44 protein-coding genes (2 of these 44 cut by a window edge) are annotated in these 57,671 nt (G+C 64.6%); 23 read left to right on the top strand and 21 right to left on the bottom strand.

Annotation, left to right across the window (positions count from 1 at the left end):
• From BDOA9_RS07310 to pcaF, 7 genes are all read right to left on the bottom strand, one after another.
• Positions 1–289, bottom strand: the beginning of a protein-coding gene (locus BDOA9_RS07310; protein ID WP_042335589.1) for a phosphotransferase family protein. The gene continues 773 nt to the left of window position 1, outside the view; 289 of the gene's 1,062 nt are visible here — the first part of the coding sequence; it begins with the start codon at positions 287–289; the stop codon falls past the left edge of the window.
• Between the two features lie 70 nt (positions 290–359).
• Positions 360–2,048 carry a methyl-accepting chemotaxis protein gene (locus BDOA9_RS07305; RefSeq protein ID WP_025033286.1) on the bottom strand — a complete coding sequence of 563 codons (1,689 nt, stop codon included), beginning with the start codon at positions 2,046–2,048 and terminating at the stop codon, positions 360–362.
• A gap of 188 nt (positions 2,049–2,236) precedes the next feature.
• Positions 2,237–4,231 carry a methyl-accepting chemotaxis protein gene (locus BDOA9_RS07300; RefSeq protein WP_025033285.1) on the bottom strand — a complete coding sequence of 665 codons (1,995 nt, stop codon included), beginning with the start codon at positions 4,229–4,231 and terminating at the stop codon, positions 2,237–2,239.
• Between the two features lie 217 nt (positions 4,232–4,448).
• The gene (gene pcaG / locus BDOA9_RS07295; RefSeq protein ID WP_152033165.1) at positions 4,449–5,051 is read right to left on the bottom strand and encodes a protocatechuate 3,4-dioxygenase subunit alpha; all 603 of its coding nucleotides are present in this window, start codon (positions 5,049–5,051) and stop codon (positions 4,449–4,451) included.
• Position 5,052: 1 nt separating this feature from the next.
• A complete protein-coding gene (gene pcaH, locus BDOA9_RS07290; RefSeq protein ID WP_025033283.1) occupies positions 5,053–5,754 on the bottom strand; it encodes a protocatechuate 3,4-dioxygenase subunit beta in 702 nt (233 codons plus the stop codon).
• A gap of 121 nt (positions 5,755–5,875) precedes the next feature.
• Complete coding sequence (locus tag BDOA9_RS07285) at positions 5,876–6,769, bottom strand: dioxygenase family protein (protein WP_025033282.1); 894 nt, start codon at positions 6,767–6,769, stop codon at positions 5,876–5,878.
• 117 nt (positions 6,770–6,886) lie between these two features.
• Complete coding sequence (gene pcaF / locus BDOA9_RS07280) at positions 6,887–8,095, bottom strand: 3-oxoadipyl-CoA thiolase (protein WP_025033281.1); 1,209 nt, start codon at positions 8,093–8,095, stop codon at positions 6,887–6,889.
• A gap of 215 nt (positions 8,096–8,310) precedes the next feature.
• Between pcaF and mutS the strand changes: the two genes are divergently transcribed.
• On the top strand, positions 8,311–11,049 hold the full coding sequence (mutS, locus tag BDOA9_RS07275; protein ID WP_025033280.1) for a DNA mismatch repair protein MutS: 2,739 nt from the start codon (positions 8,311–8,313) through the stop codon (positions 11,047–11,049).
• A gap of 61 nt (positions 11,050–11,110) precedes the next feature.
• Here mutS and BDOA9_RS07270 read toward each other — a convergent pair whose 3' ends face one another.
• The 3 genes from BDOA9_RS07270 to BDOA9_RS07260 form a co-directional block, all read right to left on the bottom strand.
• The gene (locus BDOA9_RS07270; protein ID WP_025033279.1) at positions 11,111–12,787 is read right to left on the bottom strand and encodes a methyl-accepting chemotaxis protein; all 1,677 of its coding nucleotides are present in this window, start codon (positions 12,785–12,787) and stop codon (positions 11,111–11,113) included.
• A 254-nt stretch (positions 12,788–13,041) separates the two neighbouring features.
• Entirely contained in the window at positions 13,042–13,842 is an 801-nt protein-coding gene (locus BDOA9_RS07265; RefSeq protein ID WP_025033278.1) for a hypothetical protein, read from the bottom strand.
• Between the two features lie 176 nt (positions 13,843–14,018).
• Positions 14,019–14,528, bottom strand: a complete 510-nt coding sequence (locus tag BDOA9_RS07260) for an OsmC family protein (RefSeq protein WP_025033277.1) — start codon at positions 14,526–14,528, stop codon at positions 14,019–14,021.
• Between the two features lie 242 nt (positions 14,529–14,770).
• Here BDOA9_RS07260 and BDOA9_RS07255 point away from each other — a divergent pair, with 242 nt between their 5' ends.
• On the top strand, positions 14,771–17,560 hold the full coding sequence (locus BDOA9_RS07255; protein ID WP_025033276.1) for a [protein-PII] uridylyltransferase: 2,790 nt from the start codon (positions 14,771–14,773) through the stop codon (positions 17,558–17,560).
• Positions 17,561–17,632: 72 nt separating this feature from the next.
• On the opposite strand, the gene BDOA9_RS07250 is transcribed toward BDOA9_RS07255, so the two are convergent.
• The gene (locus BDOA9_RS07250) at positions 17,633–18,163 is read right to left on the bottom strand and encodes a methylated-DNA--[protein]-cysteine S-methyltransferase (protein ID WP_025033275.1); all 531 of its coding nucleotides are present in this window, start codon (positions 18,161–18,163) and stop codon (positions 17,633–17,635) included.
• Between the two features lie 99 nt (positions 18,164–18,262).
• Here BDOA9_RS07250 and BDOA9_RS07245 point away from each other — a divergent pair, with 99 nt between their 5' ends.
• Together BDOA9_RS07245 and BDOA9_RS07240 are read left to right on the top strand one after the other, a co-directional pair.
• Positions 18,263–18,619: a DUF1304 domain-containing protein gene (locus BDOA9_RS07245; RefSeq protein WP_025033274.1), complete on the top strand. Its 357-nt coding sequence runs from the start codon at positions 18,263–18,265 to the stop codon at positions 18,617–18,619.
• A 134-nt stretch (positions 18,620–18,753) separates the two neighbouring features.
• Complete coding sequence (locus tag BDOA9_RS07240; RefSeq protein ID WP_025033273.1) at positions 18,754–19,980, top strand: ABC transporter substrate-binding protein; 1,227 nt, start codon at positions 18,754–18,756, stop codon at positions 19,978–19,980.
• Positions 19,981–20,056: 76 nt separating this feature from the next.
• Here BDOA9_RS07240 and BDOA9_RS07235 read toward each other — a convergent pair whose 3' ends face one another.
• Positions 20,057–20,482 (bottom strand): DUF1330 domain-containing protein, encoded by a 426-nt coding sequence (locus BDOA9_RS07235; protein WP_025033272.1) that lies wholly within the window; start codon positions 20,480–20,482, stop codon positions 20,057–20,059.
• Positions 20,483–20,650: 168 nt separating this feature from the next.
• Here BDOA9_RS07235 and BDOA9_RS07230 point away from each other — a divergent pair, with 168 nt between their 5' ends.
• Positions 20,651–22,861 (top strand): transglycosylase domain-containing protein, encoded by a 2,211-nt coding sequence (locus BDOA9_RS07230; RefSeq protein WP_025033271.1) that lies wholly within the window; start codon positions 20,651–20,653, stop codon positions 22,859–22,861.
• A 345-nt stretch (positions 22,862–23,206) separates the two neighbouring features.
• Here BDOA9_RS07230 and BDOA9_RS07225 read toward each other — a convergent pair whose 3' ends face one another.
• The 4 genes from BDOA9_RS07225 to BDOA9_RS07210 form a co-directional block, all read right to left on the bottom strand.
• Positions 23,207–24,046, bottom strand: a complete 840-nt coding sequence (locus BDOA9_RS07225) for a M48 family metallopeptidase (RefSeq protein ID WP_025033270.1) — start codon at positions 24,044–24,046, stop codon at positions 23,207–23,209.
• A 218-nt stretch (positions 24,047–24,264) separates the two neighbouring features.
• Positions 24,265–25,593: a polyhydroxyalkanoate depolymerase gene (locus BDOA9_RS07220; protein ID WP_025033269.1), complete on the bottom strand. Its 1,329-nt coding sequence runs from the start codon at positions 25,591–25,593 to the stop codon at positions 24,265–24,267.
• 121 nt (positions 25,594–25,714) lie between these two features.
• Positions 25,715–26,530 carry an ABC transporter permease gene (locus BDOA9_RS07215; RefSeq protein ID WP_025033268.1) on the bottom strand — a complete coding sequence of 272 codons (816 nt, stop codon included), beginning with the start codon at positions 26,528–26,530 and terminating at the stop codon, positions 25,715–25,717.
• Positions 26,531–26,705: 175 nt separating this feature from the next.
• Positions 26,706–27,509, bottom strand: coding sequence for an ABC transporter ATP-binding protein (locus tag BDOA9_RS07210; RefSeq protein WP_025033267.1), 804 nt, complete (start codon positions 27,507–27,509; stop codon positions 26,706–26,708).
• A 120-nt stretch (positions 27,510–27,629) separates the two neighbouring features.
• Between BDOA9_RS07210 and BDOA9_RS07205 the strand changes: the two genes are divergently transcribed.
• Together BDOA9_RS07205 and BDOA9_RS07200 are read left to right on the top strand one after the other, a co-directional pair.
• Positions 27,630–28,952 carry an ActS/PrrB/RegB family redox-sensitive histidine kinase gene (locus BDOA9_RS07205; protein ID WP_025033266.1) on the top strand — a complete coding sequence of 441 codons (1,323 nt, stop codon included), beginning with the start codon at positions 27,630–27,632 and terminating at the stop codon, positions 28,950–28,952.
• 194 nt (positions 28,953–29,146) lie between these two features.
• Positions 29,147–29,701 carry an ActR/PrrA/RegA family redox response regulator transcription factor gene (locus BDOA9_RS07200; protein ID WP_025033265.1) on the top strand — a complete coding sequence of 185 codons (555 nt, stop codon included), beginning with the start codon at positions 29,147–29,149 and terminating at the stop codon, positions 29,699–29,701.
• Positions 29,702–29,824: 123 nt separating this feature from the next.
• On the opposite strand, the gene BDOA9_RS07195 is transcribed toward BDOA9_RS07200, so the two are convergent.
• Positions 29,825–30,313 (bottom strand): MmcB family DNA repair protein, encoded by a 489-nt coding sequence (locus tag BDOA9_RS07195; protein ID WP_025033264.1) that lies wholly within the window; start codon positions 30,311–30,313, stop codon positions 29,825–29,827.
• A gap of 126 nt (positions 30,314–30,439) precedes the next feature.
• Here BDOA9_RS07195 and BDOA9_RS07190 point away from each other — a divergent pair, with 126 nt between their 5' ends.
• The gene (locus BDOA9_RS07190; protein ID WP_025033263.1) at positions 30,440–32,134 is read left to right on the top strand and encodes an alpha-amylase family protein; all 1,695 of its coding nucleotides are present in this window, start codon (positions 30,440–30,442) and stop codon (positions 32,132–32,134) included.
• Between the two features lie 176 nt (positions 32,135–32,310).
• On the opposite strand, the gene BDOA9_RS07185 is transcribed toward BDOA9_RS07190, so the two are convergent.
• On the bottom strand, positions 32,311–33,909 hold the full coding sequence (locus BDOA9_RS07185; protein ID WP_025033262.1) for an alpha-amylase family glycosyl hydrolase: 1,599 nt from the start codon (positions 33,907–33,909) through the stop codon (positions 32,311–32,313).
• A 161-nt stretch (positions 33,910–34,070) separates the two neighbouring features.
• Between BDOA9_RS07185 and BDOA9_RS07180 the strand changes: the two genes are divergently transcribed.
• Positions 34,071–34,739, top strand: a complete 669-nt coding sequence (locus BDOA9_RS07180; RefSeq protein ID WP_025033261.1) for an MBL fold metallo-hydrolase — start codon at positions 34,071–34,073, stop codon at positions 34,737–34,739.
• A 13-nt stretch (positions 34,740–34,752) separates the two neighbouring features.
• Here BDOA9_RS07180 and BDOA9_RS07175 read toward each other — a convergent pair whose 3' ends face one another.
• Both BDOA9_RS07175 and BDOA9_RS07170 read right to left on the bottom strand, forming a co-directional pair.
• Positions 34,753–35,940, bottom strand: a complete 1,188-nt coding sequence (locus BDOA9_RS07175; protein ID WP_025033260.1) for an extracellular catalytic domain type 1 short-chain-length polyhydroxyalkanoate depolymerase — start codon at positions 35,938–35,940, stop codon at positions 34,753–34,755.
• Positions 35,941–36,081: 141 nt separating this feature from the next.
• Complete coding sequence (locus tag BDOA9_RS07170) at positions 36,082–36,471, bottom strand: hypothetical protein (RefSeq protein WP_025033259.1); 390 nt, start codon at positions 36,469–36,471, stop codon at positions 36,082–36,084.
• A 141-nt stretch (positions 36,472–36,612) separates the two neighbouring features.
• Between BDOA9_RS07170 and sthA the strand changes: the two genes are divergently transcribed.
• From sthA to BDOA9_RS07155, 3 genes are all read left to right on the top strand, one after another.
• Entirely contained in the window at positions 36,613–38,004 is a 1,392-nt protein-coding gene (gene sthA, locus BDOA9_RS07165; protein ID WP_025033258.1) for a Si-specific NAD(P)(+) transhydrogenase, read from the top strand.
• Positions 38,005–38,363: 359 nt separating this feature from the next.
• Complete coding sequence (locus BDOA9_RS07160) at positions 38,364–39,599, top strand: LLM class flavin-dependent oxidoreductase (RefSeq protein ID WP_025033257.1); 1,236 nt, start codon at positions 38,364–38,366, stop codon at positions 39,597–39,599.
• Between the two features lie 150 nt (positions 39,600–39,749).
• Positions 39,750–41,123, top strand: coding sequence for a cytochrome P450 (locus BDOA9_RS07155; protein ID WP_025033256.1), 1,374 nt, complete (start codon positions 39,750–39,752; stop codon positions 41,121–41,123).
• 229 nt (positions 41,124–41,352) lie between these two features.
• Here BDOA9_RS07155 and BDOA9_RS07150 read toward each other — a convergent pair whose 3' ends face one another.
• Entirely contained in the window at positions 41,353–42,192 is an 840-nt protein-coding gene (locus BDOA9_RS07150; protein WP_025033255.1) for an SDR family NAD(P)-dependent oxidoreductase, read from the bottom strand.
• Positions 42,193–42,371: 179 nt separating this feature from the next.
• Here BDOA9_RS07150 and BDOA9_RS07145 point away from each other — a divergent pair, with 179 nt between their 5' ends.
• From BDOA9_RS07145 to BDOA9_RS07095, 11 genes are all read left to right on the top strand, one after another.
• Complete coding sequence (locus BDOA9_RS07145; RefSeq protein WP_025033254.1) at positions 42,372–43,337, top strand: sensor histidine kinase; 966 nt, start codon at positions 42,372–42,374, stop codon at positions 43,335–43,337.
• 223 nt (positions 43,338–43,560) lie between these two features.
• The gene (locus BDOA9_RS07140; protein WP_042335578.1) at positions 43,561–45,297 is read left to right on the top strand and encodes a putative bifunctional diguanylate cyclase/phosphodiesterase; all 1,737 of its coding nucleotides are present in this window, start codon (positions 43,561–43,563) and stop codon (positions 45,295–45,297) included.
• Positions 45,298–46,209: 912 nt separating this feature from the next.
• On the top strand, positions 46,210–47,766 hold the full coding sequence (gene dgt, locus BDOA9_RS07135; RefSeq protein WP_025033252.1) for a dGTP triphosphohydrolase: 1,557 nt from the start codon (positions 46,210–46,212) through the stop codon (positions 47,764–47,766).
• 318 nt (positions 47,767–48,084) lie between these two features.
• Complete coding sequence (locus BDOA9_RS07130) at positions 48,085–49,527, top strand: sigma-54 interaction domain-containing protein (RefSeq protein ID WP_025033251.1); 1,443 nt, start codon at positions 48,085–48,087, stop codon at positions 49,525–49,527.
• Positions 49,528–49,771: 244 nt separating this feature from the next.
• Entirely contained in the window at positions 49,772–51,799 is a 2,028-nt protein-coding gene (locus BDOA9_RS07125) for an acyl CoA:acetate/3-ketoacid CoA transferase (protein WP_025033250.1), read from the top strand.
• Positions 51,800–51,905: 106 nt separating this feature from the next.
• Positions 51,906–53,090 (top strand): substrate-binding domain-containing protein, encoded by a 1,185-nt coding sequence (locus BDOA9_RS07120; protein WP_025033249.1) that lies wholly within the window; start codon positions 51,906–51,908, stop codon positions 53,088–53,090.
• Between the two features lie 158 nt (positions 53,091–53,248).
• Positions 53,249–54,022: an ABC transporter ATP-binding protein gene (locus BDOA9_RS07115; protein ID WP_025033248.1), complete on the top strand. Its 774-nt coding sequence runs from the start codon at positions 53,249–53,251 to the stop codon at positions 54,020–54,022.
• Positions 54,019–54,741, top strand: a complete 723-nt coding sequence (locus BDOA9_RS07110; RefSeq protein WP_025033247.1) for an ABC transporter ATP-binding protein — start codon at positions 54,019–54,021, stop codon at positions 54,739–54,741. The genes BDOA9_RS07115 and BDOA9_RS07110 overlap by 4 nt, the downstream gene beginning before the upstream one ends.
• Positions 54,738–55,748 carry a branched-chain amino acid ABC transporter permease gene (locus BDOA9_RS07105; protein ID WP_025033246.1) on the top strand — a complete coding sequence of 337 codons (1,011 nt, stop codon included), beginning with the start codon at positions 54,738–54,740 and terminating at the stop codon, positions 55,746–55,748. Before BDOA9_RS07110 ends, BDOA9_RS07105 begins: the two co-directional genes overlap by 4 nt.
• Positions 55,745–56,830 (top strand): branched-chain amino acid ABC transporter permease, encoded by a 1,086-nt coding sequence (locus BDOA9_RS07100; RefSeq protein ID WP_025033245.1) that lies wholly within the window; start codon positions 55,745–55,747, stop codon positions 56,828–56,830. The genes BDOA9_RS07105 and BDOA9_RS07100 overlap by 4 nt, the downstream gene beginning before the upstream one ends.
• A gap of 176 nt (positions 56,831–57,006) precedes the next feature.
• Positions 57,007–57,671: the beginning of a bifunctional diguanylate cyclase/phosphodiesterase gene (locus tag BDOA9_RS07095; RefSeq protein ID WP_025033244.1), read on the top strand. The gene runs 2,476 nt beyond the window's last position; 665 of the gene's 3,141 nt are visible here — the first part of the coding sequence; its start codon is at positions 57,007–57,009; the stop codon falls past the right edge of the window.

Raw genomic sequence — 57,671 nt, 5'->3', positions numbered from 1 at the left:
GCGGCATGTTCGGTGCGAGCCGGGTGTAAAAGACGACTTCGTGCTCGCCGCGATCCGCAAGTGTCCTGGCAAACGAAGCGTGCGCCATCTTGAGGATCAGCGACTGCGGAGCACCGGCGGATTCGCCGACATAGCGCAGGCCGAGCCTGACGATACGTGACACCACGGTGTCGCGCTCATGCAGCACCTTCACTTCGCGCACGGCACCGGCGTCGAGCACGCCGCTCCTGCGCAGCGCGGCCGTCAGTCGGGCGGGCTCAACGACCGCCGGCAATTGTGGAGATGTCATGAACCACGATGCCCCTGTCCCGCGCCATACTGCACGATCACGTTCCCGGGCACCAGCGGCTGCCGCCGGCTCAGGCTGCCGCGGTCGAGTCGCGGACGGTTCGCACGACCACCGACCGCAGTTGCTCCAGATTGGCCGCCATCCCGGCGATCGCCTGCCTCACGTCCGCGGCACGCGCGTTGACGGAGGCGGCATCGCGGCTGACATCGCCGATCTTGGCCGAGACCTCCTGTGCGGCGGAGGCCGATTCGGAAATCGACCGCGTGATCTCCCGGGTTGCGGCATCCTGCTGTTCCATCGCGGCGGCGACCGAACTCGCCACGCCGTCGATCTCGACGATGTGGCCTCCCATGGCCTCGACGGCGTCGACCGCGGCCTGCGTCGAGGCCTGGATCTCGGCAATCAGCCGCCCGATCTCCTCGGTGGACTTGGCGGTCTGGTCCGACAGCGACTTCACCTCGGCTGCAACCACCGCGAAGCCGCGGCCGGCCTCGCCTGCGCGCGCCGCCTCGATCGTCGCATTGAGCGCGAGGAGGTTGGTCTGGCCTGCGATGCCCCCGATCAGGTCCGAGACCTCGGCGATCTTCTTCACCGATCCCGCCAAGGCCTGAATGGTCGAACGCGCCTGCTCGCGGCCGGCGACGGCCGATTTGGTGACGCTGCTGGTCCGCGCGACCTGGCCCGCGATCTCGCGGATCGAGGCACTCAGTTCTTCGGCCGCGGCCGAGACCGCCTGCGAGCTGCCGAGCGCCTGGGTCGAGGCCGCCGCGACCGCCTGCGACTGCGCAGAGAGCGACTTTGCGATCTCCGACAGGCCGGAGGCGGCCTGCTCCACGCCCTGCGTCGCTGCACTCGCGGTGTCGACCGAGCGGCCGGTCTCGCGCTCGACCGTTTCAGCCATCTGGTGCAGGGCGGAGCGCTTCGCGAGCGCCGCCGCCTGCTCCTGACGCAACTGCTCCTCGCGCAGGCGGGAATTCTCGACCGCCGCCTGCTTGAACACCACAAGCGCGCCCGCCATCGAGCCGACCTCGTCCTGGCGCTGCGCGAACGGAATCTCGGCTGCGAGATCGCCGGTCGCGAGCTTCTGCATCGTGTCCGTCATGCGCACGATCGGGCGCACCACGCCGAGGGCAACACCCAGCAGGCCGGCGGCAACGAAGGCGAGGACGGCGATGGAGACGCCGAGCAGGACGTAGAGCATCGCGCTGTCGCGGTCCGCGGCCAGCTTCTCCATGGCTGCATTCTGCTTGTTGGCACTCTCGACGATGCTGTCGATGACGGCGCGATGCGCGGTGTAGGCGTCCTTGAGCTGCGCATAGGCGCGCTCGGAAGCCGCCGCGTCCTTGGCATTGAGAGCGGGCAGAAGCTGATCCGACGCCTTCCAGAATTTCTGCACCTCCGCATCGGATTTCGACACCAGCGCGGTCTTGAGGTCGGCCGAGAGGCTGGAGGAGACCCAGAACGCCTTGCGCTCGTCGTAATCCTTGCGGAGCTGGACCAGGCGTTCGCCATGGGCCACCAGCTGGTCCGGCTCGCGCATGGCCAGCGTCGCCTCGAGATAGGCTTCGATGACATATTCCGGCGGCGGCAGGATGTCGGCGATGAGGTCGTTGCCGAGCTTGATGTCGGAATAGAGCGGACCGCCGACCTTGAGCTCTTTCAGGGCGTACAGGCTGGTCGAAACCACGGCGGCAAAGCCAATGGCGAGAACGATGCCGAACGCGACGATCGCTGAGGACAGGGACAGGCGTAATTTCATGAAACAATCCAGGTCGGCGTCGAAACTGCCGCCACCCTAGATGAATGCGGTAAATACGGGATTGATTCGCGGAGGAATTGTATTGCACGAGCCCCGCATAAGTACGGGAATTGGACGTCAGATCATCGGTTTTGCGTCAGCGAGGCTGACGTGAAAGGCCAGAACAAGCGTCGGTGAGCTAGTTGCGATCACGCCGCGACGGCTTCACCAAACTGGCGATTGAGCCATGCTGAAAACTCGGCCTGCTGAGCGGTTTCCAATGAGAAAGCGACATGCGCAGCCTCGCCGTCCTGGGTCCGGACGCTGAATGGCAGTGCCAGCGCGAGGCCCTTGATCTGAAGCACACCGGCTTCGCCGGGATTGAGCTTCGGCGCGCAGCGAATCCAGGCGCCGCCTTGCGAAAGATCGACCAACGTCGTGGCATGCACGGCATGCCGGCTGTCGGTCACCGAGACCACCAAGTCCGTGGGATGGCGCGGCGAGGAACGGCGATCGACATCGGCCGTCGAGCTGCGCACGGTGCGGACCAGCACTGATTTGAGCGAGGCGAGATTCTCCGACACGCTGGAGATCGCATCGTGCATTTCGCTGGCGCGCTCGTTGACGGAGTCGGCATTGCGACTCACATGGCCGATCTTGGCGGACACCACCTTGGCCGCGGATGCCGAGTCGGAGATCGATCGGGCGATCTCGCGCGTGGCGGCGTCCTGCTCTTCCATGGCGGCAGCGACGGAGGTCGCGACGCTATCGATCTCGACGATATGGCCGCCCATCTCCTCGACGGCCGCGACGGCGGCTTCGGTCGAGGCTTGTATCTCGGCGATCAGGCGCGAGATCTCCTCGGTCGAGCTTGCGGTCTGGTTGGACAACGACTTGACCTCGGCGGCGACCACGGCAAAGCCGCGACCGGCCTCACCCGCGCGCGCCGCCTCGATCGTGGCATTCAGCGCCAGAAGGTTGGTCTGGCCGGCGATACCGCCGATGAGATCGGAAACCTCCGCAATCTTCTTCACCGAGCCGGACAGCGCCTGGATGGTCGTGCGCGCCTGCTCGCGGCCGACCACGGCTGATTTCGTCACCTGACTGGCGCGCGCAAGCTGGCTGGTGATCTCCCGGATGGAGGCGGTCAATTCTTCAGCCGCAGACGATACGGTTTCCGCGCTGGCCAGCGCTTGCTCGGAAGCGGCAGCGACCGCTTGCGATTCGGTCGACAGATCGCGGGCGATCCCCGAAAGGTCGGAGGCGCTCCGCTCCACGCCCTGCGTTGCCGCAGCAGCATTCTCCACTGACGCGCCGGTTTCACGTTCGACCGTTTCTGCCATTCCGAGAAGCGCCTCACGCTTTACGGCAGCGGCTTCCCTCTCAGCGCGAACTTGTTCATCGCGCATTCGCGCGTTCTCTACCGCGCCCTGCTTGAATACCGCAAGCGCACCCGCCATGGAGCCCACCTCGTCTCGACGAGTTGCATAGGGCACTTCCGCCGTCAGATCTCCCGTCGCCAGCTTCTGCATCGCATCCGTCATGCGGACGATCGGACGGACAACGCCGAGAACAACGAAAACAAGCCCTCCCACGATCAGTGCGAGAACGGCAATGGACACGCCTTGCACGACGTAGGATATCGATGCATCGCGATCGGCCGCCAGCTTCTCCATGCTGGCATTCTGCTTGTTGGCGCCTTCCACGATGGCATCGATGATGACGCGGTGGGCGCTGTAGGCATCCTTCATCTGGCCATAGATGCGCTCGGCGGCGGCCATGTCCTTGGCCTTGAGGGCCGGCAGGAGCTGCTCGGACAGAAGCTTCCAGAACTTCTGCACCTCGGCATCGGATTTCGACACCAGCGCTGACTTCAAGTCGGCCGAGAGGCTGGAGGCGGTCCAGTAAGCCTTGCGCTCGTCATAGTCCTTGTGGAGCTGAACGAGGCGCTCGCCATGGGCGGCAAGCTGATCCGGCTCGCGCATCGCCAACGTTGCCTCCAGATAGGCCTCGAGCACGTAAGCCGGCGGCGGCAGGATGTCGGCGACGAGATCGTTGCCCAGCTTGATGTCGGAGTAGAGCGGGCCGCCAACCTTGAGCTCGCGCAACGCATAGGCGCTACTGGCGACCACAGCCGCGAAGCCGAGAACGAGCAGAACCCCGAACGCAATGATCGCCGAAGAGATGGACAGACGGAGCTTCATGAAAATACCCGCAGCATGAGATGTTCCACTCATAGCCTGTGGGCCTCAACGGACACTGAAAGAGCCTGACGGAATCCGGCAAACCGAGGCTACGTAGGATGCCGGAGGTCAGGACTCAGCGCCGGGAGCAACAGCACCGAGGTACCGGAGAGCGGGGCTTGAAACAAGAATGCCCGGGAAAACCCGGGCATTCGCAACAAGGAAGTTCTTGCACAAGTTACACGTCGAAGAACACCGTCTCTCTGTCGCCTTGAAGCCGCAGGTCGAGGCGATAGACCGGTTTGCCTGGCTCGCGCACAGCCGTCAGCGTAGCGCGGCGGTCGGCCGGTACCAGCGCCAGCACGGGGTCGGCGGCGTTGGCGGCCTCGTCGTTGAAATAGATGCGGGTGTAGAGATGGCGCAGCATGCCGCGGCCAAACACCGCAAGCAGGATGTGCGGCGCCTGCGGCTTGCCGGCGGGATCGGGCACGACACCCGGCTTGATGGTCTCGAAGGAATAATTGCCGTCCTTGTCGGTGCCGCAGCGGGCAAAACCGCGGAAGCTCGCATTGGGCAGCGCGCGCTTGTCCTGGGGATCGGCGAAGCGGCCCTGCGCATCCGCCTGCCAGATCTCCAGCATGCAATCGGGCACGGCAACGCCGTCGCCGTCGAAGACACGACCCTCGATGCGAACGCGATCGCCGGTGACATCTTGTGTCAGCGTCGAGTTGGTGAATGCGTCGTTCCAGGCGTACTCGCCGGTCGGCGTCAATCCGTATTTGAAGAACGGACCGACGGTCTGGGACGGGGTGATCCCGTCGGGCTTCACAGAATCCTGCACGTTAGTGGTTCTCCATGGGCGTGGCGTTCTTGCCGCGCAGCACGATGTCGAAGCGGTAGCACAGCGCCCATTCGGGCTGGGTATTCTCCAGGTCGAACGACGAGACCATCCGCGCCCGCGCCTTCTCGTCCGGCACCGAGTTGAAGATCGGGTCGAACGGGAACAACGGATCGGCCGGGAAGTACATCTGCGTCACGAGGCGCGTGACGAAGGAATGGCCGAACACCGACAGATGGATATGAGCGGGACGCCAGGCGTTGTGGTGATTGCCCCAAGGGTAGGCGCCGGGCTTGATGGTGACGAAGCGATAATAGCCGGACGCATCGCTCACGGTGCGGCCCGCCCCGGTGAAATTCGGATCCAGCGGCGCCGGATGCTGATCGCGGACGTGGACATAACGGCCGCAGGAATTGGCCTGCCAGATCTCGACCAGCGAGTTCGGCACGCCGCGGCCGTCCTCGTCGCGCACATGGCCATGCACGATGATGCGCTCGCCGATCGGCTCGCCACTGTGTTGGGTGGTCAGATCGTTGTCGCCCGCACGCACGGTCTCGTGGCCGTAGACCGGCCCGGTCAGCTCCGACAGCGTATGGGGCATCGGGATCAAGGGCTTGTTCGGCGCGCGCTTGATCGAGCTCTTGTAGTCCGGCGACAGCGGCAGCGGATGCGCCGCGTTGCTTCCGGTGGGATAGATGAATGTCATTGGCGAACTCCTCCCCGGCCATTGTGGTCCGGCCGGTCAACGCTTCCGCCAATCATTATAGGATATAACTAATTTGGGAAAGCCGGTTGGCGGCGTTCCCGCGCATGGCAGCCGGCCGCTGCTACCTGATCGGCGCACGCGGAAGCACAGCCTCCCCGGCCTCGAGCCGGTAGGTATGGTCGAGCGAATACCAGGGCACGGAGATGTCCTTCGCCGTCGGATGCGGCGTATCGTGGCGCACGAACTTGCCGATCAGCGCCTGTGTCACACCGAACTGCACGTCGCTGTCGATATGGGGGTCTTCAGGATCATACACCTGCGAGATCAGCACCTTGAATCCCGGCTTGAAGATCAGGGCGTGCAGATGCGCGGGACGATAGGGATGGCGGCCCTGCGCCGCGAGCAGGCGGCCGACGACACCATCGGTCGGAATGGGATAGCCAACCATCATCACCGAGCGGAAGGCAAAGCGCCCGTCGGAATCGGTCGTGAACTTGCCGCGCAGGTTCATGTCGGCCTGCTCGGGGTCCTGGTTCTCGTAAAGGCCGACCGGCGAGGCGTGCCAGACATCGACCTCCGCCCCGGCGACCGGACGGCCGTCCTTGTCGACGACACGGGCGTTCACGAACAGCGGTGCGCCCGGCGTATCCGAGCGCACGATCGATCCGCCATTCTCGACCCGGGGCGAATTCAACCGCCAGAACGGCCCGAGCAGTGATTGATCCGTCTCGGTATTGCCCTGATCGCCGTTGTTGAGCAGGCACACCAGCGAGGAGACGCCGAGCGAACCCGCCATCAGCACGACTTCGTTATGCGTGTCGGTAGTCAGCTTGCCGAGCTCGGCGATGACGGCGGTCGCATCGCGGAACTCTTTCTCGGTCAGGCGGACATCGCGGACGAAGGCGTGCAGGTGCTGGACCAAGGACACCATGATCTGGCGCAGCCGCGGATCGGACGTCCGCTCCATCACCGCCAGGACCGCGGCCGTGACGTCCTTCTCGCGCTCGATGATCATGCTGCCATTCTCTCCCTGTCATTCCGGGGCAGCCCGACAGGGCTGAACCCGGAATCTCGAGATCCCGGATTCCGCTCTAACGAGCGGCTCCGGGATGACGGTCCACTGCGTGAACCGTCAATTCACCTTCTCGATCGCGACGGCGACGCCCTGGCCGACGCCGACGCACATGGTGGCGAGCGCGAGCTTGCCGCCGCGCTTCTCCATGCCGTGCACGGCGGTGAGCGCGAGGCGCGCGCCGCTCATGCCCAGCGGATGGCCGAGCGCGATGGCGCCGCCATGCGGATTGACGAAATCGGCATCGTCGGCAACGCCGAGCTGGCGCATGCAGGCGATGCCCTGCGAGGCGAAGGCTTCGTTCAGCTCGATCAGGTCGAAATCGCTGATCTTCTTGCCCAGGCGTTCCATCAGCTTGCGGGTGGCCGGCACCGGGCCGATGCCCATGATCCGCGGTGGCACGCCGGCCGAGGCGAGGCCGAGGATGCGGGCCCGGGGCGTCAGGCCGTGCTTCTTCACCGCAGCTTCCGAGGCCAGGATCATGGCGGCGGCGCCGTCATTGACGCCGGAGGCGTTGCCGGCGGTGACCGTGCCGGGATTGCGCACGATCGGCTTCAGTTTTGCCAAACCTTCCAAGGTCGTCTCGGGGCGCGGATGCTCGTCCTTGTCGACGGTGATTGGGCCGGCCTTGCCGCCGGGAATCGTGATGGGCGTGATCTCCTCCGCGAAATAACCCGCCGCGATCGCCGCGCCCGCGCGCTGCTGCGAGCGGATGGCGAAGGCATCCTGGTCGGCGCGCGAGACCTGGAACTCCTCGGCGACGTTCTCGCCGGTCTCTGGCATCGCGTCGACGCCGTACTGCGCCTTCAGCAACGGATTGATGAAGCGCCAGCCGATGGTGGTGTCGAAGATCTCGGCCGAGCGCGAGAACGCCTCCTGCGCCTTGCCCAACACGAACGGTGCGCGGGTCATCGATTCGACGCCGCCGGCAATGGCGAGCTCGATCTCGCCGGAGCGGATGGCGCGGCCCGCGGCGCCGACCGCATCGAGGCCGGAGGCACAGAGCCGGTTCAGGGTCTGGCCGGGAACCGAATCCGGCAGGCCCGCCAGCAGCAGCGCCATGCGCGCGACGTTGCGGTTGTCCTCGCCGGCCTGGTTGGCGCAGCCGAAGAAGACTTCGTCCACCTGCGCCCAGTCGAGCTTGGGGTGCTTGGCCATCAGCGCCTTGATCGGGGCGGCGGCGAGATCGTCGGCGCGCACCTTGGCGAGCGAGCCGCCGAAACGGCCGATCGGGGTCCGCACGGCATCGCAGATAAAGACGTCACGCATCGTTGTTCTCCCTGAATGCCGCGATCCGGCCAAATTCTTCAATGTCGGCGGAGTTTTAGGAGGGCGCCCGCGGCAGGTCAATTGACGGTTTCGCGCGGGATTTGCAGGGGTCTGCCGTCCTCGACGCATGCCCCGGTGCGGACAACGTGGAAAACCTCCCCTTCTCGGGCAAAGCGATAGGAGCAGGTGCCGAAATTTTGTAGGTTGCGCCGCCCATGACCATGCAACAGCCGATACCAGCACCGCCCCCCGACGAAGCGCCCACACCCCAGGCGGAAGCCGCCGCGCGCGTCACGCCGATGATGGAACAGTACCTGGAGATCAAGGCGGCGCATCAGGGCTTGCTGCTGTTCTACCGGATGGGCGACTTCTACGAATTGTTCTTCGAGGACGCCGAGATCGCTTCAAAGACGCTCGGCATCGTTCTGACCAAGCGCGGCAAGCACCAGGGCGCGGATATCCCGATGTGCGGCGTGCCGGTCGAGCGTTCCGAGGATTATCTGCATCGTCTCATCAGCGCCGGGCACCGGGTCGCGGTCTGCGAGCAGACCGAGGATCCCGCGGCGGCGAAAGCGCGCGGCAACAAGAGCGTGGTGCGCCGCGGCGTGGTGCGGCTGGTGACGCCGGGCACGCTGACCGAGGACACGCTGCTGGACGCGCGTGCCAACAATTACCTGCTGGCGATCGCGCGGGCACGCTCGTCCGCCGGCGGCGACCGCTTCGGCCTGGCCTGGATCGACATCTCGACTGCCGAATTCACCGTGATGGAATGCTCGGGCGGCGAGCTCGCCGCAACGCTGGCGCGCATCAACCCCAACGAGGCCATCGTCACCGACGCGGTCTATAACGACAGCGAACTCGGCCAGACCCTGCGCGAATTGCCGGCAGTCACGCCGCTGACGCGCGACGTCTTCGACGGCGCCACCGCCGAGAAACGGCTGTGCGATTATTTTGCCGTCGCGACCATGGACGGTCTGGCGCAGCTGACGCGGCTTGAGGCCACCGCGGCGGCGGCCGCGGTCACCTATGTCGACCGCACCCAGGTCGGCAAGCATCCGCCGCTGTCACCGCCCGCGCGCGAGGCTTCCGGCGCGACCATGGCGATCGATCCGGCGACGCGGGCCAATCTCGAGCTGACCCGGACGCTCGCGGGCGAACGCCGCGGCTCGCTGCTCGATGCGATCGACTGCACGGTAACCTCGGCAGGCTCGCGCCTGCTGGCCCAGCGCCTGGCGGCGCCGCTGACCGACGCGCCAGCCATTGCGCGGCGGCTCGATGCCGTCAGCGCCTTCGTGGCCGATTCCGCCGCGCGCGAGGACATCCGCAGCATCCTGCGCGGCGCGCCCGACATGTCGCGGGCGCTCGCCCGTCTCTCGGTCGGCCGCGGCGGGCCGCGCGATCTCGCCGGCATCCGCGACGGCATCATCGCCGCCGACCAGGTGCTGACGCGACTTGGCGAGCTCGACCAGCCGCCGCAGGAGATCGCGGCGGTGATGGCGGCGCTGCAGCGGCCGTCGCGCGCGCTCGCAGCCGAGTTCGCCAGTGCGCTCGACGAGCAGCTGCCGCTGATCAAGCGCGATGGCGGCTTCGTGCGCCAGGGCTACGAGCCCGCGCTGGACGAAGCGCGAAACCTGCGCGATGCCTCGCGCCTCGTGGTCGCCTCGATGCAAGCGCGCTACGCCGACCAAACCGGCGTCAAGGGGCTCAAGATCCGGCACAACAACGTGCTCGGCTATTTCGTCGAGGTCACCGCCCAGCACGGCGACAAGCTGATGTCGGCGCCGCTGAACGCGACCTTCATCCATCGCCAGACGCTGGCGGGGCAGGTGCGCTTCACCACCGCCGAGCTCGGCGAGATCGAGGCCAAGATCGCCAATGCCGGCGACCGCGCGCTCGGCCTCGAGCTCGAGATCTTCGAAAAGCTCTGCGGCAAGGCGCTCGCGATCAGCGACGATCTGCGCACTGCTGCGCAAGGCTTTGCGCTGCTCGACGTCGCGACCTCGCTGGCCAAGCTCGCGATCGACGAGAACTATGTGCGGCCCGATGTAGACAACTCGCTCGGCTTTGCGATCGAAGCCGGCCGCCATCCCGTGGTGGAGCAGGCGCTGAAGCGCAACGGCGAGCCGTTCATCGCCAATGCCTGCGATCTCTCGCCGGCGCCTGCGCAAAAGTCCGGCCAGCTCTGGCTGCTCACCGGCCCCAACATGGCCGGCAAATCGACCTTCCTGCGTCAGAACGCGCTGATTGCGCTGCTGGCCCAGATCGGCAGCTTCGTCCCGGCCGCGCGGGCGCGGATCGGCATTGTCGACCGCCTGTTCTCGCGCGTCGGCGCCGCCGACGATCTCGCCCGCGGCCGCTCCACCTTCATGGTGGAGATGGTCGAGACGGCTGCGATCCTGAACCAGGCCGGCGAGCGCTCGCTCGTCATCCTCGACGAGATCGGCCGCGGCACCGCGACCTTCGACGGCCTCTCGATCGCCTGGGCCGCGATCGAGCATCTGCACGAAAGCAATCGCTGCCGCACATTGTTCGCCACGCATTATCACGAGCTGACCGCGCTCGCGGCGAAACTGCCGCGCATGTTCAACGCCACGGTGCGGGTGAAGGAATGGCAGGGCAACGTCGTGTTCCTGCACGAGGTGCTGCCGGGCTCGGCCGATCGCTCCTACGGCATTCAGGTGGCCAAGCTCGCCGGCCTGCCGCCGGCGGTGATCACGCGGGCCAAATCGGTACTGTCCAAGCTGGAGGCGCAGGACCGCGGCCAGACCGCGCGCGCGCTCGTCGACGATCTGCCGCTGTTCGCCGTGCCCTCCCGTGCGGCCACTGAAGCCGCACCGCCGAGCGAAGCGGAGCTGCTGGTGGAAGCAATGAAGGCGCTGCACCCCGACGAGATGTCGCCGCGCGAGGCGCTCGAGGCGCTGTATGCGTTGAAGGCCAAGCTGCCGAAGTCGTAGATAAGAGACCGTCATTCCGGGATGGACCGAAGGACCAGCCCCGGAATGACAGTGTTGCCGCCTACCCCCGCGCCGCGATCGCAGCGGCTTCCGCGGCGGCGCGCTGCATGCTGGTCGACATCTCGTTGGTCACCGTGCTCTGCTCCTCGATCGCGGCGGCGGTCGAGGTCACGTACTCGCTGACATTGTTGATGGCCTGCTTGATCGAGCTGAGCGCGCTGACGACGTCGCCGGAGATGCTGTTGAGGCTGCCGATCTCCTGGCCGATCTTGTCGGTCGCCTGCTTGGCCTGGTTGGCGAGACTCTTGACTTCGGAAGCGACCACCGCGAAGCCGCGGCCGGCCTCGCCCGCGCGCGCCGATTCGATCGTGGCGTTGAGCGCGAGCAGGTTGATCTGCCCGGTGATGTTGTTGATCATCTCGACGATGCCGCTCATCGCCTGCGCGGCCTCGGTGAGGCGCTGGGCCTGCGCGTCGGCGGCGCCGACCTGCTCGACCGCGCCCATCGCGGTCTCGCGCGACTTGGTCATGGCCTCCGAGATCTCCCGCACCGAGGCGTTGAGCTCCTCCGAGCCGGCGGCGACCGATTCCATCATCCCGCGCACGCGCTCGTTGCCCATGCGGACCAGGACCTGCCTGGTGACGTCGGTGGCGTATTTCACGACCTTGAACGGCTTGCCGTTGAGATCGAAGATCGGATTGTAGGAGGCCTGGATGTAGACCTCCTTGCCGCCCTTGCCGATGCGCTTGTACTCCGCCGCCTGGTACTGGCCGTGATTGAGCGCGGCCCAGAACTCGCGATAGCCGGCGCCGTCGCGCTCGCTCGGCTCGACGAACATGCTGTGGTGCTTGCCCTTGATCTCGGCCAGCGAATAGCCGAGCGCGCCGAGGAAGTTGGCGTTGGCGGTGATGATCGTGCCGTCCATGTTGAACTCGATCACGGCCTGGGCCTTGTCGATCGCCGCGATCTGGCCGGCGAGATCGGCATTCTTCAGCTTCTCCGCGGTGACGTCGGTCGCGAACTTGACGACGCCGTACGGCTTGCCGCTTTCGTCGAGCAGCGGATTGTAGGAGGCGAGGATCCAGACCTCGCGACCGCCCTTGCCGATCCGCTTGAACTCGCCGGCCTGGTAGTCGCCGCGGTTGAGTGCGGCCCAAAACTCACGATAGGCCGCGCTGTTGCGATCGGCCTCGGCCACGAACAGGCTGTGATGCTTGCCCTTGATCTCGTCGAGCGAATAGCCGAGCGCCTTGCAGAAATTCTCGTTTGCCGAGACGATGGTGCCGTCGAGCTTGAACTCGATGACGGCCTGGGCGCGGCCGATGGCAGCGATCTTGGAAGCGTCCGTCATGCTGCGGATCTTCTTCTCGGTGATGTCGGTCGCAATCTTGGCGACCATCACCGTCTTGCCGTTGCCGTCGAGCACCGGATTGTAGGATGCTTCGATCCAGACCTCGTGACCGTCTTTCGCGATCCGCTTGAACTCGCGCGCTTGATACTCGCCACGGTTCAATGCGGCCCAGAACGCCTTGTACTCGGCGCTGTCGCGCTGGTCGGCCGGCACGAACATCGAGTGATGCTTGCCCTGGATCTCTTCGAGACGGTAGCCGAGAGCACTGAGAAAATTCTCGTTGGCCGTGATGATCGTCCCATCAAGATTGAATTCGATCAGCGCCTGCGAACGGCCGATGGCGTCGAGCCGCGCTTGAGCATCATTGTGGGACTTGCGACCGAACATTCAAGTATCTCCTTGATGAGCAATCATTTTGCATGGCGTGCGCAGCATCGCGCTCGCGCTCGAAGTTTTCGGCCCGTCGTTCGCGGCTTTCGTATTGGTGGAACTGTATCCCCGCTATCCAACGGGGCCGTCTCGACAGTTGACGAGCAAGTGTAGGGACGAGACGCAAAGATTAAATTAACGACACTATCGGAAACGCGCAGTCAAACACCGCAGAACTACGGCCGAGCACCGCAAGAATCCCTTACCAAAGCTTACGTTTCGATGCTCCGCCTTCTGCGTCCACGCCACCACAGCATCAGATTCCACACCACGCAGGTTGCAAGCGCGAGCGGCAGACCTACCGCCAATCCAAATTTCACGACTGCAACGTGCAGGACCGCGATGGCCATGCCAAACCCGAGCAGGCCCCAGGCGGAGTTGGCGAGCACGGCGGCGGTCGGCGGTCCGCCGATGCGCGGATGCAGGATCACCATGATGCTGGAGAACACCACGGGAAAGAGTGCGATGATGCCGCTGATGCGCGGGCCGACCCAGCTCGATGTCGAAACCACGATGGCGACGAGGGTCGCAACCAGCGCAGCGCGCATCGGCACATCGTACCAGCGGCGCGTCACCAGCGGCATCTTCACATGGCGATAGCGCGCGAGCAGTGGAATGCAGATGCCGAACGCGATCAGATTGGCGGCAAGCCCCGCCGTGAGCGACCAGTCGAACTGGCGGATGATCGAGGCCATCCCGATCCACACCGCGAAAGCGCTTCCGCAACTCACCACGAGGTTGTGCCGCTGCGACAGCACGACATAAGTGAGGCACATCAGGATGGTCGCCGCATTGACCGGCAGGCTCGCCAGCGCGCCCTGCGCGATGAACGCAGCATCGTGATCGAGCGCAAGAAAGACGTAGGACGGCCCAGCCGAGACCGGCAGGGTCGCGATCAACGCGCCGATCACCGGTCCCGAACGTTCGGTGATGATCGACGCCGTCACCACGAACGCCGCCGCGATCGCCATGCGCAGGAGCAGGAAGAGAAGGAAGTGGAGGTCGGGGGACATTTTTTCTTCTTACCCTCCCCTGGAGGGGGAGGGTCGGCTCATATGGAGCGTAGCGAGATATGAGACGGGGTGGGGTGACAGTCTCTCGACGGATACGGTGCCCGAGTGGAGAGATCACCCCATCCCGCTCGCGCTGCGCACGATCGACCCTCCCCCTCCAGGGGAGGGGGAAGCAGTCACATCCGCTGCATCGACACCGAAACCTTCGGGCCGTTCTTGATGGTCTGGTAGACCACGCAATAGCGCTCGGTAAGCTTGAGCAGCAGATCGAGCTTGTCCTGCGGCGCCGGCGTGTCGACCTCGAAGCGGAGACGGATTTCTGCGAAGCCGACCGGGGTTTCCTTGTCGACGCCGAGCGTGCCGCGGAAATCGAGATCGCCCTCGGCGTAGACGTTGCCGGTCTTGAGCGGCACCTCGATCGCGGTCGCGACCGATTTCAGCGTGACGCCGGCACAGGCCACCAGGGCTTCGAGCAGCATGTCGCCGGAGCAGAGCTCGAGGCCGGAGCCGCCGGTGGCGGGATGCAGACCAGCCATCGCGATGGCGCGTCCGGTCTCGACCTTGCAGGCGATGCCTTCGCTGTCGGTTGAGCCCTTGGCTTTCAGCGTGATCAGCGCAGCCTTGGGATCGGTCTTGTAGCGCTCCTTGATCGGGGCCTGCATCTGGCGCAGCTCTGCAGCGTCCATCTTGTTCTCTCCCAGGGATATCGACGAGGGGTATAGAGGGCGATTGGTTTGGTGTCAGCCCATGATTGATGGAGGCAGTCATGAGCAGCCGGGATCCGGGAGAAAATCTGAGTACATTCATGACGTTAGCCCGGGCGCCGATACCGGATTCGGGGCCGATTCATGTGCGCGGCGAAACACGCCGGTCGTCCCCTTGCGAATGTCTCGTGACAGCGCCTGTCACCTCTTATATCCGGTGAGACATGGACAGCGTTGCGACTGAGCACAAGCCCGGGGTGGACGATCGCTTCGATACCGCGCGGATCACCGCGGCGATCGATGCGCTCGCCGAGAAGCACGAGGGGCGCGAGGACGCGTTCCGCACGGCGATGGCGCAATTGCTCAAGGCCGAGCTGATCGCGGCGCGCGACGCCGCCCAGGCGATCCTCTTGAAGGACCGCCACGGCCGCCGCTGCGCCGAGCGGCTGTGCCACGTGCAGGACGAGATCATCCGCATCCTGTATTCGGCCGCGACGCGCCATCTCTACCGCTCGCCGATCCCGAGCGGCGCCGAGCGCATGGCGGTGGTGGCGACCGGCGGCTACGGCCGCGGCCTGATGGCGCCGGAATCCGACATCGATCTGCTCTTCATCCTGCCCTACAAGCAAACCGCCTGGGGCGAGCAGGTTGCCGAAGCCATCCTCTATTGCCTCTGGGACATGGGGCTGAAGGTCGGTCACGCCACGCGCTCGGTCGACGAATCGATCCGGCAGGCGCGCGGCGACATGACGATCCGCACCGCCATCCTGGAGACGCGCTTCCTCACCGGCGACAAGCCGCTCTATGACGAGCTGGTCGAGCGCTTCGACAAGGAAGTGGTGCAGGGCACCGCGTCCGAATTCGTCACCGCAAAGCTCGCCGAGCGCGAGGAGCGCCACCGCCGCGGCGGCCAGTCGCGCTATCTGGTCGAGCCCAACGTCAAGGACGGCAAGGGAGCCTTGCGCGACCTGCACACGCTGTTCTGGATCGCCAAATACGTCTACCGCGTGCGCGACACCCACGAGCTGGTCGGGCGCGGCGTGTTCGACGCGCAGGAATACCGCACCTTCCGCCGCTGCGCCGACTTCCTCTGGTCGGTGCGCTGCAACCTGCACTTCTACTCTGGCCGAGCCGAAGAGCGCCTGTCCTTCGATCTCCAGCGCGAGATCGCGATCCGTCTCGGCTACACCTCGCATCCCGGCATGCAGGACGTCGAGCGCTTCATGAAGCACTACTTCCTGGTCGCCAAGGAAGTCGGCAACCTCACCGCCATCCTCTGCGCCAAGCTCGAGGACCAGCAGGCCAAGCCCGCGCCGGTGCTGAGCCGGGTGATGGCGCGGCTGCGGCCGACCGCGGTGAAGCGGCGCGTCCCCGACAGCGACGACTTCATCGTCGACAACAACCGCATCAACGTCGCCGCACCCGACGTGTTCAAGCACGACCCGGTCAATCTGATCCGCATCTTCCGCCTCGCGCAGAAGAACAACCTCGCCTTCCACCCGGACGCGATGCGCGACGTGACGCGCTCGCTCGGCCTGATCAACGCGGGCTTGCGCGAAAATCCCGAGGCCAACCGGCTGTTCATGGAGATCCTGACCTCCGACAATGCCGAGATCGTGCTGCGGCGGATGAACGAGACCGGCGTGCTCGGCCATTTCATCCGGGCCTTCGGCAAGATCGTCTCGATGATGCAGTTCAACATGTATCATCACTACACCGTCGACGAGCACCTGATCCGCTGCATCGGCTTCCTGCAGGACATCGAGCGCGGCGGCATCGAGGAGTTCGCGCTGGCAAGCGACCTGTTCCGCAAGATCCGGCCCGAGCACCGCGCGGTGATCTATATCGCAACGCTGCTGCACGACGTCGCCAAGGGCCGGCCCGAGGACCACTCCATCGCCGGCGCGAAGGTGGCGCGGCGGCTCTGCCCGCGGCTCGGCTTCAGCCCGGCCGACACCGAGCTCGTGGCCTGGCTGATCGAGGAGCACCTGACGATGTCCACGGTCGCGCAGTCGCGCGACCTCTCCGATCGCAAGACCATCGAGAATTTCGCTGCCGTGGTGCAGTCGGTCGAGCAGATGAAGCTCCTGACCATCCTGACCACCGCCGACATCCGCGGCGTCGGCCCGGGCGTGTGGAACGGCTGGAAGGCGCAGCTGTTGCGCTCGCTGTACTACGAGACCGAGCCGGTGCTGACCGGCGGCTTCTCGGAAGTCGACCGCGGCAAGCGCCTCGCCGCCGCGCACGCCGAATTCCGCATGGCCTTCGCCGAATGGCCGAAGGACGAGCTCGATGCCTATATCGGCCGGCACTATCCGGCCTATTGGCTCAAGGTCGAGCTGCCGCGCAAGATCCGGCACGCCCGCTTCGTCCGTTCCAGCGAGCAGGCCGCCCACAAGCTTGCAATCAATGTCGGTTTCGACGAGGTGCGCGGCGTCACCGAGCTGACGATCTTCGCCGCCGACCATCCCTGGCTGCTGTCGATCATCGCCGGCGCCTGCGCCTCGGCCGGCGCCAACATCGTCGACGCCCAGATCTACACCACGACCGACGGCCGCGCGCTCGACACCATCTCGATCTCGCGCGAATACGACCGCGACGAGGACGAGGGACGGCGCGCCACGCGCATCGGCGAGATGATCGAGGACGTGCTGGAGGGCAAGCTGCGCCTGCCCGAAGTGGTGGCCCGGCGCACCGTGCGCAGCAAGGCAAGGCCGTTCGTGATCGAGCCGGAAGTGACGATCAACAACCAATGGTCCGACCGCTACACCGTGATCGAGGTCTCCGGGCTCGACCGCCCCGGCCTGCTCTACGAGCTGACCACCGCGATCTCCAAGCTCAACCTCAACATCGCATCGGCCCATGTCGCGACCTTCGGCGAGCGCGCGCGCGACGTGTTCTACGTCACCGACCTGCTGGGCGCGCAGATCAATGCGCCGACGCGCCAGGCCGCCATCAAGAGCGCGCTGACCCATGTGATGGCCGGCGACAAGGCGGTGCAGCCGGCGGCGTGAGGGCTCTCGTCATCCGGGTTCGCCCGTCGGGCGCCCCGGAATGACGAGTGGTGAGGTTCGCGCGTTAAACTTTCATATCTCCACTCCCTCGTGCCGCAGCAGCCAGCGCTTGCGTTCCAGCCCACCACCATACTTCACCAGCGACCCGTCCGCTCCGATCAGGCGATGGCACGGGAGCACCACACTGATCGGATTTGAGCCGTTGGCGTGGCCGACGGCGCGGATCGCTCTGGGCATGTCGATCTTTGCGGCGAGCGCGCCGTAACTCATCGTGGTGCCGGCGGGGATTTGCGCGAGCGCGGTCCAGACCTTTTGCTGGAACGGCGTGCCGGCGATACGCCATGCGATGCTCTGGAGCCGACCGAGATCACCGTCGAAATAGCGCGACAGCGCAGTCCGCGTGTCCGACAGCGCGGGCTGGTCACGCAGATCCACCGCGCCATAATGCAGGCGCAGCAGCTCGCGCATGCGGTGCTCATAGTCCTCCCAGTCGAGCGCGCGCAACATGCCATCGGCGTCGGTGACGAGCAGCGCAATCCCGATCGGCGTCGTCAGGCGATCGAGGCCGAAACTTAAGGAAGGCTTGGTTGATCGAGCGGACATCGCGGCACCAGGCAATCGAAACACGCCTGTCGCACTTGCCACGCCGGCCGTGCTAACGTCCACCCGAAAGCTGACGCTTTGGGGGAGCTCAACTTGAATCTGATCGCCAATCTTCTGGTGGCGCTGGTCGCCGCGCTGCACGTCTTCTTCCTGGCGCTAGAGATGTTTCTCTGGGACAAGCCGCTCGGTCTGAAGGTGTTTCGCAACACGCCCGAGAAGGCCGAGATCACGAAAGTGCTGGCCGCCAATCAGGGGCTCTATAACGGCTTCCTCGCTGCCGGCCTGGTCTGGGGCCTCGTCCACGGCGACCCGGCCTTCGCGTTCCAGATCAAGGTATTCTTCCTGCTCTGCGTGATCGTGGCCGGCGCCTATGGCGCTGTGACCGTCAGCACGCGGATCCTGATCGTGCAGGCGCTGCCGGCGGCCATCGCGCTGATTGCAATGTTCCTCGCCTGAGACGCACCGGCGCAGCGCCGCGATCCTTGCGCTGCGGCGAGGCTTCCTCCACAATCTTCGGCAGCGATGGCGACCGTTGCAATCAACGGAGAAAGACCATCGGCCTAAAATTCCGTCAGGAGGAACGAACCAACATGAACAATCGCAGAGCCTTCATAGCGGCCACGGCGGCGTTCGCCGTCGCAGTCTCGACCAGCCAGGCCCTCGCCCAGAAGAAATACGACACCGGCGCAACCGACACCGAGATCAAGATCGGCCAGACCGTGCCGTTCTCCGGCGCCTATTCGGTCTATGCCAATATCGGCAAGACCCAGGCCGCCTACTTCAAGATGATCAACGATCAGGGCGGCATCAACGGCCGCAAGATCAACCTGATCCAGTATGACGACGCCTATTCGCCGCCGAAGACTGTGGAGCAGGTGCGCAAGCTCGTCGAAGGCGACGAAGTGCTGTTCACGTTCCAGCTGATCGGCACCGCCGCGAACGCCGCCGTGCAGAAGTACCTCAACGGCAAGAAGGTCCCCCAGCTGCTGGCCTCGACCGGCGCCGCCCGCTTCAACGATCCGCAGAACTATCCCTGGACCATCGCCTACAATCCGAACTACGTGTCCGAGGGGCGGATCTACGCAAAATACATTCTCGCCAATCATCCCAACGCCAAGATCGGCGTGCTCTACCAGAACGACGACATGGGCCGCGACTATCTGGCCGGTCTCAAGAGCGGTCTCGGCGCCAAGGCCGCCAGCATGATCGTCGGCGAGGTCTCCTACGAGGTGACCGACCCCACGGTGGATTCGCAGGTCGTGAAGCTGAAGTCGATGGGCGTCGATTTGTTCTATGACGCCTCGACGCCGAAATTCGCGGCGCAGGCGATCAAGAAGCTCGCCGACCTCGGCTGGACGCCCGTGCACATCCTCGACATCAACGCGAGCCCGGTGTCGGCGACGCTGAAGCCGGCCGGCCTCGACATCTCCAAGGGCATCATCTCGACCAATTACGGCAAGGATCCCGGCGATCCCCAGTGGAAGGACGATCCGGGCGTGAAGGCCTTCTTCGCCTTCATGGACAAATATTTCCCGGAAGGCGATAAGCTCAACACCATCAACACCTACGCCTATTCGGTCGCGGAGCTGCTGGTGCAGGTCTTGAAGCAATGCGGCGACGATCTGACGCGCGAGAACGTCATGAAGCAGGCCGCCAACATCAAGGGCTTCGTACCGAGCCTGGGGCTGCCCGGCATCAAGATCAACACCGGGCCGAACGACTACCGCGTCAACAAGCAGATGCAGATGATGAAGTTCAACGGCGAACGCTGGGAGCTGTTCGGACCGATCATCGAGGACACCGGCCCGTCGGGCTAGGCGCTGGTCTCGTAAGGTGGGTTACGCCCAGCGGGCTGCTCTTCGCGCCGCCGCTGCGCTAACCCACCTTACGAATTCAGGTCGGTATCTCCCCAAAGTTCTTCCCGACCGGCAGCACGGCGTGCCGGATCAGCCGCGAATCCTCCACCGCGGCCTGGCGGTGCTTCACCGCCTCGCGATAGACGGGGTCGCGGATCATCTCGACGAAGGCGGCGACGCTCGGATATTCGGCAATGAAGCAATGGTCCCAGCGTTCCTCCTGCGGGCCGATCAGCATCAGCTCGAACTTGCCCTGCCAGACGATGCGGCCGCCGAGACGCTCGAACACCGGGCCGCTTTCGCGGCCATAGGCCGCATAGGCTTCCGCGCCGCTGGCCTTGCGTCCGTCCGGATAGGCCGCCTCTTTGCGCAGGCGCACCAGATTGAGCATGTGGATCGGTCCCGGGCGATCGTTCTCCCGGAATTGCGCGAAGATCTCCTTGGTCGGATCGATATGGCCCATGACGCTCCCTCTTCTTGTTGATGGGCGATCCTAGCCTTGCCGCCCCGGAAGCGGAACTGCGGCCGGCGAATGCCGCATCTCCTAATCGCGCGTTAACGCCGGGGTAACTCGGCCTTAAACAGCGGCCAGTAGCGTCTCGGCGGGGCGGGCTGACCGGGCGTTTTGCGTATGGCGTGGGGAAAGAAAAAGGGTGCACGGAAGGAGCCGCTGTTCGGCTTGCCCGCGGCGCTCGCCGATCTGCGCCTCACCCCGGCGGACCGCGTTCCCGGCGGCGAGGACAAGCCGAAGAAATCTGCCAAACCATCGGCCAAGCGCAAAGCTGAGGATGCCGGCGACGAGCCGCCGCGCGAGCGCAAGGCGCCAGCCAGCCGCAGCGGCGCCAAGCGGCGATCGAAGTCGCGCTTCGGCACCGGCCTCGGCCGCCTGGTCTACTGGGGCGCGGTGCTGAGCCTGTGGGGCGTCATCGCCGTGATCGGCGTCGTGGTCTATGTCGGCGCCCATCTGCCGCCGATCCAGTCGCTGGAGATCCCCAAGCGCCCGCCGACGATCCAGATCGTCGGCATCGACGGCAGCATTCTGGCGCAGCGCGGCGAGATGGCCGGCGCCAATGTCGCGCTGAAGGACCTGCCGCCGTATCTGCCGAAGGCGTTCATCGCCATCGAGGACCGCCGCTTCTATTCGCATTTCGGCATCGACCCGGTCGGCATCCTGCGCGCCCTCGTCACCAATTTGCTTCATCGCGGCGTCTCGCAGGGCGGCTCGACCTTGACGCAGCAGCTCGCGAAAAACCTGTTCCTGACCCAGGAGCGCACCATCCAGCGCAAGCTGCAGGAGGTGGAGCTCGCGATCTGGCTGGAGCGCAAGCACTCCAAGGACGAGATCCTGGAGCTCTATCTCAACCGCGTCTATTTCGGCTCGGGCGCCTACGGCGTCGAGGCGGCGGCGCAGAAATATTTCGGCAAGTCGGCCAAGACCGTGACGGTCGCGGAAGCCGCGATGCTGGCCGGCCTCGTCAAGTCGCCGTCCCGCCTTGCCCCGAACCGCAACCCCGAAGGCGCCGAAGCGCGGGCGCAGATTGTGCTGGCGGCGATGGCGGATGCAAAGTTCATCACCGACGCCCAGGCCAAGGCCTCGATCGGCCATCCCTCCTACAACGTGAAGCCGGCCGGCGCCGGCACGGTGAACTACGTCGCCGACTGGATCGGCGAGGTGCTGGACGATCTGGTCGGCCAGATCGACGAGAGCATCAAGGTCGAGACGACGATCGATCCGAAGCTGCAGAGCGTCGCCGAAGCCGCCATCATCGACGAGCTCGCGGCCAAGAGCGTGAAGTTCAACGTCAGCCAGGGCGCGCTGGTCGCGATGACGCCCGACGGCGCCGTGCGCGCCATGGTGGGCGGACGGAACTATTCCGAGAGCCAGTACAATCGCGCGGTCACGGCAAAACGCCAGCCGGGCTCCTCGTTCAAGCCGTTCGTGTACCTGACCGCGCTCGAGCAGGGGCTGACGCCCGATACCATGCGCCAGGACGCGCCAATCGAGGTCAAGGGCTGGAGGCCTGAGAACTACACCCACGAATATTTCGGCGCGGTGACGCTGACGCAGGCGCTGGCGATGTCGCTCAACACCGTCGCCATCCGCCTCGGCCTCGAGGTCGGGCCGAAGAACGTGGTGCGCACCGCGCACCGGCTCGGCATCTCCTCCAAGCTCGAGCCCAACGCCTCGATCGCGCTCGGCACCTCGGAAGTCTCGGTCGTCGAGCTGGTCGGCGCCTATGCGCCCTTCGCCAATGGCGGCCTCGCAGTGGCGCCGCATGTCGTCACGCGGATCCGGACGGTCAGCGGCAAGCTGCTCTACATGCGCCAGCCGGAGGAGCGCAACCAGGTCGTCGACCCCCGCTATGTCGGCATGATGAACGCGATGATGCGGGAGACGCTTGTTTCGGGCACCGCCAAGAAGGCGGAGATCCCGGGCTGGCCGGCCGCCGGCAAGACCGGCACCAGCCAGGATTACCGCGACGCCTGGTTCATCGGCTACACCGCCAATCTCGTCACCGGCGTCTGGCTCGGCAACGACGACAACTCGCCGACCAAGAAGGCGACCGGCGGCGGCCTGCCGGTCGAAGTGTGGTCGCGCTTCATGAAGGCCGCGCACGAGGGCGTGCCTGTCGCAGCCTTGCCGAGCGCGCCCGGCGGCTGGGGCCTATCGAACCTCGCGCAGGCGGCCTCGCAGGTGTCGCCGCCGACGCCCGCGGCACCTCCGCAAGCGAACGCCGGCGGCTATCGCCCGCCTCCCCCGACGCGCGCCAATGTGCGGCCCGAGGCCGCCGCCGGGCTCGATGGCTGGCTGATGGATCGGCTGTTCGGCGGGAATCGGTAGCCGCAGGCTGAGGCCAGTCGGGGTCTCAAAACAAAACCGCGAAAACAACCCCATGCACAGTAGAACACGACGTCCGGCGTAACGCGGGGCGGATCGCGCTAAGCGTTTGATGCGGAGGGATTAGTCAGGCAAACGGCGCAAATGTCGCGAAGTGTGGCGAAAATCGAGCGAGGCGAGGTGATGTCTGCCACTCACTCCTGTCATTCCCCGCGCAGGCGGGGAATCCAGTACGCCGCGGCCTATCGATTAAATCATCGGCGTCACGGAATACTGGATCACCCGCTTTCGCGGGCGATGACAATGTTTGCTGAGTTGGCAGCGTGGGCCTAATCCTCTGGCCGCGTCCTAATCCTCGACCCCATACCGGTGCAGATCATTGCCGTACGTGTCGAGCCACTTCTTGGCGCGCTCCATCGACGGGCAGACCTTACCGCAGACGCGCCAGAAGCGCGGCGAGTGGTTCATCTCGACGAGATGGGCGACCTCGTGCGCGGCGAGGTAGTCGAGCACGAAGGGCGGGGCGAGGATCAGCCGCCAGGAGAACGACAGTGAGCCGGCCGAGGTGCAGGAGCCCCAGCGGCTGGACTGATCGCGGATCGAGAGGCGCTTGACCCTGACCCCGAGCTCGGCCGCGTAGACCTCCGCCGAGCGCTGCAGATCCTTGCGCGCCTCGCGCTTGAGGAAGTCGCTGACGCGGCGGTCAACATGCTCGAGGCCGCCGGCGACGCAGAGAATGCGCTCACCGCTGTCGCGCACCTCGGTCCACACCGTGCCGCGGGTGCCGGCGCGATGAACGATGCGATGCGGCGTGCCGCGCAGCGGTATCACCGTGCCCGGTTGGAAGGGAGCTGCCTTCGGCAAGCGGCCGAGGCGCGCCGCAATCCACGCACCGTGACGCTGTGCGAAGTCCTTGGCCTCCGCAAGCGTGCCGCGCGGCGGCATCGTGAGGATGGCTTCACGGTCGCTCGGATGAATTCTGAGCGTGTAGCGGCGCGCGCGGCGGTGCCGGCGCAGCCGAATCGCAAAGAATTGCGATCCGTGCGTGATGACGAGGGTCTTCGGTTCGTGGGGCCGCCGATAGAGGAGTGCGCGAGTGGCCATGTCTGTCAGTCCGGGGGGCAGGAGTTCGCCCGGATTCTGCCATAACCGCCGCCAGGGAAAGCGCTCGGCGCAAAAACAAATCATTTGCCCAATATACAGCGGTCAGACGTCCGGGAGACCCTACAGACTGGGGTTGGAACCGGCTTTTTTCGCCCCCGCTGGACGCATGCGACACCCCCAAGGGGTGAGGGTGGACTCACTCCTATAAAGCTACCTAAATACCGCGAATCTGGCGGGAACTTGCCCCTGCCGGAGGCCCTGGCAGGGGGCTCAAATTTCGACGGGAAAGCCGAAATTCGCGGTTATTCAGCCGCAAGCGCCTGCAACGAAGCCGGATTCGCCGCCGAAACCATGAAGTCGTGAATCCGCGGCACGATCTCCGACTTGAAACGCGATCCGTTGAACACGCCGTAATGTCCGACGCCCTTCTGGACGTAATGAACGCGGCGATGATCGGGAATCGCGCTGCACAATGTGTGCGTCGCTTCGGTCTGACCAAGACCGGAGATGTCGTCGTTCTCGCCTTCGACCGTCATCAGCGCGACGCGCTTGACCTTGGAAGGATCGACGCGGGTTCCGCGATGGGTCATCTCGCCCTTCGGCAGCGAGTGCTTCACGAACACGGTGTCGACGGTCTGCAGGTAATACTCGGCCGACAGATCCATCACCGCGAGATATTCGTCGTAGAAGTCGCGATGCTTGTCGGCGAGATCGCCGTCGCCCTTCACCAGATGGGCAAACAGCTGCTTGTGGGCATCCATGTGCCGGTCGAGATTCATGCTGATGAAGCCGTTGAGCTGCAAGAATCCCGGATAGACGTCGCGCATCATGCCCGGATGCGGGAACGGCACCTTGGTGATGACGTGGTTGCGGAACCAATCGATGCCGCGCTCCTGGGCGAGGTTGTTCACCGCGGTCGGATTGCGGCGGGTGTCGATCGGGCCGCCCATCAGCGTCATCGAGGTCGGCACGAACGGATCGCGCCGCGCTTCCATGATCGAGACCGCCGCGACGACGGGCACGGAGGGCTGGCACACCGCCATCACGTGGGTGTTGCCGCCGAGCACATGCAGCATCTCGATGACATAGTCGATGTAGTCGTCGAGATCGAAGCGGCCTTCGCTCAAGGGCACCATGCGGGCATCGGCCCAGTCGGTGATGTAGACCTCGTGCGCCGGCAGGAAGGCTTCGACCGTGCCGCGCAGCAGCGTCGCATAATGGCCGGACATCGGCGCCACGATCAGCACGCGCGGCTGCGGGCTGCGCAGCGGACGGGCGAACTTGCGATCGAAGTAGAGCAGCTTGCAGAACGGCTTTTCCCAGACCGAGCGGATCTCGACGGGGACGCGGATGCCGTTGACCTCGGTGTCGTTGAGGCCCCATTCCGGCTTGCCGTAGCGGCGCGTGGTGCGCTCGAACAATTCGCAGGCCGCGGCGACCGACTTGCCGACCTCGGTGCGCGACCAGGGATTGAGCGGATTCTGAAACAGCAGCTTGGTCGCGTCGGTGACCGCACGCGCCGGATTGAGAGAGGCGTGCGCCATCTCGTACATCCAGTACATCGGCGTCGTCAGGACCGGACTGCCTTCGGCCGCCAGGGGCGGCGCGCCGCCGAACTCACCAATTGGCATCGTCATATTCCTCTTCGCATCGCAGCATACTGCCGAATGCGTAATATTGCGTCAATCCATGGTTCCGTACATCTACGTGCCCGAAACGGCCAAATCAGCGTAAATCCACGGGAAAGTGACTTTATTCGCCGCCCGACAGCAGCGAGCCGTGCCGCTTTGCGCTGCGCAAAAGGGCAAGGAATGCCCCAAAAGATGCAGCCAGAAGCACCGCATTGATCACCAACGCCTCCAGCATCAGATCGGTCCTGAAGGTCTGCTCGATCAGCAGCGCACGCATTCCCTCGAAGGCATAGGTCGGCGGCAACGCCCAGGCGACGTATTGCAGCCAGACCGGCAACACGCTGACGGGATAGTAGACGCAGGCGAGCGGCAGGATCGCGAACATCAACGTCCAGACGATGCTCTCGGCGCCGAGGCCGTTTCGCAGCACGAGGCCCGAGACGAAGATGCCGACCGACCAGCTGGTGAAGATCAGATTGCAGAAGAACGCGATCAGCGGCAGGCCGAGGGCATAGACATTGAAGTGAAACAGGAACAGCGCGAGCAGGGTCATCGGAATGATCCCGATCGCAAGCCGGATCAGGCTCATGACCATCAGAGCCAGCAGAAACTCGATCGGCCTCAACGGGCTCATCATGAGGTTGCCGAGGTTGCGCGCCCACATCTCCTCCAGGAAGGAGATGGAGAAGCCGAGCTGGCCGCGGAACAGGATGTCCCAGAGGATCACGGCGCCGATCAGCGTGCCGCCGGCGCGCGCGAAGAAATTGGCGTTCTCGGCGATGTAGAGCTGGAGAAAGCCCCAGGTGATGACCTGCAGCGCCGGCCAGTACAACAGCTCGAGCAGCCGCGGCCAGGACGACAGCAGCAGATACCAATAGCGCAGGATCATCGCGCCGATGCGGTGGAGCGAGATGCCGCGGGCGGGGGACGCCGTCATTGCGAGAAGCTCGCGACAAAATTGCGAAGCAATTTTGCGCCGATGCGACGAAGCAATCCAGACTGCCTTCGCGGAACGATCCTGGATTGCTTCGCGGAGCCTGTCATCGGGCCGCGCTTCGCGCGGACCCGTTGGCTCGCAATGACGAAAGAAGCGCCCGTGGCCCTGCTATCCCTCATCGCACCGCCTCCTTCGCGCCGTTCGCCCGTCCGCGCGCGACGTCCAGAAACACCTCCTCCAGCGTGGTGCGGTTGTAGCGGGCCATGATCGCCTCGGGGGTATCGTCGTCCTCGATGCGGCCGCGCTTCATGATGATGACGCGGTCGCAGAGCCGCTCGACCTCGAGCATGTTGTGCGAGGCGAGGAGAATGGTGGCGTTGTTGTCCCGGCGATACCGCTCCAGATGCGCCCGCACCCAATCGGCGGTATCGGGGTCGAGCGAGGCGGTCGGCTCGTCGAGCAAGAGCAGCTCGGGCTCGTTGATCAGCGCCTTCGCCAGCGCAACGCGGGTCTTCTGCCCGGCGGAAAGCTTGCCGTTGGCGCGGTCGATGAAATCGCCGAGGTCGAGATCGGCGGCGAGCCTGGCGATGCGGCCAGCGAGATTCTTCACCGCATAGAGCTTGCCGAACACGGTGAGGTTCTGCCGCACCGTGAGCCGCATCGGCATGTCGACATAGGGGCTTTCGAAATTCATCCGCCCCAGCACGGACGCGCTCTCGTCGGGCATCTCATGACCGAGCACCTGCACGCGACCGGAGGTCGGCAGCACCAGGCCCATGATCATCGCGATGGTCGTGGTCTTGCCGGCGCCGTTGCCGCCGAGAAGGCCGGTGATGCTGCCACGCGGCAGAGAAAAGGAGATGTCGTCGACGGCGCGGGTCTGCTTGTAGACCTTGACGAGGTGATCGACCGCAATCGCCGCGGACGCAGCTCGATCCGCGACAGTCGGCCGACTTGAAGCCTTGCCATTCTCGGTCATGCTGGCCGTTCTTCTGCTATTGCATCGGCGAGCGCAAGGCTTGATGTAAGGGCTCCTCATCGGGCGGTTCCGCCAGCCCTGCGTTCGTGACCTTGGAAAGCGCCGCCACATCAGGCCGATATGACCGAAATTGCCGATTCCGACTTCCATCACGCGCAGCGGCATATCCGGCTGGACACGATCCTGCGGCTGCGCTGGCTCGCGGTGCTGGGACAGCTCGCCGCGATCTTCATCGTGGCCCAGGGGCTGGAGTTCAACGTCGAGATCATCCCCTGCGTCAGCATCATCGCCCTCTCGGCGGCGCTCAACCTCGCGCTCCAGACCGCGGCCAATCCGATGCAGCGGCTGGAGCCGATGCAGGCGGCCGGGCTGCTCGCGCTGAACATCGTCGAGCTGGCAGGCCTGTTGTTCTTCACCGGCGGGCTGCAAAACCCGTTCTCGTTCCTGTTCCTCGCGCCCGTGCTGATCTCGGCCACAGCGCTGCCGGCCCGCTTCACTTTCGGCCTCGGCGTGCTCGCGGTCGCCTGCGCGTCGGTGCTGTTCTTCTTCCATTTTCCGCTGCCGTGGGATTCTGACGATCCCCTGGTGCTGCCGCCGATCTATCTCGTCGGCGTCTGGCTCTCGATCGTGCTCGCGATCGGCGTCACCAGCCTCTACTCCTTCCAGGTGACCGAGGAGGCGCGCAAGCTCGCGGACGCACTGGCCGCAACCGAGCTGGTGCTGACGCGCGAGCAGCACCTGACCCAGCTCGACGGCCTTGCTGCCGCGGCCGCGCACGAGCTCGGCACGCCGCTGGCGACCATCTTCCTGATCTCGCGCGAGCTGGAAAAGACGGTGAAGGACCCGAGCATCGCCGCCGACCTGAAGACCTTGCGTGAGCAGACCCAGCGCTGCCGCGACATCCTCAGCAAGATCACCCAGCTCTCCCCCACCGGCGCGCCGTTCGACCACATGAAGCTGTCGGAGCTGATCGAGGAGGTGGTGGCACCGCACCGCGATTTCGGCGTCGAGATCAAGGTACGAATCGCGGTTGCCGCGGCGACCGAGCCGGTCGGCTCCCGCAATCCCGCGATCCTCTACGGCATCGGCAACATCGTCGAGAACGCGGTCGATTTCGCCCGCACCACCGTCGAGGTGAACGCCTGGTGGAACCAGGACCATATCGAGCTCGTGATCTCCGACGACGGACCGGGCATTCCGCCCGATATCCTCAACCGGATCGGCGAGCCCTATCTGTCGCGGCGCCGCCCCCAGGATGATGGCGGCGGCGAGCGGCGCGGCCTCGGCCTGGGCGTGTTCATCGCGCGCACCTTGCTGGAGCGCACCGGCGCCAAGGTCTCGTTTACCAACCGGATCTTTCCGGATCATGGTGCGGTGGTCCAGATCACATGGCCGAGACAGCGTTTTGAGGCTATCGAGACGCTCGAAGAAACAATAGGATAGGCATGATCCCGGAAAAGTGTTCTGCGGTTTTCCGATAGGATCATGCTGAAAACAAGAATCGCGAGCGCGATGACTGTTCATCGCGCTCGAGACCGCGACCTTGCGTCGCACAACGGGCCGGGTCGACCATTTGCCGCCTTGGCACCGCGCGATTGCGACGCCATATGTCGATGCGCTGGAGAGAGGACACAACCTTGAACGCCATTGCCGAACTGACCGAACAGACCGACCGCTCGCTTCTCATCGTTGAAGACGACAAGCCGTTTCTGGAGCGTTTGTCGCGGGCCATGGAGAGCCGCGGCTTTTCGGTGACATCATGCGACACGGTTTCGGACGGACTTGCGCAGATCGGCAAGTCGGCACCGGCCTTTGCGGTGGTGGATTTGCGGCTCGGCGACGGCAACGGTCTCGACGTCGTCTCGGCGCTGAAGAAGAAGCGGCCGGATGCCCGCGCCATCGTGCTGACCGGCTACGGCAACATCGCCACTGCGGTGACCGCGGTGAAGATGGGCGCGATCGATTATCTCTCCAAGCCCGCGGATGCCGACGACGTCGTCGCCGCGCTGCTCTCGACCAACACGGAGAAATCCGAGCTGCCGGCCAACCCGATGTCGGCCGACCGCGTCCGCTGGGAGCACATCCAGCGCATCTACGAAATGTGCAACCGCAACGTCTCGGAAACGGCGCGCCGGCTCAACATGCACCGGCGCACCCTGCAGCGGATCCTGGCCAAGCGCGCGCCGAGGTAAAGGTCTCGTAGGGTGGGCAAAGGCGCAAAGCGTCGTGCCCACCATATCTCTCGGATCATGATCAACTGTTTGGTGGGCACGCTTCGCTTTGCCCACCCTACGGCACTTGCGCTTGCGGCGCCGCTACTCCCAGAAATCCGCGTGGCCCTGCGGATCGACCAGGCGGTTGATCCGCAAGGCCGCCGCCATCGCGAAACGCACCGTCATCTGCTTGCGCGTGGCGGCGGCGAGCTTGTGCTCGGGCGCCTCGCAATGCAGGTGCGCGCCGTAGGCGTCGGCGACGATCAGGCCCGTATCTTGGGGAAATATCTCGCAGGGCAGATCCTGCGTGAAGGCGAAGAACAGCCGGTCGCAATGGGCGCGGTATTCGTGCCATTTCTGATCGGCGCGCAGATCCTCGACCGACGATTTGATCTCGACGATCCAGATCTCGCCGCGCTCGTTCAGCGCGACGAGATCGGCGCGCCGGCCCGACGGCAGCGGCAATTCGCTGATGCAGGAGAAGCCGAGCGAGCGCAGCAGCCGCGCGGTGCCGCGCGCGATGGCGAGCGCCGTCTCCGACTGGCGGCGATCCGGCGGCGGCACGAGGGTGATGCGGGCGGTGTTGTCCATGGCGGGGAGGATAGCCGATTCCATTTCGGCCGTCATTCCGGGGGCGCGCGCAGCGCGGAACCGCCATCGCCCTCAGCACTTATCACGCAGCCGCCGCACCCGGGCGGAACCAACGGCCGCGCGCGCATGATCGACGATCTCTGGTACAAGAACGGCGTGATCTATTGCCTCTCCGTCGGCTCCTACATGGACGCCAACGGCGACGGCGTCGGCGATTTCAAGGGCCTGCTGCGGCGGCTGGATTATCTGCACGGGCTCGGCATCACCACGATCTGGCTGATGCCGTTCCAGACCTCGCCGGGCCGCGACGACGGTTACGACATCGCCGACTATTACAGCGTCGATCCCCGCTACGGCACGCTCGGCGACTTCGTCGAGTTCACCCATGGCTGCAAGCAGCGCGGCATCCGCGTCATCATCGACCTCGTCGTCAATCACACCTCGGACCAGCACCAATGGTTCAAGGAAGCGCGGCGCGACAAGAACTCGCCCTATCGCGACTGGTACGTCTGGTCGGACAAGAAGCCGGCCAATGCCGACAAGGGCATGGTGTTTCCCGGCGTGCAGAAAACGACCTGGACGCGCGACAAGGAATCCGGCGCGTATTACTTCCACCGTTTCTACGATTTCCAGCCGGATCTCAACACCTCGAACCCGCATGTGCAGGCCGAGATCCTGAAGATCATGGGCTTCTGGATCCAGCTCGGCGTCTCCGGCTTCCGCATGGACGCGGTGCCGTTCGTGATCGCGACCAAGGGCGCGAAGGTGAAGAAGCCGGTCGAGCAGTACGACATGCTGCGCGCCTTCCGCGAATTCCTGCAATGGCGGCAGGGTGACGCCATCATCCTCGCCGAAGCCAATGTGCTGCCGAAGACCGACATGGAATATTTCGGTCGCGACGCCGACCGCATGCACATGATGTTCAACTTCCACGTCAACCAGCACCTGTTCTATGCGCTGGCCTCCGCGGATGGCCGTCCGCTGGCGAAGGCGCTGAAGGCGACAAAACCGCGGCCGGCGACGGCGCAATGGGGCCTGTTCCTGCGCAATCACGACGAGCTCGATCTGGGCCGCCTGACCAAGACCCAGCGCGACGCGGTGTTCAAAGCGTTCGGCCCCGACAAGGACATGCAGCTCTACGACCGCGGCATCCGCCGGCGGCTCGCGCCGATGCTGGGCGGCGACCGCAGGCGGCTCGAGCTCGCCTACAGCCTGATGTGCACCTTGCCGGGAACGCCCGTGATCCGCTACGGCGACGAGATCGCGATGGGCGACGATCTCTCGTTGCCCGAGCGCGATTGCGCGCGCACGCCGATGCAATGGTCGACCGAGCCACATGGCGGCTTCACCAAGAGCGACAAGCCCGCATGTCCCGTCATCGACGAGGGCCCTTACGGCTTTCCGCACGTCAACGTCGCAAAGCAGCGGCGCGATCCGAACTCCATGCTGAACTGGACCGAGCGCATCATCCGCATGCGGAAGGAGGTGCCCGAGGTCGGCTGGGGCGATTTTACCGTCATTCCCGAGCGCGATCCCGCGGTGTTCATCATGCGCTACGATTGGCGCAACAATTCGGTGCTGTTCGTGCACAATCTCGACGAGAAGCCGCGCGAAGTCGCGTTCTCAGTGGGGCTGTCAGGCGAGACCGGCGCGCACCTGATCAATCTGCTCGCGGAGGACCACAGCCACGCCGACAAGCGCGGCCACCATCGCATCGTGCTGGAGCCATATGGCTACCGCTGGTACCGCGTCGGCGGACTGGATTATCTGTTGAAGCGGAGCGATATCGACGACGAGGGTGGGAAGAAGCATCCGGGGTGACGTCGAAATGTCGGGTCTGCCCCCGTCGTTTCAGCGATCGTCATTGCGAGGAGCTCTTGCGACGAAGCAAATCCAGTCTGCTTCCGCGGAGACAGACTGGATTGCTTCGCTACGCTCGCAAAGACGAGGAGAGAGCGGTGGCCACCTCGGCCACCGTTCTCCCGGCGAAGCGACAGTTACGTCGCCCCCACCACCACGCCTTCGTTCCCGCGCAGGTTCAGCACGCCTTCGATCCCCTCACCTTCGCGATCCAGGAACGTCGACAGCAGGATGCGGCTGCCGAAGCGGATCGCGCTGGTGGTCACCGCGACAGGATCGGGGCCGAGATTGAGCGCCACGATCACGGCCTTGCCACCGGCCTCGCGACGGTAGATCAGGAGATCGCCTTGCGCGGCGATCGGGTGATAATCGCCGGCCACCAGCGGGGCACAGCTCCTCCGCAAGCCGATCAGGCGCTTGTAGAGGCTGAGGATCGAGCGCGCATCGGATTCGAGATTGGCGACATTGTCGCGGATGTGGTCTTCGGGCAGCGGCAGCCACGGCCTCGTTTGCGAGAATCCGGCGAAGTTCGAGGAATCCCATTGCATCGGCGTGCGGCAGCCGTCGCGGCCGACACCGATGCCGGGCACGTTCTTCTCGAAGGGATCGCGCACATCCTCCGGCGCGATCGCGAGCTGGTGCATGCCGATCTCGTCGCCGTAATAGAGCGTCGGCGTGCCGCGCAGCGTCAGCAGCAGCATGGCGGCGACGCGGGCCTGCTCGGGCCCGACGCGGCTCGCGACGCGCGGGCGATCGTGATTGCCGAGCACCCAGTTCGGCCAGGCGCCGCGCGGCAGTGCCTTTTCGTAATCCTCGATGATCTTCTCGATCGAGCGTGCGCTCCAGAAGGTCGAGAGCAGCGCGAAGTTGAACGGCATCTGCGCGCCGGTGAGATCGTTGCCGTAATAGGCCATGAGCCGGTGCAGCGGCAGATAGATCTCGCCGATCAGGACGCGCGCGCCGTAGGAATCGGTGACGCGCCGCATCTCGGCGATGACGTCGTGCACCTCAGCCTGGTCGGTGGAATATTGCGTGAGGATCCGCTCGTTCGGCGGGCGGCCCTCGACGTAATGCGGGTTCGGCGGGTTGTCGCGGAATTCGGCATCCTTGATCAGGTGCCAGATCACGTCGACGCGAAAGCCGTCGACGCCCTTGTCCAGCCAGAACCGCATCACGTCGTAGATCGCGGCGCGGACGTCCGGATTGCGCCAGTTGAGGTCCGGCTGCTGGGCGAGGAAGGCGTGATAGTAATATTGGCCGGTGGTCTCGTCGAACGCCCACGCGCTGCCGCCGAACTCGGACAGCCAATTGTTCGGCACGCCGCCGCCGGGCGCCGGATCGCGCCAGATGTACCAATCGCGCTTGGAATTGTCGCGCGATGACCGGCTTTCGACAAACCAGGGATGCTGGTCGGAGGTGTGGTTCGGCACGAGGTCGAGGATCAGCTTCAGGCCGTTGTCATGGGCGGCCGCGAGCAGCGCGTCGAAATCGGCCATCGTTCCGAACAGCGGCTCGATGCCGGTATAATCCGAGATGTCGTAACCGAAATCCGCCATCGGCGAGGGAAAGATCGGCGACAGCCAGATCGCGTCGACGCCGAGCGATTTGACGTAAGGCAGGCGCCTGAGGATGCCGGCGAGATCGCCGACGCCGTCGCCGTTCGAGTCCTGAAACGAGCGCGGATAGATCTGATAGAAGACGCCGTCGCGCCACCAATTCTCGTTGTCGTGAGCCATGCCGAAGACCACCCAAATCTGCCGCCTTGCGCGGGAGAACGCGACAGCAACGCCCCGGTTCAAATTGGCAGGCCAATTGGGACGGCCGTGTGACGCTTGTTCCCCGGTGCGAGCTCGAATCTTTTGCTTGGCGGCCCGGCAAAAATCGGCATTGTGAGGCCATGACCGAGCAAAACGACACAAAGGCCAAAGCGGGCGCGATCATCGTTCCCGTGACGCTGTTCGAGCAGAACTGCACCATCATCTGGGACGAGCCTTCCAAGAAGGCCGTGGTGATCGATCCCGGCGGCGACGTGCCGAAGATCCTGGATGCCATCAAGCAGACCGGCGTCACCGTGGAAAAGATCTGGCTGACCCATGGCCATATCGATCACGTCGGCGGCGCGGCGGACTTGCGCGACGCGCTGAAGGTGCCGATCGAAGGCCCGCATCAGGCCGACAAGTTCCTGCTCGACAACGTGGTCGAGAGCGGCGCGCGCTTCGGCATGACCGGCGTACGCAATTTTGCGCCCGACCGCTGGTTAGAGGAAGGCGAGCGCGTCTCGATCGGCGACCTGCACTTCGACATCCTGCACTGCCCCGGCCACTCGCCGGGCAGCGTGGTGTTCTTCAACGGGGATCTGCGGTTTGCCCATGTCGGCGACGTCCTGTTCGCCGGCTCGGTCGGACGCACCGACCTGCCCGGCGGCAGTCACGCCACGCTGATCAACTCGATTCTGACGAAATTGCTGCCGCTCGGCGACGACGTCGGCTTCATCTGCGGCCACGGCGCCGGCTCGAGCATCGGCCAGGAGCGGATGACCAACCCGTTCATCACCGGCGAGATGTGAGCATCGCGATCAACTATTTCATCAATCCCGCGGCCGTGAGCGCGCGGGTGATGATCTGGCCGAGATCGAAGCGGCTGGCGTGCTCGCGCTTCGGCTCGGTGCTCTCCTCGGCGACTTGCGCGCGGATCGAGCGGGCGAGATGCGGCGCGGGCGAGAGCGCCGGTTTCGCCGCGGGCTTCATGGCGGACTTGGCCTCCGCCTTCTTCGCCGCAGCGTCCGGAATCCACCCCGTGAGGCCGAAGAACTTTGCGATGTGGTAGGACGAGGAGATGCCGGCCTCGATCAGGAAGGCGCCTTCGATGCCGTAGCGCTGATCGTTGTCGGCAAGGCCAAGCGGCGTGCCGTGCGCCATGTCGGTGATGGCATAGGACTCGACCAGCGTCTCGCCGTCCTTGTCCCACCAGGCCTGTCGCGGATAGCCGTCGACATTGGTCTCCGCCATCGGCACCTCGGGCAGGTCATGCAGGTCGAGCCACTGCTTGACGATCTCGTTGGCGTTGCCGGGATTGACGGTGCGGTCGGCGCTGCCGTGCCACACCGAGACCCTCGGCCAGGGCCCGCGATGATCGGAGGCGCCGCGCACGAGATCGCCGAGCTCGCGCCCGGGACGCTCCGGGGAATGAAACATGCCGTCGAGCGCCTCGCGCAGATTGGCGGCGATGCCGTAAGGCAGCCCGGCAATGATCGCGCCGGCGGCGAAGACTTCCGGATAGGTCGCGAGCATCACCGAGGTCATGCCGCCGCCGGCCGACAGGCCGGTGATGAAGACGCGCCTCGGATCGATGCGATGGATCTTCACCATGTGCGCGATCATCGCGCGGATCGAACGCGGCTCGCCGCTGTCGCGCGCAGTGTCCTCCGGATTGAACCAGTTGAAGCAGGTGTTGGCGTTGTTGATGCGCTGCTGCTCGGGCATCAGCAGCGCAAAGCCGTAATGCTGCGCGAGCGTCGACCAGCCCGCGCCGAGATCGTAAGCGGAAGCCGTCTGCCCGCAGCCATGCAGCACGACCACCAGCGCACGCGGCCGCTGCAATTGCGCCGGCACGAACGCGAACATGCGCAAGGCGCCGGGATTGTCGCCGAAGTCCGTGACCTCCTGCAGCGGGCTCAATCCATCCGCGCCGCGACCGGGCTCGGCGAAGCGCAGACCGTCCAGCCGGGGCAGACGTCTCAACAGATCGATATTTCTGGCTAACGACACGGCAATGTCCTGGTGGGCGACGTTCAACGTCCAGCCCAACCAGATAGTTGCTGCGTTGCAAAATAAAAAGACCGTGTGCTGTCGATCTCGCGAAAATCGCGGAAAAACCCGCAGAAATCCGCACGTATTAACCGCACTGCCTCAACTTGATGCAGACGTGCGGCGCATCCACGTCAGAAATGCGGTGCAGATCGTGATTACCGTCATAAATAGCGCGAGCGAGACGAGAAATGCTGCACGCGATGAGTGTGCCGATTCGATCGCGACATACGCCTCACCGATTGCGGCCACGCCGGCCGCATTTCCGATCTGCACCGTGGTGCCATACATGCCGGAGGCCGCGCCTGCGGCGGCAGGCTTGACGGTCGAGAGCACCGCGCTCGACAGCGGGCCATCGCGGGTCCCGAAGATGACAATGGCGAGCGTGAGCGTGAGCGGCGTTGGCGGATCAATGTAGATTGCAATGAGCGCACGCGCAGCAAGACCTGTGATCTGCGGTGCGCAGTCCGCGAGGACTTTGATACGTCGCATGCAGGTCGCCGGCGATGCTCGCAAATCGCCATCATCCGTGCGATTACCTCCGAGGTAGGATCTGTGTCCCCCTCGCCGCTCTGGCCCGATTGCTGCATGTCGGTTCCCGCTGAATTTGCAGGCGTTCGAAAAGCACATCCGATGTACGACTACGACATGGTGGTGATCGGCTCGGGCCCGTCGGGGCGCCGAGCCGCAGTGCAATGTGCCAAGCTCGGCAAGGCTGTGCTGGTGGTGGAGAAAGGCCGACGGGTCGGCGGGGTCTCCGTTCACACCGGCACCATCCCCTCGAAGACGTTGCGCGAGACCGTGCTGAACCTGTCCGGCTGGCGCGAGCGCGGCTTCTACGGCCGCTCCTACCGGGTGAAGCAGGACATCGCGGCGAGCGACCTGATGACCCGGCTGCAGAAGACGCTCGACCACGAGGTCGAGGTGCTGGAACATCAGTTCAGCCGCAACCTCGTCCGCACCGCCAATGGCGAGGCGCGCATGGTCTCGCCGCATGAGGTCGAGATCACGAGCGCGATCGGCGAGACCCGGGTGGTGTCGGCCGCCTTCATCCTGATCGCCTGCGGCACGCGCCCGTTCCGTCCTGACTATGTGCCGTTCGACGGCACCAGCGTGCTCGACAGCGACGAGATCATCGAGCTGCCGAAATTGCCGCGCAGCCTCGCCGTGATCGGCGCCGGCGTGATCGGCGTCGAATATGCCACCATCTTCAGCGCGCTCGACGTGCCCGTCACCCTGATCGAGCCGCGGCCGACCTTTCTCGATTTCATCGACAAGGAATTGATCGACGAGTTCATGCACGAGCTGCGCGACCGCAATGTCGCGCTGCGGCTCGGCTCCAAGGTGACGTCGATCGGGAAGACTGAGCAGGGCAGCATCGTCACGCATTTGTCCGACGGGCGGCACGTCACCACGGAAATGCTGCTGTTCGCGGCCGGACGTGTCGGCGCCACCGACCGGCTCAACCTCGAGGCCGCCGGCATTGCCGTCGACCATCGCGGCCGCATCTCGGTCGATCCCGTGACCTTGCAGACCAGCATACCGCACATCTACGCGGCCGGCGACGTGATCGGCTTTCCGAGCCTTGCCTCGACCTCGATGGAGCAGGGCCGCGTCGCCGCCTGCCACGCGCTCGGCATGGAGCCCCTGGCGCCGCCGGAGTTCTTTCCCTATGGCATCTATTCGGTGCCGGAGATCTCGACCGCCGGTCTCACCGAGGAAGAGGTGCGCACGCGCGGCATTCCCTACGAGGTCGGCATCGCCCGCTTCCGCGAGACCTCGCGCGGCCACATCATGGGGCTGAACAGCGGCATGATGAAGATGATCTTCTCGACCAAGACTCGCCGCCTGCTCGGCGTCCACATCCTCGGCGAGGGCGCCACCGAGCTGATCCATATCGGCCAGGCCGTGCTGAATCTCAAAGGCGGAATCGACTATTTCATCCAGAACACGTTCAACTATCCGACGCTGGCCGAGGCCTACAAGATCGCCGGCCTGGATGCATGGAACAGGATGACACGATAGCGTCGGGGATTCCGGGTGATGGGGACTCGCCGCGAGTCGCCTGTCCGTTCGAACGAGGCTCTCCCAACACGTCATTGCGAGCGCAGCGAAGCAATCCAGAGTCTTTCCGCGGAGGGATCTGGATTGCTTCGCTGCGCTCGCAATGACGGCGTGGGGCTTTTCGAGAACCCAATTACCTCCGTCTCCGCGGAGCCTCCCCGCCCTCTCCCCGTAAGAACGGGGAGAGGGAGACGAGACACTTCGCCTCGCCACGCATGCCCGCATTCCACCACGCGGGACATCGCGTGATTGCGTTCGTGCCGTCAGGCACGTAGCCTGATGCGACCACGAAAACAGAAAATTCAGCCGGAGAGACCGCCATGGCGCGCCTGAAGTTCGGAGCCTTTCTTGCCCCGCATCACCCGATCGGGGAGCATCCGATGCTGCAGTTCCGGCGCGATCTCGACCTGGTCGAGCAGCTGGATGCGCTCGGCTATGACGAGTTCTGGTGCGGCGAGCATCACTCCTCGGGCTGGGAGATGATCGCCTCGCCCGAGATGTTCCTGGCCGCGGCCGGCGAGCGTACCAAGCGGATCAAGCTCGGCACCGGCGTGGTGTCGCTGCCCTATCACCATCCCTTCAACGTCGCCCAGCGCATGGTGCAGCTCGACCACATGACCGGCGGCCGCGCCATCTTCGGCTCCGGACCGGGCGCGCTCGCCTCCGACGCGCACACGCTCGGCATCGATCCGATGACGCAGCGCGACCGCCAGGACGAAGCGATCGGCGTGATCCGCCGGCTCTTCAACGGCGAACGTGTCACGGCGAAGAGCGACTGGTTCACGATGAACGACGCCGCACTGCAGATCCTGCCGTTGCAGGAGGAGATGCCGTTCGTGGTGGCCTCGCAGATCTCGCCCTCCGGCATGACGCTGGCCGGCAAGTACGGCATCGGCATCATCTCGCTGGGCTCGATGACGACGCAGGGGCTGATGTCGCTGCAGCAGCAATGGCAGTTCGCCGAGGATTCCGCCAAGAAGCACGGCACCACGGTGAGCCGGGCCGACTGGCGCGTGCTTCTGACCTTTCACATCGCCGAGACCCGCGAGCAGGCGCGCAAGGAAGCCGGCGCCGGGCTGATGCGCTGGCACAACGAATATAATGTCGGCACGCTGCAGCGGCCGGGCCTCACCGCGTTCTCGTCGCCCGACGAGGCCGTCGACAAGACCGCCTTCGTCGAAGGCGCGGCGTCCACCATCGGCACGCCCGACGATCTCGTCAAAACCATCAAGAACGTGATGCAGGTCTCCGGCGGCGTCGGCGCCATCATCGGCTTCGTGCACGACTGGGCCAATCCGGAAGCGACGCGCCGGAGCTGGGACATGGTGGCGCGCTATGTGGTGCCGGAGATCAACGGCTACATCGACGGGCTGCGCAAGTCGCAAAAATTCGTGATCGAGAATCGCGCGATCTTCGAGCGCGCCGGCCAGGCCGTGATGGCCAAGATCATGGAGAACGAGAAGGCCGCCGAGGCGCTGAAGGTCACCGGCCCCGGCCGCGTCGCCATTCCCGCCGTCAACGCGCCGGATCTGCAGAAGGAAGCGGCAAAGCGGTAGGGCGGCGATCGGCGCCGCCTGGGTGCACCTCTCCCCGGAGGGGAGAGGTGAACCACGCCGCGGCACTTTCGCTCGTAGGAACGGCACATCGCTTCTGCGCGAGTTGTGCTAAGCTGATCGGATCAGCCTTGCTCTACCGGAGCAATCTTCATGTCGATGCAGAGTGCCGCCCCTCCGCTTCCGTTCACTCCGCCCAGGCGCAACGAGCTGACCCACATTCCCGGCGACGAAGGCTGGCCGATCATCGGCAAGACCTTTCAGGTGCTCGCCGATCCCAAGGGCCATATCGAGGCGAACGGCGCCAAATACGGCCTGGTCTACCGCACGCACTTTTTCGGCGAGACCAATGTCGTGCTGCTCGGGCCCGAGGCCAACGAGCTCGTGCTGTTCGACCAGCAGAAATTGTTCTCCTCGACCCATGGCTGGGACAAGGTGCTGGGGCTGTTGTTTCCGCGCGGATTGATGCTGCTGGATTTCGAGGAGCATCGGCTGCATCGCAAGGCGCTCTCGGTCGCGTTCAAGTCCGGGCCGATGAAGTCCTATCTCGGCGACCTCGACCGCGGGATTTCCGCGCGCATCGCGCAATGGAAGGCGAAGCCCGGCGAGATGCAGCTTTATTCGGCGATGAAGCAGCTCACGCTCGATCTTGCCGCGGCCTCGTTCCTCGGCGCCGACATCGGGCCGGAGGTCGACGAGATCAACCGCGCCTTCATCGACATGGTGGCCGCCGCCGTCACGCCGGTCCGCCGCCCCCTGCCCGGCACCCAGATGGCGCGCGGGGTGAAGGGGCGCAAGCGCATCATCGCCTATTTCCGCGAGCAGATTCCGCTGCGGCGCGGCAATCACGGCGGCGACGATCTGTTCTCGCAACTCTGCCGCGCCACCCATGAGAACGGCGCGCTGCTGTCGGATCAGGACATCATCGACCATATGAGCTTCCTGATGATGGCCGCGCACGACACGCTGACCTCGTCGCTGACCTCCTTCATCGGCGAGCTCGCCGCCAATCCGGACTGGCAGGACCGGCTGCGCGCGGAGGTGCGCGCGCTCGGCCTTGCCTCCGGCGCGCCGACCAGCTTCGACGATCTCGATAAGATGCCGCTGAGCGAGATGGCGTTCAAGGAAGCGCTGCGGCTCAGGCCGCCGGTGCCGTCGATGCCGCGCCGCGCGATGCGCGATTTCAGCTTCAAGGGTTTTGCGATCCCCGCCGGCACCGCGGTCGGCATCAATCCGCTCTATACCCACCACATGAAGGAGATCTGGCCGGAGCCGGACCGTTTCGATCCCCTGCGCTTCACCGAAGAGGCGCAGCGCGGCCGCCACCGCTTCGCCTTCGTGCCGTTCGGCGGCGGCGCGCATATGTGCCTCGGCCTGCACTTCGCCTACATGCAGGCGAAGTGCTTCGCGCGGCATTTCCTGGAGAACATCGAGGTGTCGCTCGCGCCGGGCTACAAGCCCGACTGGCAGATGTGGCCGATCCCGAAGCCGCGGGACGGGCTGCGGGTGCGGGTGAGAGCGGTATAGCGTCACCACCGTCATTGCGAGCGAAGCGAAGCAATCCAGGCCGTCTCCGCGGAAACGGTCTGGATTGCTTCGTCGCAAGGGCTCCTCGCAATGACGGAACCCCAGTCTCGCAGGGTAGGCAAAGCGAAGCGTGCCCACCACGCTTCTGCGGGTTCAAATATCGATGGTGGGCACGGCGCGCGAAGGCACGCCTTTGCCCACCCTGTACCGGCACCGTCATCTGCGCCGCCTACGCCCCCTGATCGAACGCCTTGCGCAGGGCCACATAGCCCTGCTGCTGCTGGCTCCAGTTGCGGCCGCCGGTCATGGCGCCGTCGACGACGAGGTCGTGGCCGTTGATGAAGCTGGATTCGTCGCTGGCCAGGAACACAGCGGCATGGGCGATATCTTCAGGAAGACCCGCGCGCGGGATCGGCTGCGCGGTCTTGTAGACCTCGCGCATCACCGCCGGTGTCTTCTCGGCAGCGTCGGTCGAGAGCCCCAGCGCCTTGCCGAAGATGCCGGTCGCGATCGCGCCGGGCGAGATCGCGTTGACGCGGACGTTGGATTCGCCGAGCTCCATCGCCACGCATTTGGTGAGATGGATCACCGCCGCCTTGGCCGCGCTATAGACCATCGACGAGGAGAAGCCGGCGAGGCGGCCGGCAATGCTGCCATTGTTGATGATGCTGCCCGCGCCCTGCTTCTTCATGTAAGGCGCGGCGTGCTTCATGCCGAGCATGACGCTGCGCACCAGCGTCGCCATCGCCGCGTCGAACCGCTCGACCTCGAGGCCTTCGATGCCGCCGGTCTGCGCCGGCCCGCCGGCATTGTTGAACAGACAGTCGATCCTGCCGAACTTGTCGACCGCGAGCGCGATCAGCGCCTGCATCTGCGCTTCCTCGGTGACGTCGGTCTGCCGGAAGACGCAACTTTCCCCGAGCCGCGATGCCAACGCTTCGCCTTCCGGTACGCGCCGGCCCGCGATCACAATTTTGGCACCTTCGGCAACGAAGACTTCCGCAGTGCGCAATCCGATGCCGCTCGTCGCCCCCGTAATCACTGCAACCTTGCCATCCAGCCTGCCCATGGAATGTTCCTGTTTTCGAGTGATTTGATGCCAAAAGGCGAATGCCGGCCGCCGCCGTCGCCGCAGCGGTCACTATTCCTGCCCGCTTCCGACAAGGCAAGCTATGCTTGCACGGGCGGCATGCGTAACATCCTCACCGGCCGCTCGATCGTCGAACGCCTATCGCAACCGGGCAGCGCATGAGGAAGCTGATCGACGAGTTCCGCAAGGGCTGGCAGGGTGCGGCGCCGCCCTCGCTCGGTCTGAGCATCGGCTTTGCGGTGGTCTGCCTGTTGGGTGCAACCCTTGTTCGCTGGGGCCTCGCTCAGGTTCGCCCCGACATCTATTTCACGCCCTACTTCCCGGCGGTGTTCTTTGCTGCGGCCCTGGGCGGATTCCGGATCGGCATCGTCACGGCGCTCGTCGGCGGCGTGCTCGGCGTCGTCCTCAATTTCGGCGATGCTTTTGCCGATCGCGCGCGTTTTGCCCTGCTGGCGCTTTACTGGGCCGTGTGCGCGATGACCATCTGGGGTGTCGAGCATTATCGCACCATGCTGGCCGAGCAGCGCCGAATTTCCAAACGCCTGATCGAGGAAGAGGAATATCGCAAGCTGCTGGTCGACGAGCTCCAGCACCGGCTGAAGAACAAGCTCTCGACCGTGCACGCCGTGATTCATCAGGTGCTGCACGACCAGCCGCAGGTCTGGGCCCGGGTCGACCCGCGGCTGCGCTCGCTGGCCGCAACCGACGATTTGATCTCGCGGATCGACAAGGCCGGCTGCGACATCCGTGACCTGCTGATCTCGGAGCTCGGGCCTTACGGCCATGTCCGCTTCACGCTGAATGGCGAGCGGCTGTTCCTGCCGCCGAGGCTCGCGGTCACGCTGTCATTGATGTTTCACGAGCTGGCCACCAATGCGGGCAAGTACGGCGCGTTCTCCGCCCCGCGCGGCCTGTTGCAGGTGTCATGGACCATCATCGACGACCGCCTGACCATCACCTGGGACGAAACCGAAGGACCGAGCGTGGACAAGGTGTCGGAGCCCGGCTTCGGCACCAAGCTCTTGAAATCGGCCCTCTCGGCTTTCGACGGCAGGACCGAGATCTCGTATCTGAAAACCGGGCTGCATTGCATCATGCAGTGTCGAATTCCACGAAGCGAATAGTCTCGCGAGCAAAGCGAAAGCAGAATCGCGCACCTCGCGCGCTGTTTTGCCGAGCGCGTTGACGCTCTGTTAATGACGATGTTCTGCGCGCGTCGGATCGTCGCAAGTTTTCTCCAAAACACCCCCGTATTTCTCCGGAGCCCTTAACCAAACTTAAGAGGGAACCACGGAAGATCGCGCCCATTGCTAAAGGCGCGCTGAAACAACAAGATTCATGACTTCTATGAACGACAATCACTATTCCGGCGCGACTGAGGCCGAGCTCGGTTTTCTCAAGGAAATCGTTCGAATGCTGCCGGCCGGCCTTACCGTGCAGGACGCGCATGGCGAGCTTCTGCTGGTCAACGATGCCGCCGCCGCGCAGCTCGGCATGGACGGCAACCGTCCTTCACCCGATCTGACGCCGCGCCGCGAAGCCTGCCGGCAGGCGCTGAGCGCCGGCATGCCGGTCGTGACCGAGGAAGCGCTTCACGTCGGCGCGGCGCGAAAGGTGCTGCTCACGACCCATCGTCCCGTTCGTCTCGACGGACGCGAACTCCTGATCTCGGCATCCTCCGACATCACCGAGCAGAAGAATTTCGAGGACCAGCTGTTCCGCTCGGCCTATTTCGACGAGCTGACCGGGCTGCCCTCGCGGCGCGTGATCGAGCACCGCGCCAACGCCCTGCTCGCGCGCGACGGCGGCGACGAACGCTTTGCGCTGGCCTTTCTCGACGTCGACAATTTCAAGCACATCAACGACTATTACGGCCATGCCGTGGGCGACGCGCTGCTGGTCGAGCTGTCGAAGCGGCTCGGACGCGACTTGCGCGATTCCGACATGCTCTCGCGCATCTCCGGCGACGAATTCCTGCTGCTGCTGTCACCGATCCAGGGCCAGGACGAGGTCGCCGAATTCATGCAATCGACGCTGGAGCGGCTGACCGCACCGTTCTTCATCGATCATTCGGAAGTGTTCGCCTCGACCTCGGTCGGCATCAGCCTCTATCCCGACCATGGACGCAGCTTCGAGATGCTGCGGCAGAACGCCGACATCGCGATGTACCGCATCAAGAACAACGGCAAGGGACTGGCCGCCTTCTTCGATACCAGCATGGAACGCGAGGCGCAGGCGCGGATGAAGGTCGAGCAGTCGCTGCGGCTCGCGATCCTGGAAAAGCGCTTCTGCTGCGCGTTCCAGTCCAAGGTCGACATCCGCACGCAAGCCGTGAAGGGCATCGAGGCCTTGGTGCGCCTGCGCGACGACGAAGGCGTGATCCAGGCGCCAGGCTCATTCATCAATCTTGCCGGCGAGCTCGGCCTGATCGACGAGTTGACCCATCTCGTGCTCGCCGAGATCGTCAAGTCGATCGACCTGATCAACGACACGTTCGGCGTCGAAGCGACCATCAGCATCAACGTCGCCGCCAAGCAGGCCGGCAACCCCGAGTTCATGCGCAGCTTTGCGCAGGCGCTGGACGAGACCGGCTTTCCGCAGCGGTTCATGATCGAGGTGACGGAAGACGCTTTCGTCGCCAAGAATCATTTCCAGGCCGAGATCTTGCCCATGTTCCGCAAGCTCGGGGTCGGCATCTCGATCGACGATTTCGGCACCGGCTATTCCTCGCTCTCGGCGCTGGCCGACATCACCGCCGACGAGATCAAGATCGACCGTTCCTTCATCACCGACATCCATAAGCGCCCGCGCAGCCAGGGCATCTTGCGCGCGATCGAATCCTTGAGCGAAGCGCTCGGCATGACGGTGATCGCCGAAGGCCTGGAATCCTACGAGGAGCTGGCCTATCTGCAGGCCGCCACCAAGATCCGCTACGCGCAGGGCTATTACTTCGCCCGGCCGATCTTCCTGGAGGAGCTGAAGCTCGCAACGCCCTCCTCGAGCGAGGCGCGGGTCAGCGTGGCAACCCGCCCGGCGCAACAGAACCGCCAAGGCTATTCGCGGGCGAGCGGCTACCGGCGGTAGGGGTGCGTGGCCTTGAAGCTGCGCATCGCTACAGACTGCGCTAGACCACATCAATTCCGTTGAGTGAAGCTTCGAGCTTCCAAGGCGGCATGCCTTGAGACCGGCGGATGGCGTCAAGTGGCAGCCTCACTGGTCGGTTTGTCGGGGAGGGTTGGGCAGGCGCCGTAGCGTTCCATGCCGATGGACCAGGCTTCGGCCTCCGCCCGGTTCGTCTCGCGAATGGCCGCTTCGGCACGCTCGCGTGCTCTTTGGGCATGGCTCTCCGCGCCCATGATCCCCCCACGACCTCTCGAGGCTTTGTGTTCATGCCCCATAGATTCCCGCGCGGCCGCCACGGCCCATAGACTACGGATGCGGCAAGCATATTACCCCAATCGGCCAGCCCGTCTGTCATCGTCCATCCCAGGCACCCGGCTGCCAGCCAAATGCCCGCCGACTGTGAAAATCGCGGATTGTTGAAAAAAACTTTCGCCGTTTTGCCGGCCATCCGCGGCCTACTGAAAGGCGATTGCAGATAGAGTGAAACCTTCGCGTCAAACATCGCTTAAGCGCGTCAGCGCCCTCCGCAAGCGCTTCCATGGCGGCTTTAAATTGTCTCTCTCTGAATAGGGCGACGCCCCGTTCGGACCCACGTGGGTCCAATTTGGTCCTGTTGATTTCCGCAGCAAATCACTGCTGTATTGCAACTATAGCAAGAAATCAGGCGTTGCCGCCGGCGCGTTAAGACAATGCCAACGGCGCTGCGGTAACCTGTGGGAGCCTGGAGACAAGCCATGACAAAGCTTCTTGACCGTGTTGACTCTGCGGCAACTAAGGGTGCAAGGAAGCAGGCGACACAATCGCACGCCTCCATGTTAACGGCCCATGGATCCAAGGCCCCCTCCACGCCGACGGTTCGGCTAACTTCCAGCAATGGCTCCGACGCGACAAAAGTCACGATCGATCGCAAGTCCGGCCGTCGCTAAGCGAGCCGGTCCACCCCCTCTTTATACAGCCGATGACGCCGCTCGCATTACCGCGGCCGCAGCTCCCGACGATTTAGCTCCAGAGCGCTACCGAAGCGAGTTTCGGCGGGATTACGCGAGGCTGATACATTGCCCGTCGTTCCGACGGCTGCAAGGGAAAGCCCAGCTATTTCCCTGCCAGGAGAGTGATTTCTTTCGAAATCGCTTGTCGCACTCGCTGGAAGTTGCGCAGATTGCTAAGTCCATTGCCATCAAGCTCAACGATAAGCATGAGTATTTTCAAACTAACCCGATAAACACGGACTTGATTGAGCTTGCGGGGCTTGCCCACGATATTGGCCACCCGCCATTTGGCCACAACGGTGAAGAGCAGCTAGACCAGCACATGCTGGAGTATGGCGGCTTTGAAGGAAATGCGCAGACGCTGCGGGTTCTCTCAAGGCTCGAAAAGAAGCAAACCCTTTCATACCCGCACAAGGATGACACGCCTCTTGCGGTTGCAAATGGGCAAGATTGCCGAGCTGGCTTGAACCTCACATTTCGATCGCTGGCATCGATACTAAAGTACGACCATCAAATTCCCAGAAACACTGATGCGCGTAGAGAGTCTCAAAATGAAAAGCATGCAGTGAAGGGCTATTGCTTCTCTGAACGAGAACTAGTCTCGCAGATAAGGTCCCGAGTCGCAGGACCAAAGTTTGAAGGGAAGATGAAGACGGTCGAGTGTTCTATTATGGATATCGCGGATGATATCGCGTACTCGACATACGACCTTGAAGATGCGTTCAAGGGCGGGTTTCTGACGCCACTCTCCATCATCTCGATGCCCGATCATCAGAAGGCAGCAATCGTTGCCAAGGTACAAAGACGGATCGAAGCCAGCTATCCGCATCTAAGTGCAAAAGAGCGTGAGTTTGGGTTGCCTGAGTACAACGCAGTTCTCCGGCGGATATTTGCAGGCGTGCTGAAAGTCGAAGTCCCAGCTGAAATACTCGAGAACGGCGGCTTGGATATAGACCAGTACAATGCTTTAGTTGTCTCCATAACATCAGGAACCTCCGCGACGCTTTGCAGCAATGGATATTTTCGTACGGAGTTCACGTCACAACTGGTTGGTCGGTTCATTCGCGCGGTCGAAGTTGCAGACTTCAATGAGTCTTGTCCGGCGCTGACAACCGTTCGGCTATCAATCGAGGCATTCATCGCGGTTGAGGTTCTAAAAACGGTTTCGTTCAACGCTGTCATTATGTCATCGCGACTGAAGTCAGCCGAAAATCGCGGGCAGTGGGTCATCGAACAAATATTTGGCGAACTAAAAGATGATGGAGGTTATCTGCTAATGCCGGAAGATTGGCGACTGCTGATCGAAGCCAATCCTGGAGATACGGGTTGGAAGCAGCGCTGTATCAGCGACTACATCGCGGGCATGACGGATGCATACTGTTTGGAATTTTACGAGCGGATTCTCGGGCGAGCCGCACCCTCAATTCAGAAGCAACACTAACTGTGCGACACGAAACGTCGGAATGGTAACGACCGACGGCAAACCTAATTATCAGCCATCTCACGCGCAGTGCTCTCGCCCGTCGCCGTGTCCGTCACCTCGATCTAGACAATTCGCCGAAATGCCCCGCTGGATCATGCCGGCCGGTGACGCATATTGGATGGTGCGGCAGGACCGGCCGTCGCCCTTCGAGGGCCGCTGAAGAAGCGGCCACCTCAGGGTGACGGTGGATAGATTACGAGCGGTCCCGCCACCATTTCCCCCTTTGAAATTGCTGCACTTTTGCTAATACACGGGCGGACCTCCCCGAGGTATCTCATGCCTGCCGCCTCCTCCTCGATCAGCGATCCCGCCTATCTCCGTGCGCGCGCGATGGAGACGCTGTTCGAGCGGCTGGAGAAGCTCTGCGAAGGTGCGATTGCAATCGATCGCGGCGGGCGCGTCGTCTACGTCAACGAGAAATATCTTGCCGCGCTCGGTCTCAACCAGACCAGCGAGGCGATCGGGCGCTCGATTGAGGAGGTCATCCCGAACAGCCTGATGCGGAAGGTGGCCGAGACCGGCGAGCCGATCCTGCTCGACATCATGGAGCTCGGCGGCGAGCAGCTCGTCGTCACCCGCATGCCGATCGAGGACGAGAACGGGGCGGTGATCGGCGCGATCGGCTTCGTGCTCTATGATCATCTCGAAAGCCTTAAGCCGCTGCTCGCCCGCGTCGCCCAGCTCGAGAGCGATCTGCGGCTGGCGCGGCGGCAATTGTCCAACGCCCGCGCGGCGCGTTTCACCTTCGCCGATTACGTCGGCACGACACCGGCCATCGCGCGCGCCAAGGAGCTCGCCAGCCGCGCGGCGCGGCAGAGCGTCACGGTGCTGCTCACCGGCGAGACCGGAACGGGAAAGGAGATGCTGGCGCAGGCGATCCACAACGCCTCCTCGCGCGCCGACAAGCCGTTCGTCAGCGTCAACGTCGCCGCCGTCCCCGAGACGCTGATCGAGTCGGAGTTCTTCGGCACGGCGCCGGGCGCCTATACCGGCGCCGACCGACGGGGACGCGAGGGCAAGTTCCGCATTGCCGACGGCGGCACGCTGTTCCTCGACGAGATCGGCGAGATGCCGCTGCAATTGCAGGCCAAGCTGCTGCGGGTGCTCCAGGAGCGCGAGATCGAGCCGCTCGGCTCGGACAAGATCACCAGGGTCGACGTCCGCGTCATCGCCGCGACCAATGTGGACCTGCGCAAGCGCGTCAGCGACGGCGCGTTTCGCGCCGATCTCTACTACCGTCTCAACGTGCTCTCGGTCGAGCTGCCGCCGCTGCGTCACTGCCTCGACGATCTCCCCGACATCTGCGCCCGGCTGCTCGACGACATCAGCGCGTCGGGCGACTACGTCAAGGCGAAGATTACGCCGAGCGCGCTCGCGGCGCTCGCCCGTTACGACTGGCCGGGCAATGTCCGCGAGCTCCGCAACATTCTCGAGCGCGCGCTCATCCTCAGCGATTCCGGGCGGCTTACGGCCGAGGATGTCGCCCGCATCTTGCCCATCGGCTCCGAGGTCAGGCTCGCACCGCCCGAGCGCCCGGCGGGATCGGTGGTGCCCTATGCCGAAGCCGAGGCCGAGTTCGAGAAGCAGACGCTCGAGCAGGCGCTCGCCGCCAGCAACGGCCAGATCACCGAGGCCGCCAGGATGCTGCGGATCTCGCGCGCGACCTTCTACAAGAAGCTCGCCAAGTTCGGCCTTGCCTCGGGATCGGCGCCCGTCTGAGTTTCGAGACATTAGACTGTCCGGAGTCTCGGATTCCGGACACCGCAGCCGGCCGCCATTCCGGGCGAATTGCAGGCAATTGCCGCAGTTTTCAGCGGTTTTGCGCGGCGTTGCGGGATCTGGCGCGGACCTTGCTCTCCGCTTTGCCGTCTTTCATTCACGATGAGCAACCTGTTCCGGGACGGCTCTTCGCGATAAGATCAAGCATAACAAGGCCTACGGTCCAGGGAGCGGGAGGAACGCCGTGAGCCATCATCCAGCTCTGCCGTATTTGCGCAATTCCGAGAAGGGCAAGGTCGTCTCGGCGAATGAAGCCGTCATGCTGATCCGCGACGGCGACACGGTGGCGACCGGTGGCTTCGTCGGCATCGGCTTTGCCGAGGAGATCGCCATCGCGCTGGAGCAGCTCTATCTCTCCCACGAGGGCGATGCGCCCTACACGCAGGGCAAGCCGCGCAATCTGACGCTGGTCTATGCGGCCGGACAGGGCGACGGCAAGCAGCGCGGCCTCAATCATTTCGGTCATGAAGGCCTGTTGCGGCGCGTGATCGGCGGGCATTGGGGCCTTGCGCCGAAATTGCAGCAGCTCGCGATCGGGGGCCAGATCGAGGCCTACAACCTGCCGCAGGGCGTCATCACGCATCTGTTCCGCGACATCGCCGCGCACCGGCCCGGGCACATCACCCGCGTCGGCATTGGCACTTTCGTCGATCCCCGGCACGGCGGCGGCAAGCTGAATGCGCGCACCACCGACGACCTGGTGGAGCTGATCACGCTGCGCGGCGAAGAGTGCCTGCTCTACAAGACCTTTCCGATCGATGTCGGAATCATCCGCGCCACCACCGGCGATCCCGACGGCAATCTCACCATGGAGAAGGAAGCACTGACGCTGGAAGCGCTCGCCATCGCCATGGCAGCGCATAATTCCGGCGGCATCGTCATCGCCCAGGTCGAGCGCGTCGCGGAGGCCGGCAGCCTCAATCCCCGCCAGGTCAAGATTCCCGGCATCCTGGTCGACTGCGTCGTGGTGTCGAGGCCGGAGAACCACTGGCAGACGTTCGGCACGCAATACAATCCGGCGTTCTCGAGCGAGATCCGGGTCCGCGCCGCTTCGCTGCCGGTGATGCCGATCAGCGAGCGCAAGATCATCGCCCGGCGCGCCGCCCTGGAGCTGAAGGCCAACAGCGTCGTCAATCTCGGCATCGGCATGCCGGAGGGGATCGCCTCGGTCGCCAACGAAGAGCGCATCATCGATCTCATCACGCTGACGGCGGAGCCCGGCGTGATCGGCGGCATCCCCGCGAGCGGCATCGATTTCGGCGCGGCGATCAACACGCAGGCGGTGATCGACCAGCCCTATCAGTTCGACTTCTACGACGGCGGCGGTTTGGACGCCGCCTTCCTCGGCCTCGCTCAGGTCGACCGCGCCGGCAACCTCAATGTCAGCAAGTTCGGACCGAAGCTTGCCGGGGCCGGCGGCTTCATCAACATCAGCCAGAACGCCAAGGAAGTGATCTTCGTCGGCACCTTCGGCGCGGGCAAGCAGCGCATCGCGGTGAAGGACGGCAAGCTCGTCATTCTCGACGAAGCCAAGTCGCGCAAGTTCGTAGGTAACGTCGAGCACGTCACTTTCAGCGGCCCGTTTGCCGCCGCGCGCAAGCAGCGCACCCTTTACGTCACCGAGCGCTGCGTGTTCGAGCTCCGCCCGGGCGGGCTCGAGCTCGTCGAGGTCGCGCCCGGCATCGACATCGAGCGCGACATCCTGCGCCTGATGGACTTCAAGCCGCTGATCCCGCGCGATCCCGCGCCGATGGACGCGCGCATCTTCGGCGACGGGCTGATGGAGCTGCGCGAGCACCTGCTCACCATCCCGCTCGACCAGCGCTTCACGCTGGACGAGCAGCAGAACCTGTTCTTCGTCAATCTCGAGCGCTATCCGCTGCGCAGCAAGGCGGAGATCGACACCATCGCCGCCATCGTGGAGGCGAGGCTCGCGCCGCTCGGACGCCGGGTCTACGCCATCGTCAATTATGACAATTTTTCTATCCTGCCGGAGCTGATGGACGATTATTCGGCGATGGTGCGAAGCCTCGTCGACCGCTTCTATTCCGGCGTGTCGCGCTACACCACGTCGGGCTTCCTGCGCATCAAGCTCGGCGAAGCCCTGGAGAAGCGCGGCGTCGCGCCGCACATCTTCGAGAGCGCGGAGGAAGCGCAGTCCGATCGGCGTCAAGCCGAGGGCGGCGTCGATGCGCGGCCAGATCAAAAATGATGCAGGTTCGAAAGGCCGACATGCTCAGGCGGAAGGTTCAATTGCAATGTTCGTAACGTTGTGCAAATCGCTGTTACCGAGAAACTTTGAATCAGGAGGGACCATCGTGCGTCGATCACTCATCATAGCAACAACCGTTCTCGCGCTCGGCGCGGGCACCTCCGCGCTGGCCGACGATCTCAAGATCGCACTGATCCACGGCAAGACCGGTCCGCTCGAAGCCTACGCCAAGCAGACCGAGACCGGCCTGAAGATGGGCTTCGAGTACGCCACCAAGGGCAGCATGACGCTCGACGGCCGCAAGATCGTCATCATCACCAAGGACGACCAGGGCAAGCCGGACCTCGCCAAGGCCGCGCTCTCGGAGGCCTATCAGGACGACAAGGTCGATATCGCGATCGGCACGACCTCGTCGGCCGCGGCGCTCGCCATTCTCCCCGTCGCCGAGGAGAACAAGAAGATCCTGATCGTCGAGCCCGCGGTCGCGGACCAGATTACCGGCGAGAAGTGGAATCGCTATATATTCCGCACCGCGCGCAACTCCTCGCAGGACGCGATCTCCAACGCGGTCGCGATCGGCAAGCAGGGCGTCACCGTGGCGACGCTGGCGCAGGACTACGCCTTCGGCCGCGACGGCGTCGCTGCCTTCAAGGAAGCGCTGGCCAAGACCGGCGCGACGCTCGCGGCGGAAGAATATGCCCCGACCTCGACCACCGACTTCACCGCGGTCGGCCAGCGCCTGTTCGACGCGCTGAAGGACAAGCCCGGCCGCAAGGTGATCTGGGTGATCTGGGCCGGCGCGGGCAATCCGCTCGCCAAGCTCCAGGACATGGATCCGAAGCGCTACGGCATCGAGCTCTCCACCGGCGGCAACATCCTGCCGGCGCTCGCGGCCTATAAGGGCCTGCCCGGCATGGAAGGCGCGACCTATTACTTCTACGAGATCCCGAAGAACCCGGTGAACGACTGGCTGGTCGCCGAGCATCAGAAGCGCTTCAACGCGCCGCCGGACTTCTTCACCGCGGGCGGTTTTGCCGCCGCGATGTCCGTCGTCGCCGCCGTCACCAAGGCGAAGTCGACCGACACCGAGAAGCTGATCAGTGCGATGGAGGGCCTGGAGTTCGACACGCCGAAGGGCAAGATGGTGTTCCGGAAAGATGACCATCAGGCGCTGCAGAGCATGTATCACTTCAAGGTCAAGGTCGATCCGAACGTCGCCTGGGCCGTGCTCGAGCCGGTGCGCGAGCTGAAGATCGAGGACATGGACGTTCCGATCAAGAACAAGCGGTGATTGTTTCACCTCTCCCATAGGGAGAGGTCGGCGCGAAGCGCCGGGTGAGGGGCACCGCCCTCTCGTGGGACCTGAGCCCCCTTCACCCGATTTGCTACGCAAATCGACCTCTCCCCTCCGGGGAGAGGTGTACCGCCCAGCCGAGACACCTTACGAACATGCCGCTCACCCTCGAAACCCGCGACCTCACCATCCGCTTCGGCGGCCATGTCGCGGTCAACAATGTCTCCTGCACGTTTCGGCCGGGCGAGCTCACCGCCATCGTCGGGCCGAACGGCGCCGGCAAGACCACCTATTTCAATCTGATCTCGGGCCAGCTGCGGGCATCCGGCGGCAGCATCCTGTTCGACGGCACCGACATCACCCAGCATTCCGCACCGATGCGGACCCGCGCGGGTCTCGGACGCGCATTCCAGCTCACCAATCTGTTCCCGAACCTGACGGTGGAAGAGAATGTCCGCCTCGCGGTGCAGGCGGCGAATGGCACACACTACGACATGCTGCGGCCCTGGATGGTGCGCCGCGACCTGATCGCGCGCGCGGACAGCATCCTCGACCAGGTTGCGCTCGGCAGCCGCCGCGGCGTCACTGCGACCGCGCTGTCGCATGGCGACCAGCGCAAGCTCGAGGTCGCGCTGATGATCGCGCTGGAGCCGAAAGTCTTCATGTTCGACGAGCCGACCGCCGGCATGAGCATCGACGAGGTGCCGATCGTCCTGAACCTGATCGCGCAGCTCAAGCAGGACAGGAGCAAGATCATCCTCCTGGTCGAGCACAAGATGGACGTGGTGCGCTCGCTCGCCGACCGCATCATCGTGCTGCATAACGGACAGCTGGTGGCGGACGGCGTGCCTGCCGAGGTGATCGCCTCGCCGATCGTGCAGGAAGCCTATCTCGGCGTCGCGCCCAAGACCGCGGAGAGCGTCGGATGACCGATCTCCTCAAACTGTCCGGCGTGCACACCCATATCGGGCGCTATCACATCCTGCAGGGGATCGATCTCGCCGTTCCGGAAGGACAGGTGACGATGCTGCTCGGCCGCAACGGCGCCGGCAAGACCACGACGCTGCGCACCATCATGGGCCTGTGGCAGGCCTCGAAAGGCGAGATCAGCCTCGCCGGCCAGCGCATCGAGAGCCTTGCGACGCCGGACATCGCGCGGCTCGGCGTCGGCTACGTGCCGGAGAGCATGGCGGTGTTCTCCGATCTCACGGTGAAGGAGAACCTGGTGCTGGCCGCGCGCGACGCGCCGCTCGACGAGAAGCAGCTGGACTGGATCTTCGGCTTCTTCCCGGCGCTGCGGCGCTTCTGGCTGTCGCGGGCGGGGAGCCTCTCGGGCGGACAGAAGCAGATGCTGTCGATCGCCCGCGCCATCGTCGAGCCGCGCAAGCTGCTCCTGATCGACGAGCCGACCAAGGGCCTCGCGCCCGCCATCGTGATGGCGCTGATCGAGTGCCTGAAGGAGATCAAGCGCAAGGGCGCGACGATCCTCCTGGTCGAGCAGAACTTCTTTGCCGCCCGCGAGCTCGGCGACAACGTACTGGTCATGGACAACGGCACCATCGTCCATCGCGGCGAGATGGCGGCGCTCGCCGCCGACGTGCCGCTGCAGGAGCGGCTGCTCGGCCTGAGCCTGGAGACGCATCAGTGACAGACCTTGCCGCAACCGATCCGCTGCCGAAGCCGAAGCGCGACCTCGCGCCGATCCTGCTGCCGGTGGCGCTCGCGCTGCTGATGATCCCGCTGATCGGATCGACCTCGTCCTGGCTGACCCTGACCGTCGCCAGCCTCGCCATGGGCATGATGATCTTCATCATGGCCTCGGGGCTGACGCTGGTGTTCGGCCTGATGGACGTGCTCAATTTCGGCCATGGCGCCTTCATCGCGGTCGGTGCCTATGTCGCCACGCTCGTTCTGGCGCCGTTCGCGGCCTCCATCCAGGCCGACTCGCTTCTGGCGAACCTCGCGGTGCTGGCTCCGGCCGCGCTGCTCTCGATGGCGGTCTCCGGCGCGCTCGGTCTCGTCGTCGAGCGCGTGCTGATCCTGCCCGTCTACGGCCAGCACCTGAAGCAGATCCTGATGACGACCGGCGGCCTGATCGTGGCCGAGCAGACGCTCTATGCGCTGTGGGGCCCGCAGATCATTCCGATGCCGCTGCCGGCCTCGCTGCGCGGCTCGTTCATCCTCGGCGACGTCGCCATCGCCAAGTACCGCGTGCTGGCGATGCTGATCGGGCTCGGCATCTTCATCGCGATCCAGCTCGTGCTCAACCGCAGCAAGCTCGGCCTCCTGATCCGCGCCGGCGTCGAGAACCGCGAGATGGTCGAGGCGCTCGGCTATCGCATCCGCCGCCTGTTCCTCGGCGTGTTCATGACGGGATCGGCGCTGGCCGGCCTCGGCGGCGTGATGTGGGCGCTCTATCGCGAGCAGGTCCACGCCTCCATGAGCGACGACCTCACCGTGCTGATCTTCATCGTCGTCATCATCGGCGGGCTGGGATCGATCGGCGGCTGCTTCATCGGCGCCATCCTCGTCGCCATGGTCGCCAATTACGGCGGCTTCCTGGTGCCGAAGCTCGCCCTCGTCTCCAACATCCTGCTGATGGTCGCCATCCTGATGTGGCGGCCGCGCGGCCTCTATGCGGTGACCAGCCGATGATGATCCTCTCGGGCGATCCGCCGAAGAGCCGCGTCCTCACGCTCCTCCTCCTCGTCATCATCCTGGCGCTGGCGGCGACGCCGTTCCTGTTTCCGGGCGCCAAGGCGCTGAACGTCGCGGCCAAGATCTGCATATTCGCAGCCCTCGTCGCCTCCTACGACCTCCTGCTCGGCTATACCGGCTCGGTGTCGTTCGCCCACACCATGTTCTACGGCATCGGCAGCTACGCCATCGCGATCGCGCTGTACGGGATGGGTCCGAATTGGGCAGCGGTCGCCACCGGCATCGTCGTCGGCCTGCCGCTCGCCGCCCTGCTCGCGCTCGCGATCGGCCTGTTCTCGCTGCGCGTCGCGGCGATCTTCTTTGCCATGATCACGCTCGCGGTCGCCTCGGCCTTCCAGGTGCTGGCCTCGCAGCTGTCCTGGCTCACCGGCGGTGAGGACGGGCGCAGCTTCCAGCTGCCGGAGTTGCTGCGCCCGGGCACCGTGCTGATCTCGAAGAGCCTGTTCGGCTTCGAGATCAACGGCCGCATCCTCACTTTCTATCTGGTGTTCGCGATCTCTGGCCTGATGATCCTGGCTCTGCTCCGCGTCGTGAACTCGCCGTTCGGGCGCGTGCTGCAGGCGATCCGCGAGAACCGCTTTCGCGCCGAGGCGCTCGGCTTCCGCACCGTGTTCCACCTGACCTACGCCAACTGCCTCGCCGCCCTCGTCGCCGCCAGCGCCGGCATCCTCAATGCGTTGTGGCTGCGCTATGCCGGACCCGACACCTCGCTCAGCTTCTCGATCATGCTGGACATCCTGCTGATGGTGGTGATCGGCGGCATGGGCACGATCTACGGCGCGATCATCGGCGCCACCATCTTCATCCTCGCCCAGAACTATCTGCAATCGCTGATGGGCGTCGCATCCACGGCGGCGTCGGAAGCCGGCCTGCCGCTGCTGCCGGGGCTGTTGCATCCCGATCGCTGGCTGCTGTGGCTCGGGCTGCTGTTCATCGCCAGCGTCTATTTCTTCCCGACCGGCGTGGTCGGACGGCTGCGCCAGGGCGGCGGCAAGAAGACCGCAAGCCCCTCGCATTAACCGTTGATTCATGATGCAGCGCGACGGTCGCGGCCCGCGCAGCGCAAGCCTCGCGCGTGATGCCCGCGGCGCTGCAATGGATGCGATCGCAGCAGCCGGATTAATGCTTAGGTAACTGGCTTTCCTAAGGTTTGCGCCATTTGTGCGGTGTATTCCTGTCCCTCCAGGGAGGGGGAATGCGCCAGGTCTTTGCCAGGGTAGCAACCGGAATGTCTCTAGCCGCGAGGAACGGCTGGGAGGGCTTGGCGCGGCGTGGTCCCGTCGCGTGGCGTGGTCCCGTCCTCTGGCTGACCCTGTGCGGCGTGTTCCTGGTGGCGGGAATCTTCGTCACCACGGCCATCGCCATCGGCGAGTTTCGCGAGCGAACCCTCGCCAACCGCGAACGCGAGCTCGAGAACACGGTGAAGCTGATCGCGCGGCATTTCGATCAGCAATTCGAGGATTCCGACTCCGTCGCCGCCGACCTGATCGGCCAGATGAGCCTGCCGGAGATCACCTCGCCTGCGATGTTCCGCGAGCGCATGTCCGGGCCTGCGGCAAACCAGATGCTGCGCAGCAAGATCAGTTCGGTGTCGTATCTCGGCGATATCGCGATCTACGACGCCGAGGGCGATCTGATCAACTGGTCGCGGGCCCAGCCGCTGCCCAAGATCAACGTCTCCTCGCGCGCCTATTTCCAGTCGTTCAAATTCAATCCGGCTGCCGAGCCGGTCATCCTGGAATCGGTCCGCAGCTTTATCATCGGCAAATGGACCACGGTCATCGCCCGCCGGCTGCGCGGCGCGGACGGCACCTTCCTCGGCGCCATGGTGCGGCGGATCGACCCGGACAGCTATCAGCA

This window comes from Bradyrhizobium sp. DOA9, from assembly GCF_000617845.2.
Classification (GTDB): Bacteria; Pseudomonadota; Alphaproteobacteria; order Rhizobiales; family Xanthobacteraceae; genus Bradyrhizobium.
This window is presented reverse-complemented; position numbering and strand designations above follow the sequence as displayed.

Bases quoted from the DNA above. Each gene is read 5' to 3' on its own strand.
- BDOA9_RS07145 (WP_025033254.1), top strand. From the start codon at position 42,372: ATGAGGAAGCTGATCGACGAGTTCCGCAAGGGCTGGCAGGGTGCGGCG.
- BDOA9_RS07240 (WP_025033273.1), top strand. From the start codon at position 18,754: ATGAACAATCGCAGAGCCTTCATAGCGGCCACGGCGGCGTTCGCCGTC.
- dgt (WP_025033252.1), top strand. From the start codon at position 46,210: ATGGCTCCGACGCGACAAAAGTCACGATCGATCGCAAGTCCGGCCGTC.
- mutS (WP_025033280.1), top strand. From the start codon at position 8,311: ATGACCATGCAACAGCCGATACCAGCACCGCCCCCCGACGAAGCGCCC.
- BDOA9_RS07140 (WP_042335578.1), top strand. From the start codon at position 43,561: ATGAACGACAATCACTATTCCGGCGCGACTGAGGCCGAGCTCGGTTTT.
- BDOA9_RS07180 (WP_025033261.1), top strand. From the start codon at position 34,071: ATGACCGAGCAAAACGACACAAAGGCCAAAGCGGGCGCGATCATCGTT.
- BDOA9_RS07235 (WP_025033272.1), bottom strand. From the start codon at position 20,482: ATGGGCCATATCGATCCGACCAAGGAGATCTTCGCGCAATTCCGGGAG.
- BDOA9_RS07160 (WP_025033257.1), top strand. From the start codon at position 38,364: ATGGCGCGCCTGAAGTTCGGAGCCTTTCTTGCCCCGCATCACCCGATC.
- pcaH (WP_025033283.1), bottom strand. From the start codon at position 5,754: ATGACATTCATCTATCCCACCGGAAGCAACGCGGCGCATCCGCTGCCG.
- BDOA9_RS07130 (WP_025033251.1), top strand. From the start codon at position 48,085: ATGCCTGCCGCCTCCTCCTCGATCAGCGATCCCGCCTATCTCCGTGCG.
- BDOA9_RS07215 (WP_025033268.1), bottom strand. From the start codon at position 26,530: ATGACGGCGTCCCCCGCCCGCGGCATCTCGCTCCACCGCATCGGCGCG.
- sthA (WP_025033258.1), top strand. From the start codon at position 36,613: ATGTACGACTACGACATGGTGGTGATCGGCTCGGGCCCGTCGGGGCGC.
- BDOA9_RS07115 (WP_025033248.1), top strand. From the start codon at position 53,249: ATGCCGCTCACCCTCGAAACCCGCGACCTCACCATCCGCTTCGGCGGC.
- BDOA9_RS07185 (WP_025033262.1), bottom strand. From the start codon at position 33,909: ATGGCTCACGACAACGAGAATTGGTGGCGCGACGGCGTCTTCTATCAG.
- BDOA9_RS07110 (WP_025033247.1), top strand. From the start codon at position 54,019: ATGACCGATCTCCTCAAACTGTCCGGCGTGCACACCCATATCGGGCGC.
- BDOA9_RS07195 (WP_025033264.1), bottom strand. From the start codon at position 30,313: ATGGACAACACCGCCCGCATCACCCTCGTGCCGCCGCCGGATCGCCGC.
- BDOA9_RS07260 (WP_025033277.1), bottom strand. From the start codon at position 14,528: ATGGACGCTGCAGAGCTGCGCCAGATGCAGGCCCCGATCAAGGAGCGC.
- BDOA9_RS07225 (WP_025033270.1), bottom strand. From the start codon at position 24,046: ATGATTTGTTTTTGCGCCGAGCGCTTTCCCTGGCGGCGGTTATGGCAG.
- pcaF (WP_025033281.1), bottom strand. From the start codon at position 8,095: ATGCGTGACGTCTTTATCTGCGATGCCGTGCGGACCCCGATCGGCCGT.
- BDOA9_RS07190 (WP_025033263.1), top strand. From the start codon at position 30,440: ATGATCGACGATCTCTGGTACAAGAACGGCGTGATCTATTGCCTCTCC.
- BDOA9_RS07250 (WP_025033275.1), bottom strand. From the start codon at position 18,163: ATGTCCGCTCGATCAACCAAGCCTTCCTTAAGTTTCGGCCTCGATCGC.
- BDOA9_RS07230 (WP_025033271.1), top strand. From the start codon at position 20,651: ATGGCGTGGGGAAAGAAAAAGGGTGCACGGAAGGAGCCGCTGTTCGGC.
- BDOA9_RS07100 (WP_025033245.1), top strand. From the start codon at position 55,745: ATGATGATCCTCTCGGGCGATCCGCCGAAGAGCCGCGTCCTCACGCTC.
- BDOA9_RS07155 (WP_025033256.1), top strand. From the start codon at position 39,750: ATGTCGATGCAGAGTGCCGCCCCTCCGCTTCCGTTCACTCCGCCCAGG.
- BDOA9_RS07210 (WP_025033267.1), bottom strand. From the start codon at position 27,509: ATGACCGAGAATGGCAAGGCTTCAAGTCGGCCGACTGTCGCGGATCGA.
- BDOA9_RS07265 (WP_025033278.1), bottom strand. From the start codon at position 13,842: ATGTCCCCCGACCTCCACTTCCTTCTCTTCCTGCTCCTGCGCATGGCG.
- BDOA9_RS07150 (WP_025033255.1), bottom strand. From the start codon at position 42,192: ATGGGCAGGCTGGATGGCAAGGTTGCAGTGATTACGGGGGCGACGAGC.
- BDOA9_RS07220 (WP_025033269.1), bottom strand. From the start codon at position 25,593: ATGCCAATTGGTGAGTTCGGCGGCGCGCCGCCCCTGGCGGCCGAAGGC.
- BDOA9_RS07305 (WP_025033286.1), bottom strand. From the start codon at position 2,048: ATGAAATTACGCCTGTCCCTGTCCTCAGCGATCGTCGCGTTCGGCATC.
- BDOA9_RS07255 (WP_025033276.1), top strand. From the start codon at position 14,771: ATGGACAGCGTTGCGACTGAGCACAAGCCCGGGGTGGACGATCGCTTC.
- BDOA9_RS07270 (WP_025033279.1), bottom strand. From the start codon at position 12,787: ATGTTCGGTCGCAAGTCCCACAATGATGCTCAAGCGCGGCTCGACGCC.
- BDOA9_RS07205 (WP_025033266.1), top strand. From the start codon at position 27,630: ATGACCGAAATTGCCGATTCCGACTTCCATCACGCGCAGCGGCATATC.
- BDOA9_RS07300 (WP_025033285.1), bottom strand. From the start codon at position 4,231: ATGAAGCTCCGTCTGTCCATCTCTTCGGCGATCATTGCGTTCGGGGTT.
- BDOA9_RS07170 (WP_025033259.1), bottom strand. From the start codon at position 36,471: ATGCGACGTATCAAAGTCCTCGCGGACTGCGCACCGCAGATCACAGGT.
- BDOA9_RS07285 (WP_025033282.1), bottom strand. From the start codon at position 6,769: ATGATCATCGAGCGCGAGAAGGACGTCACGGCCGCGGTCCTGGCGGTG.